At 36.6% G+C, this 57,671-nt stretch carries 50 protein-coding genes and 3 tRNA genes (1 of these 53 running past the window's edge); 35 read left to right on the top strand and 18 right to left on the bottom strand.

The annotated features are described in order from the left end of the window. The 6 genes from RBB48_RS18850 to RBB48_RS18875 all read left to right on the top strand — a co-directional run bounded on the left by RBB48_RS18850 (nt 1) and on the right by RBB48_RS18875 (nt 3,493). Nucleotides 1–75: transfer RNA gene (locus tag RBB48_RS18850), tRNA-Asn, on the top strand. 6 nt (nt 76–81) lie between these two features. Beyond that, nucleotides 82–172, top strand: a tRNA-Ser gene (locus RBB48_RS18855). A 5-nt stretch (nt 173–177) separates the two neighbouring features. Further along, a tRNA-Glu gene (locus tag RBB48_RS18860) sits at nt 178–249 on the top strand. A 211-nt stretch (nt 250–460) separates the two neighbouring features. After that, nucleotides 461–991 (top strand): sigma-70 family RNA polymerase sigma factor, encoded by a 531-nt coding sequence (locus RBB48_RS18865; RefSeq protein ID WP_306007973.1) that lies wholly within the window; start codon nt 461–463, stop codon nt 989–991. Then, the gene (locus RBB48_RS18870; RefSeq protein WP_088064690.1) at nt 984–2,012 is read left to right on the top strand and encodes a DUF4179 domain-containing protein; all 1,029 of its coding nucleotides are present in this window, start codon (nt 984–986) and stop codon (nt 2,010–2,012) included. Before RBB48_RS18865 ends, RBB48_RS18870 begins: the two co-directional genes overlap by 8 nt. 536 nt (nt 2,013–2,548) lie before the next feature. After that, on the top strand, nt 2,549–3,493 hold the full coding sequence (locus RBB48_RS18875) for an L-lactate dehydrogenase (RefSeq protein WP_060632710.1): 945 nt from the start codon (nt 2,549–2,551) through the stop codon (nt 3,491–3,493). A gap of 173 nt (nt 3,494–3,666) precedes the next feature. Here the strand turns inward: RBB48_RS18875 and RBB48_RS18880 are convergent, their stop codons facing one another. After that, nucleotides 3,667–7,890 (bottom strand): S8 family serine peptidase, encoded by a 4,224-nt coding sequence (locus RBB48_RS18880; protein ID WP_199695581.1) that lies wholly within the window; start codon nt 7,888–7,890, stop codon nt 3,667–3,669. Between the two features lie 32 nt (nt 7,891–7,922). Then, nucleotides 7,923–8,528 carry a CalY family protein gene (locus RBB48_RS18885; protein ID WP_088064688.1) on the bottom strand — a complete coding sequence of 202 codons (606 nt, stop codon included), beginning with the start codon at nt 8,526–8,528 and terminating at the stop codon, nt 7,923–7,925. Nucleotides 8,529–8,998: 470 nt separating this feature from the next. On the opposite strand from RBB48_RS18885, the gene glgB reads away from it, so the two are divergent. The 5 genes from glgB to glgP all read left to right on the top strand — a co-directional run bounded on the left by glgB (nt 8,999) and on the right by glgP (nt 17,038). Further along, nucleotides 8,999–10,936, top strand: a complete 1,938-nt coding sequence (gene glgB, locus RBB48_RS18890) for a 1,4-alpha-glucan branching protein GlgB (protein ID WP_060486611.1) — start codon at nt 8,999–9,001, stop codon at nt 10,934–10,936. Beyond that, nucleotides 10,884–12,014 carry a glucose-1-phosphate adenylyltransferase gene (glgC, locus tag RBB48_RS18895; protein WP_000057613.1) on the top strand — a complete coding sequence of 377 codons (1,131 nt, stop codon included), beginning with the start codon at nt 10,884–10,886 and terminating at the stop codon, nt 12,012–12,014. The genes glgB and glgC overlap by 53 nt, the downstream gene beginning before the upstream one ends. An 18-nt stretch (nt 12,015–12,032) precedes the next feature. Continuing rightward, on the top strand, nt 12,033–13,067 hold the full coding sequence (glgD, locus tag RBB48_RS18900; RefSeq protein ID WP_000504142.1) for a glucose-1-phosphate adenylyltransferase subunit GlgD: 1,035 nt from the start codon (nt 12,033–12,035) through the stop codon (nt 13,065–13,067). A gap of 113 nt (nt 13,068–13,180) precedes the next feature. After that, nucleotides 13,181–14,611 (top strand): glycogen synthase GlgA, encoded by a 1,431-nt coding sequence (gene glgA, locus RBB48_RS18905; RefSeq protein WP_002203738.1) that lies wholly within the window; start codon nt 13,181–13,183, stop codon nt 14,609–14,611. A gap of 18 nt (nt 14,612–14,629) precedes the next feature. Next, the gene (gene glgP / locus RBB48_RS18910) at nt 14,630–17,038 is read left to right on the top strand and encodes a glycogen phosphorylase (RefSeq protein ID WP_306007974.1); all 2,409 of its coding nucleotides are present in this window, start codon (nt 14,630–14,632) and stop codon (nt 17,036–17,038) included. A 120-nt stretch (nt 17,039–17,158) separates the two neighbouring features. Here the strand turns inward: glgP and RBB48_RS18915 are convergent, their stop codons facing one another. The 3 genes from RBB48_RS18915 to RBB48_RS18925 form a co-directional block, all read right to left on the bottom strand. Next, entirely contained in the window at nt 17,159–17,293 is a 135-nt protein-coding gene (locus tag RBB48_RS18915) for a hypothetical protein (RefSeq protein ID WP_002015803.1), read from the bottom strand. Between the two features lie 76 nt (nt 17,294–17,369). Beyond that, nucleotides 17,370–18,092, bottom strand: a complete 723-nt coding sequence (locus tag RBB48_RS18920) for a lipase family protein (protein WP_001260119.1) — start codon at nt 18,090–18,092, stop codon at nt 17,370–17,372. 173 nt (nt 18,093–18,265) lie between these two features. Continuing rightward, nucleotides 18,266–19,048 carry a TIGR00266 family protein gene (locus RBB48_RS18925; protein ID WP_001147830.1) on the bottom strand — a complete coding sequence of 261 codons (783 nt, stop codon included), beginning with the start codon at nt 19,046–19,048 and terminating at the stop codon, nt 18,266–18,268. Nucleotides 19,049–19,369: 321 nt separating this feature from the next. Between RBB48_RS18925 and cspD the strand changes: the two genes are divergently transcribed. Next, entirely contained in the window at nt 19,370–19,570 is a 201-nt protein-coding gene (cspD, locus tag RBB48_RS18930) for a cold-shock protein CspD (RefSeq protein ID WP_001193052.1), read from the top strand. Between the two features lie 43 nt (nt 19,571–19,613). Here cspD and RBB48_RS18935 read toward each other — a convergent pair whose 3' ends face one another. Both RBB48_RS18935 and RBB48_RS18940 read right to left on the bottom strand, forming a co-directional pair. Continuing rightward, a complete protein-coding gene (locus RBB48_RS18935) occupies nt 19,614–20,345 on the bottom strand; it encodes a yteA family sporulation protein (protein WP_048541151.1) in 732 nt (243 codons plus the stop codon). Between the two features lie 148 nt (nt 20,346–20,493). Further along, nucleotides 20,494–21,447, bottom strand: coding sequence for a 1,4-dihydroxy-2-naphthoate polyprenyltransferase (locus RBB48_RS18940; protein WP_060486613.1), 954 nt, complete (start codon nt 21,445–21,447; stop codon nt 20,494–20,496). Nucleotides 21,448–21,641: 194 nt separating this feature from the next. Between RBB48_RS18940 and RBB48_RS18945 the strand changes: the two genes are divergently transcribed. The 16 genes from RBB48_RS18945 (at nt 21,642) to RBB48_RS19020 (ending at nt 39,106) form a co-directional block, all read left to right on the top strand. Further along, a complete protein-coding gene (locus tag RBB48_RS18945; RefSeq protein WP_306007975.1) occupies nt 21,642–23,036 on the top strand; it encodes an isochorismate synthase in 1,395 nt (464 codons plus the stop codon). After that, nucleotides 23,033–24,787: a 2-succinyl-5-enolpyruvyl-6-hydroxy-3-cyclohexene-1-carboxylic-acid synthase gene (gene menD / locus RBB48_RS18950; RefSeq protein ID WP_306007976.1), complete on the top strand. Its 1,755-nt coding sequence runs from the start codon at nt 23,033–23,035 to the stop codon at nt 24,785–24,787. Before RBB48_RS18945 ends, menD begins: the two co-directional genes overlap by 4 nt. After that, nucleotides 24,784–25,596, top strand: a complete 813-nt coding sequence (menH, locus tag RBB48_RS18955; protein WP_306007977.1) for a 2-succinyl-6-hydroxy-2,4-cyclohexadiene-1-carboxylate synthase — start codon at nt 24,784–24,786, stop codon at nt 25,594–25,596. Before menD ends, menH begins: the two co-directional genes overlap by 4 nt. Nucleotides 25,597–25,664: 68 nt before the next feature. Continuing rightward, entirely contained in the window at nt 25,665–26,483 is an 819-nt protein-coding gene (menB, locus tag RBB48_RS18960) for a 1,4-dihydroxy-2-naphthoyl-CoA synthase (RefSeq protein WP_088064682.1), read from the top strand. 254 nt (nt 26,484–26,737) lie between these two features. Beyond that, a complete protein-coding gene (locus RBB48_RS18965) occupies nt 26,738–28,183 on the top strand; it encodes an o-succinylbenzoate--CoA ligase (protein WP_141542724.1) in 1,446 nt (481 codons plus the stop codon). Then, nucleotides 28,184–29,290 carry an o-succinylbenzoate synthase gene (menC, locus tag RBB48_RS18970; RefSeq protein WP_088064680.1) on the top strand — a complete coding sequence of 369 codons (1,107 nt, stop codon included), beginning with the start codon at nt 28,184–28,186 and terminating at the stop codon, nt 29,288–29,290. 324 nt (nt 29,291–29,614) lie between these two features. Continuing rightward, complete coding sequence (locus RBB48_RS18975) at nt 29,615–30,313, top strand: response regulator transcription factor (RefSeq protein ID WP_088609427.1); 699 nt, start codon at nt 29,615–29,617, stop codon at nt 30,311–30,313. Continuing rightward, nucleotides 30,306–31,412: a HAMP domain-containing sensor histidine kinase gene (locus tag RBB48_RS18980; protein WP_088064678.1), complete on the top strand. Its 1,107-nt coding sequence runs from the start codon at nt 30,306–30,308 to the stop codon at nt 31,410–31,412. Before RBB48_RS18975 ends, RBB48_RS18980 begins: the two co-directional genes overlap by 8 nt. Nucleotides 31,413–31,494: 82 nt before the next feature. After that, entirely contained in the window at nt 31,495–32,355 is an 861-nt protein-coding gene (locus tag RBB48_RS18985; protein WP_088064677.1) for a M15 family metallopeptidase, read from the top strand. 276 nt (nt 32,356–32,631) lie between these two features. Continuing rightward, nucleotides 32,632–33,732, top strand: coding sequence for an amidohydrolase/deacetylase family metallohydrolase (locus tag RBB48_RS18990; protein ID WP_088064676.1), 1,101 nt, complete (start codon nt 32,632–32,634; stop codon nt 33,730–33,732). After that, entirely contained in the window at nt 33,710–34,813 is a 1,104-nt protein-coding gene (locus RBB48_RS18995; RefSeq protein ID WP_088064675.1) for a DgaE family pyridoxal phosphate-dependent ammonia lyase, read from the top strand. Before RBB48_RS18990 ends, RBB48_RS18995 begins: the two co-directional genes overlap by 23 nt. 1 nt (nt 34,814) lies before the next feature. Further along, nucleotides 34,815–35,570 (top strand): 2-dehydro-3-deoxy-phosphogluconate aldolase, encoded by a 756-nt coding sequence (gene dagF, locus RBB48_RS19000; protein WP_000181910.1) that lies wholly within the window; start codon nt 34,815–34,817, stop codon nt 35,568–35,570. Continuing rightward, a complete protein-coding gene (locus tag RBB48_RS19005; protein ID WP_088064674.1) occupies nt 35,563–36,579 on the top strand; it encodes a sugar kinase in 1,017 nt (338 codons plus the stop codon). The genes dagF and RBB48_RS19005 overlap by 8 nt, the downstream gene beginning before the upstream one ends. Beyond that, nucleotides 36,579–37,304, top strand: a complete 726-nt coding sequence (locus RBB48_RS19010) for a GntR family transcriptional regulator (protein WP_000539264.1) — start codon at nt 36,579–36,581, stop codon at nt 37,302–37,304. Before RBB48_RS19005 ends, RBB48_RS19010 begins: the two co-directional genes overlap by 1 nt. Before the next feature lie 110 nt (nt 37,305–37,414). Next, nucleotides 37,415–38,740: a gluconate permease GntP gene (gene gntP, locus RBB48_RS19015; protein WP_088064673.1), complete on the top strand. Its 1,326-nt coding sequence runs from the start codon at nt 37,415–37,417 to the stop codon at nt 38,738–38,740. Nucleotides 38,741–38,908: 168 nt separating this feature from the next. Further along, a complete protein-coding gene (locus tag RBB48_RS19020) occupies nt 38,909–39,106 on the top strand; it encodes a YjcZ family sporulation protein (RefSeq protein ID WP_001290402.1) in 198 nt (65 codons plus the stop codon). A 50-nt stretch (nt 39,107–39,156) separates the two neighbouring features. Here RBB48_RS19020 and RBB48_RS19025 read toward each other — a convergent pair whose 3' ends face one another. From RBB48_RS19025 to RBB48_RS19050, 6 genes are all read right to left on the bottom strand, one after another. Next, the gene (locus RBB48_RS19025) at nt 39,157–41,136 is read right to left on the bottom strand and encodes an FtsX-like permease family protein (protein ID WP_088064672.1); all 1,980 of its coding nucleotides are present in this window, start codon (nt 41,134–41,136) and stop codon (nt 39,157–39,159) included. Further along, the gene (locus RBB48_RS19030) at nt 41,133–41,885 is read right to left on the bottom strand and encodes an ABC transporter ATP-binding protein (RefSeq protein ID WP_071757563.1); all 753 of its coding nucleotides are present in this window, start codon (nt 41,883–41,885) and stop codon (nt 41,133–41,135) included. The genes RBB48_RS19025 and RBB48_RS19030 overlap by 4 nt, the downstream gene beginning before the upstream one ends. Nucleotides 41,886–41,905: 20 nt before the next feature. After that, on the bottom strand, nt 41,906–43,861 hold the full coding sequence (locus tag RBB48_RS19035; RefSeq protein WP_088064671.1) for an ABC transporter permease: 1,956 nt from the start codon (nt 43,859–43,861) through the stop codon (nt 41,906–41,908). A 79-nt stretch (nt 43,862–43,940) separates the two neighbouring features. Continuing rightward, nucleotides 43,941–45,911 (bottom strand): FtsX-like permease family protein, encoded by a 1,971-nt coding sequence (locus RBB48_RS19040; RefSeq protein ID WP_088064670.1) that lies wholly within the window; start codon nt 45,909–45,911, stop codon nt 43,941–43,943. Nucleotides 45,912–46,005: 94 nt separating this feature from the next. Continuing rightward, nucleotides 46,006–47,028 (bottom strand): sensor histidine kinase, encoded by a 1,023-nt coding sequence (locus RBB48_RS19045; protein WP_000765339.1) that lies wholly within the window; start codon nt 47,026–47,028, stop codon nt 46,006–46,008. Nucleotides 47,029–47,030: 2 nt separating this feature from the next. Beyond that, nucleotides 47,031–47,726, bottom strand: coding sequence for a response regulator transcription factor (locus RBB48_RS19050; RefSeq protein ID WP_000276736.1), 696 nt, complete (start codon nt 47,724–47,726; stop codon nt 47,031–47,033). A gap of 207 nt (nt 47,727–47,933) precedes the next feature. On the opposite strand from RBB48_RS19050, the gene RBB48_RS19055 reads away from it, so the two are divergent. Then, nucleotides 47,934–48,206, top strand: a complete 273-nt coding sequence (locus tag RBB48_RS19055) for an autorepressor SdpR family transcription factor (RefSeq protein ID WP_088064669.1) — start codon at nt 47,934–47,936, stop codon at nt 48,204–48,206. Continuing rightward, a complete protein-coding gene (locus RBB48_RS19060) occupies nt 48,203–48,841 on the top strand; it encodes an SdpI family protein (protein ID WP_088064668.1) in 639 nt (212 codons plus the stop codon). The genes RBB48_RS19055 and RBB48_RS19060 overlap by 4 nt, the downstream gene beginning before the upstream one ends. A gap of 42 nt (nt 48,842–48,883) precedes the next feature. Here the strand turns inward: RBB48_RS19060 and RBB48_RS19065 are convergent, their stop codons facing one another. Continuing rightward, a complete protein-coding gene (locus RBB48_RS19065) occupies nt 48,884–49,756 on the bottom strand; it encodes an AraC family transcriptional regulator (protein ID WP_306007978.1) in 873 nt (290 codons plus the stop codon). A gap of 306 nt (nt 49,757–50,062) precedes the next feature. Here RBB48_RS19065 and RBB48_RS19070 point away from each other — a divergent pair, with 306 nt between their 5' ends. Together RBB48_RS19070 and RBB48_RS19075 are read left to right on the top strand one after the other, a co-directional pair. Further along, nucleotides 50,063–50,833 carry an ABC transporter ATP-binding protein gene (locus tag RBB48_RS19070; RefSeq protein WP_000859654.1) on the top strand — a complete coding sequence of 257 codons (771 nt, stop codon included), beginning with the start codon at nt 50,063–50,065 and terminating at the stop codon, nt 50,831–50,833. Next, nucleotides 50,820–52,769 carry an ABC transporter permease gene (locus RBB48_RS19075; protein ID WP_088064666.1) on the top strand — a complete coding sequence of 650 codons (1,950 nt, stop codon included), beginning with the start codon at nt 50,820–50,822 and terminating at the stop codon, nt 52,767–52,769. Before RBB48_RS19070 ends, RBB48_RS19075 begins: the two co-directional genes overlap by 14 nt. A 93-nt stretch (nt 52,770–52,862) precedes the next feature. Here RBB48_RS19075 and RBB48_RS19080 read toward each other — a convergent pair whose 3' ends face one another. Next, nucleotides 52,863–53,132 carry a YolD-like family protein gene (locus RBB48_RS19080; protein WP_088064665.1) on the bottom strand — a complete coding sequence of 90 codons (270 nt, stop codon included), beginning with the start codon at nt 53,130–53,132 and terminating at the stop codon, nt 52,863–52,865. 273 nt (nt 53,133–53,405) lie between these two features. Continuing rightward, the gene (locus RBB48_RS19085; protein WP_088064664.1) at nt 53,406–54,635 is read right to left on the bottom strand and encodes a helix-turn-helix domain-containing protein; all 1,230 of its coding nucleotides are present in this window, start codon (nt 54,633–54,635) and stop codon (nt 53,406–53,408) included. A gap of 364 nt (nt 54,636–54,999) precedes the next feature. Here RBB48_RS19085 and RBB48_RS19090 point away from each other — a divergent pair, with 364 nt between their 5' ends. Together RBB48_RS19090 and RBB48_RS19095 are read left to right on the top strand one after the other, a co-directional pair. Continuing rightward, entirely contained in the window at nt 55,000–55,578 is a 579-nt protein-coding gene (locus tag RBB48_RS19090) for a class I SAM-dependent methyltransferase (protein ID WP_088064663.1), read from the top strand. Beyond that, nucleotides 55,578–56,177 (top strand): DedA family protein, encoded by a 600-nt coding sequence (locus tag RBB48_RS19095; RefSeq protein WP_088064662.1) that lies wholly within the window; start codon nt 55,578–55,580, stop codon nt 56,175–56,177. Before RBB48_RS19090 ends, RBB48_RS19095 begins: the two co-directional genes overlap by 1 nt. A gap of 71 nt (nt 56,178–56,248) precedes the next feature. On the opposite strand, the gene RBB48_RS19100 is transcribed toward RBB48_RS19095, so the two are convergent. Continuing rightward, nucleotides 56,249–56,632: a hypothetical protein gene (locus RBB48_RS19100; protein WP_087984913.1), complete on the bottom strand. Its 384-nt coding sequence runs from the start codon at nt 56,630–56,632 to the stop codon at nt 56,249–56,251. Between the two features lie 73 nt (nt 56,633–56,705). After that, nucleotides 56,706–57,164, bottom strand: coding sequence for a helix-turn-helix transcriptional regulator (locus RBB48_RS19105; RefSeq protein WP_088064661.1), 459 nt, complete (start codon nt 57,162–57,164; stop codon nt 56,706–56,708). A gap of 216 nt (nt 57,165–57,380) precedes the next feature. Between RBB48_RS19105 and RBB48_RS19110 the strand changes: the two genes are divergently transcribed. Continuing rightward, nucleotides 57,381–57,671 carry the 5' portion of a YxeA family protein gene (locus tag RBB48_RS19110; RefSeq protein ID WP_088064660.1) on the top strand. The gene runs 57 nt beyond the window's last position, so 291 of the gene's 348 nt are visible here — the first part of the coding sequence; the start codon lies at nt 57,381–57,383; its stop codon lies beyond the right edge, outside the window.

Here is a 57,671-nt window from a genome sequence, read left to right on the forward strand (position 1 = left end):
TCCGCAGTAGCTCAGTGGTAGAGCTATCGGCTGTTAACCGATCGGTCGTAGGTTCGAGTCCTACCTGCGGAGCCATATTATAGAGAAGTACCCAAGTGGCTCAAGGGGCTCCCCTGCTAAGGGAGTAGATCGCGAACGCGGTGCGAGGGTTCGAATCCCTTCTTCTCTGCCAGAATTGGCCCGTTGGTCAAGTGGTTAAGACACCGCCCTTTCACGGCGGTAACACGGGTTCGAATCCCGTACGGGTCATACTAAAAGAGATAGCATAATCTGCTATCTCTTTTTTGTTGTGTAAAAGCGGACTTTGGATAGTCTGCTTTTTTTTATGGGTTTTTTGTGTCTTTAATGCTTGATAGTAATTATTGCAATAAGTTGTAGGAGATTTATATATATGCATTTATTTTTGCAACCTTTTTATTCTCTCATTCGACTATATTAGTAAAGGGAGGAAGAAATAAAAATGGACATAGCCTATCTAGTAAACCAAGCAACAAGAGGAAATGATCAAGCATTTGAACAACTTATTACTTTTGTTCGCCCAAAGCTATATCGAACAGCCTATTCTTATGTAAGAAATGAACAAGATGCACTGGATATATACCAAGAAACAATTTATGAAGCATATCTTTCATTGAGAAAATTAAAAAAGCCGGAGAAATTTCAAAGTTGGATTACTAAAATTCTTGTTTTTAAATCCATTGATTTTGTAAGAAAGTCCTCTAGACAATTTGTTGCGAATGATGAAATGTTATCTAATTTATGTACAGAAGAGAGCATGAATAAATTAGAGCAATCGCTGGATTTAACCGAGGCATTTAATTTCTTAGATCCTACTTACAAAACCATTATTTTATTAAGGTATTATCACGATTTATCTATTAAGGAAATTGCTGAGGTTCTTAATTCTCCAGAAGGAAAGGTAAAATCTCAATTACATCGAGCAAAGCAAGCCTTACGCCCCATTTTAAAGGAGGGATATAGTTATGAATAAAGAAGAAATTAATCACCATATCAATGATATTCCTATACCAGAAGATCGGTTAATTCAAAGAGAAAAAACAGCCATGCTTCAAGCTAAGAAAAATCAGTACCGTAGAAAAAAAACAATTAAGTATTCTAGTCTTATTGCTTGTGGAATATGTGTTTCTCTCTTAGGTTTTGGATTCATTTCTCCTACCATGGCAAAGACATTATCGGGTGTTCCAGTTATAGGCTCCATTTATGCACAATTTAATGATATTGCTTCTGATAAAATTGAAAAGGATGAGCTTGCCACATCAATTGAGAGACGAGATAGTCATAGTGGTTTAACGATGAATGTGAAAGAAGCTGTTTACGATGGTGGACGTTTAGTGGTCACGGTGGAATACAAAGGAGAGAATCCTATTTCCAAAAGTAATGAAGAGAAAGCTGGATTTAGTTATATAACCATTAATGGGAAAGAAGTCAGAGCTGCAATTGGTTCTACTTCACAGAAGTCAAAAGGACAAAACACCATTATTGAGCAGCATGAATTTACTCTGGCTAATTACGGTGAATTTGGTGATAAAATTGATGTTTCCGTCCATGGGAAAGATTTATTTGAACAAACAGGAATATGGAACGTAGCATTTCCTCTTACAAAAGTTGAAGGTGAGATTCATAAATTCACTCCTAATATAAAAACATCAACGAAAGATAATTTATATGCATTAACAGTAAATCAAGTAACCTTTTCTTCACTTTCAACGAGGATTGATTTGACCTTTGATTATCCAAAAGAAATGGAAGCTAATGATAGCTGGCCAGCACTTGATTATACCGTAACTGATGATAAAGGAAAAATCTACGAAGGAGTCAGCTTGCAAGTTGGTAGCACGGGACTATACGGACACCATATTGTTTTAGCTCTTCCACCAATGGATAATCCTCCAAAATCCTTAACAATTGAACCTACGTATCTTAGTGATCTAAATGATACATTAAAAAATGGAGGTGCTGAAGATTTAAAAACGACTGTGTTGCTACAATAATTAAAGAGCTTTGCTAGGTTCACATGTTTATTGACTGTTAATAAGTGACGGTATGTTAATTTGACGTGTATGGAAAAAACATCGCTGTCCAGCTAAGATAAATTTGTATCCATATAATCAAAAGACGCTATTCTTTTTGTAGAAATATACAGAAAGGATGGCGTTTGTTATGCTGTTATCATTGTCGGTTTTTGTCGGTAAGTCGATATATTGCAAAAATCGCTGATATATTTGGAGTTACGGTCCATATATTTAAAAAATCGCTGATATAATTTCACTTACCGACAAAAACATAAGAAAATCCCTTTCACAATCTAAAGAAAACGTCTCCATTGAGATGGATTCCACACCTATTCCATCAACTTTACACTCTATGTGAAAAAGTTCACAAATAGGCCATAATTTGTGAAGTAATTCACAATAATACGTGCTACAATATGAATGTAAAGAAGTTAAACAACATTAAATTAGTATTTTAATTAATTACTTAAACAATCATAAAAAATATATGTGAACAATAGAGAGGGGAAATTACCATGAAAAAAGGTATCAATCGTGTAGTATTAGTAGGAACAGGAGCTGTAGGTTGTAGTTACGCTTACTCAATGATCAACCAAGGTGTAGCTGAAGAATTCGTATTAGTAGATGTTAATGAAGCAAAAGCAGAAGGGGAAGCAATGGACTTAAGCCATGCGGTACCATTCTCTCCATCACCAACAAAAGTTTGGAGCGGTAGCTATGCAGATTGTAAAGATGCAGATCTAGTTGTTATCACTGCTGGATTACCACAAAAGCCAGGTGAAACTCGTTTAGACTTAGTTGAGAAAAATACAAAGATCTTTAAACAAATCGTTCGCGGCATTATGGATAGCGGGTTCGATGGAATCTTCTTAATCGCAACTAACCCAGTTGATATTTTAACTTACGTAACTTGGAAAGAATCTGGTTTACCAAAAGAGCGCGTAATCGGTTCTGGTACTACTTTAGACTCTGCTCGTTTCCGTTACATGTTAGGTGACTACTTAGATGTAGATCCACGTAACGTTCATGCTTACATCGTTGGTGAACACGGTGACACTGAACTTCCAGTATGGAGCCACGCTACTATCGGTGTACAAAAACTAGAAACAATCTTAGCTAACAACGAACAGTACAAACAAGAAGACTTAGATAAAATCTTCGAAAATGTACGCGATGCAGCTTACCATATCATCGAGCGTAAAGGTGCAACTTACTACGGAATCGGTATGTCACTACTTCGTGTAACTAAAGCAATCTTAAGCAACGAGAACAGCGTATTAACTGTATCTGCATACCTTGAAGGACAATATGGTGAGAAAGATGCTTTCGTAGGTGTTCCAGCTGTTATTAACCGCGAAGGTGTACGTGAAATCGTAGAACTTGAGCTAAATGAAGAAGAAAAAGCGAAATTCGCTCATTCTGTAAAAGTATTAAAAGAAACAATGGCACCAGTACTATAATAATTGCTAAATAATTCAGAGGCGGGAAACTGCTTCCTACCTCTGAGTTTTTATATAATTTAATATAAATTCCTTTTCCGGTTTCCCTTGTATATCCCCAATATACCCCTTTTGCTGGATAAGGGTCGTTTATAGAAAAGAGCACTCTACTTTATATAGAGTGCTCTTTATTATTATTTTTTAGGTGTTAATCCTAATTTCTTTAAAATATCTGCCAGTGTACCGCTTTTTGATTTTTCAACAGGTATTTGTGATTTAGATGCATCTGGTCCTTTTTTCAAGAAGTTCTTTTCAACGAAACGAATATCTTTTTCGTCGACAATGCCATCTTTGTTAAGGTCGCCGTCTTTCACAGATAGTCCTTTTTTACCATAGTTGCTAGCGATAATTTCAGCATCTTTCATATCAATTACTTTATCAGCATTTACATCGCCAGCAAGGTTTTCGTCAGGTCGTGCATAATAATATTGACCAAGTAGTTTACCATCTTTTTCAGTACCTAGTTTTGTAGTTAGTCGGCTTGTTAAATGTCCTGGAACCTCCACGTATAAGTTATAATCACGTTTATTAACAGGAAGTCCATTCAATTTGAAGTAACCGTATTTATCAAGTGAGCCTTCAAACTTATGACGGTAAGAATCTGTTGCATATACTTTTACACCAAGCTTTGTATAATCAAATTTCTCATCTAAATATCCACGTTCATTTAAGAATGCACCAGGTTTAATATTTCCTTCTACTTTTGAGTTTAAAGACATAACTGAGAATGTTTGATCTTGAAGCACACGCATTCTGCTTGGCTCTGATTCACCTTGTTTCCAGTAAACGAACACCGGTAAATCTAATTGAGCATTTGCTTCATAAAACTCATCATTTTCTACCTTGAAAGTTACATCAATGAACGGGAAGTCACCATCTAATCCGGCGAAGTTTTTATCATCGATAGCTCCGCCTACTGTAACAGAACCTTCTTCTAGTTTCGGCTCATTTACTTTTGCGGTTACCCCTTTTTCAGAAAGGAGTTTTTCAAAAGTAGGATTCAATTTCGCATTTGCAAATTTGAAGTTCTTCTCTAGGAATTTTACGTTAAATTCTCCAGATACAAATTGTTTCACATGTTTGGCGTTTAGTGTCACAGTGAATTCATCATCTTTATATAATTCTTTTTTATCATAACTAGCTTTTGCATATTGAGCACCTTGCGGAATAAACCAATAGTTATTTACACCGCTTGGATAGTCAGGACCTGCAGTTGCATAATCGAAAATATATACGCCTGTGTTCATTGGACCTTCAGTTTTAAAGGAATCAGGTGTAATACCAACTTTAAAGTCACCATTTTCAGTAATAGGTAAAAACTTGTGCAAGTAGGGAGAATAGTCATAGTACATAACGCCGTTCGCTTCTTGCGTAATGTTTAATCCTTTTCCTCTTAAGTAGTCAACGTTAGAATCATATACATTTCCTTTAACCCATAGTGCTTTTTTACCGTCTTCTACTGTATAGTTTTCTTCATTTAATTCATAAATACCAGGCTGTAATCCAGTTAATTTCACTTCTGGCGGTGTATTATCAATTACGACATAATCACCTTTCACACGTGCTTTCCCGGCTTTATCGTAGCCAACAAATTCAATTGTGTAATCTCCTTCTGGTAAGTCGATTTTTTCATCACCAATTGGTTTTGCAGGATCATTTGTAAAAGGATACACTCTGCCGTTAAAGAATGAATCTAAATAGTAATACACATCTGTTTTTAATCCACTCGTGTTTAATGTTCCGATGAAGCCAAGTGCTTTATTTGTTTTGGAATCTTTCACGATAAGATCTAACGTTTCAAGTTCGCTATTTAATTGGAACGCCCCGTGAACATATGATTCGCGGTATGGATTGAATGTAGATGTATCAGTTGAGATTGTTTTTCTTGATAATAGTGCATTTTCAATACCAGGCTCTGACACACGAATAGAGAACGGAATTTGATACGTTTCTTCTTTATTTTTCGTATTTGTAATATGAATATATCCTTCATATCGGCCTTGCTTTGCACCAGCAGGAATATTAATTTTTGCTTCAATTTCATCTGATTTACCAGCATCAATCGTAATTGTTTCAGAAGTAGAAATTTTTACACCGTTTGCGGTAGCGTCATTAATGGCAGAAGAAGCTGGTGTATAAGAAATTTCTGTTTTAAATTCTTTCTTCTCTTGTTTATTGCGGTTTTCAATTTTAATTTTTCGTTTTTGTTCAATGGATTCCCCGTCTTTTTGATAGTATTTACCGAATGCAATGGATCCAGTTTCGTCTGGTACTTCAATCACTTCATCATTGACAATTGTTTTTGTCGTATCTAACACTTTAAAACTTGTTTCCGTGTGAACAGAGTTATAAGCATCTACTCGTCCAGCTCCAACTTCATATACGGAATACTTTTCTTTTAAATCATCAGCTGTGTTCATAAGAGATGCCTTTACATCGAATGGAGAGTATTCTGGGTGTTCTTGCAAAATAAGAGCAGCAACGCCAGCGATATGAGGAGATGCCATGGATGTTCCTTGCATACGTTCATAGGAAACATCGTAGTTTTCACCTTCTTGCGGGTCGTTAATATATTCAGGTACTGTTGAAAGTACCGCAACACCAGGCGCTGTAATATCAGGTTTAATATCATCATTTGATGTAACAGGGCCGCGTGAGCTAAAGTCTGCAAGATGATCGCCTTCTGTTTGAATATAATTTATTTCATCGAAAGTTAAGGATGTTTTGCCTTGTTCAATTTGAGCTTTTAGTTTTTCGCCATCTTCTTTCGTTAGGCGGAATGCTGGAATGTATTTTGTACTTTCGCCAATATAGTAAGGAATTTCTCCATCCACATTGTTATAAATAATAACTGCTTTTGCACCAGCTTGTTTCGCATTTGCGATTTTTTCATCAAACGAGATTGTACCACGTGCAACGAGAGCGATTTTTCCTTTTACATCTTTTTTACTAAACTCGTCAGGAGTACCGATTCCTACAGATTCAATAGGGAGAGATTGTCCTTTGAAATCCTCTATTTTATCAGTGAAGTTTTTGCCGAATAAAATTAGGTTAGGGAATTGTAATTGCCCAGCATGACCGGATAGTTTCGGTAAGGAAATAGAGCTATCACTTGCTCCAACTGTAATAGCAAATGGAGAAGCGCCTGGTGACCCAAGTGTCGCTGGATTTGGGCCAGAGTTCCCGGCAGCAACGACTGTAACAACGCCCGAAAGCATTGCGTTATTGACAGCGATAGACGTTGGATCAAGCGGATTGTTGCTATCGTCACCTAACGATAAGTTAATGACGTTCATACCGTCAGAAATAGATTTATCGATTGCAGCAATAATACCAGAACTATCGCCGCTTCCGTAAGGACCTAGTACACGATAGTTATACAGTTCAATGTCAGGTGCAACACCTTTTACTGCGGAATCTGATTTATTTTTCTTTTGAGCAGAAACGATACCTGCTACGTGAGTACCATGCGCAGTATAGAAGGAAGAACCGCGATCATCAAATTCAGGAGCGCCAGATTGTTGCCACTCTGTATAAGTTGTTTCCATCGGATCTGCATCGTTATTAATAAAGTCCCAACCTTTTACGGAGTTTGGGTCTACCTTACTAGAATCCTCACCCGATTTTGCGCGATAGCCTTTATACACGTCTTTTAAGTCAGGGTGATTGTAATCAATACCTGTATCTAGTACACCAACTTTAATTCCTTTTCCGGTAATGCCCTCGCTATGTAACTTATCTACCCCAATTTGGGGAATGCTATCTGTTAGTTTTTGAGGTGCTTTCTGCTCTGCTTGTTTTGGTAAATTTAATTTCACTTCGTAATCTTTCCAAATACGTTTTACAACGCCAATGCGTAACAATTCTTCAACTGTATTTGCAGGTAACGTTAGCGCAACACCATTTATAGCGTGCTTATAAGAACGTTTAATTAGTACAGACTGGAAATTCCCTGATTTTACTGATGGGCTGAATTGATAAAGGCGTTTTAATCCTTTTTGGAATTCCTCATGTTCTTGATCAATACGTGCCTTTATATTTTCAGGAGCAGCTTGTAATCCTTTTTCTTTTTGTTTTAATTCATTAATCTTTACTGGAGCAGTTTGAAATTCTACAATGATATTTACTGGTTCAGAACTACTCGTATTAATATCTGGCGAAATAGTAAAACCAGGATTGGCATCTAACGTTTGTAATGCTTGGCGCTGTTCTTTAGAAAGTTTTGATAGTAAAGACTGGGCGTTTGAAGAGTCAATTTGGTTAATAGGGTTTTCAGCAAGTACATTGAACGGAAGGGCAGTTGAAAATAGAACGCCAGCCGTCACAATTCCGGTAACAAAACGATTTTTCTTTTTCATATATAGGCCTCCGATAATTTATATTTTAAAAATTATTTCTCCACGCCTGGTGTTTGTTCTGCATGAAATGTCCAGTTTAGCTGCAGGGAATCACCCTGGAATTTATTTTGATCTTGGTCGTTGTCTTCAAAGGAGAAGAGAACGTGTAAATAATCTGTTTCACCAGATTTAATACCATCTATTAAGTTATGACGTTCTAGAGAAGTAGCTACATCCTCCGGTTTCATAGTTTTTAATTCTGATAATTTTGTTTCCCACAAAATTTCATGATCATCGTTTGGATTAGATGGCTTTCCATCATTCACTAAAAATTTGACGATGATGTGATCGCCTAAATCTTCACCATCATTATTTTGCTTTGCATCTGTAACTTCATAGGATGTTTCAAGTGCTACTTTTGCAATATGCAATGTTCCTTTATTTTCAAGCTTGAAGTTTCTTTCAATCAAATCACCTGGTTTTAAATCTTTCACATTAACAATTACACTTGGGTTAATAGAAAGATCTAGTGTACCAGCTTGAAATGAGTTACTAGATGTTTCAGAATCACTGAAATAGGCGAATACACCGCCGAATGTAAGGGATAAGCCAAGTGAAGCTGTGACAACTCCCATTCCAACCTTTTGTTTTAATGACATAAGAAAGCCTCCTAATTTAATTTTTTATCAAACTTTTTCTTGGAGCATGGACAGAGTAAACATAGTGTTTCAGTATGAATTATATTTGCGAGAGTTCGTAGTTCTTTATTGAGAACAAGTATATGCTTATGAATTTTCCATTTCAATAAAATTGTGACAAAAAATGTTGAGAAACATTTTTTTATGACAGATTATTTTGTTGTGATTTTAAGTGATAAATAGCAAGTAAAATAGAATCAATCTAATGAAATAAAGGTTGAGAAATAAATAATAGGATGAAAGCCTAGTAGGAAATGAAGCGTTTGCAATGGATATTCGTCAAAATTCGATATTTTACACAGTAAATTTGAATATTTTAAGCGAAATTAAAGAAAAAACGAATATTTTTTAAAAAATAACAAGGATATTTCAGTTTTTCGCAGAAATGATAAAGAGTAAAAAAATTCTGTCATCTTAGTGAGGTGAACATATTGGATGTAATAAATTGTGAAGAAGTGAAACGAGATGAGTTTCATACAGAAAAGTACTATGACAGTTATAACATCTTTGGGGCACATATTGTGACGGAAGATGGGATGCGAGGTGTACGATTCACAGTATGGGCTCCTCATGCGAAAGCAATGAGTGTTGTTGGAGATTTTAATGAATGGGATTATGAGCAACATAAGATGCTACAAGTGACAGAAGAGGGGATTTGGTCCTTGTTTGTACCGCATATTGAAGAGAATGAGATATATAAGTATGCGATTGAAACGATGGATGGTGACGTTATTTTAAAAGCAGATCCTTACGCAGTATATGCAGAAGTAAGACCAAATACGGCATCTGTAGTTTTTGATATAGAGGGATATGAATGGAATGATAAAAACTGGATTCGTAAGAGAAAGAAAAAATCGATTTATAAAGAAGCGATGACAGTTTATGAATTACATTTCGGTTCTTGGAAAAAGAAAGAAGATGGCGCTCTGTATTCTTATAGAGAAATGGCCGAGGAGCTCATTCCGTATGTGGTGGAACATCAATTTACACATATTGAAATTATGCCGCTTGTTGAGCATCCATATGATCGTTCTTGGGGATATCAAGGGACGGGATATTATGCAGCGACAAGTAGATTCGGCACGCCACATGATTTGATGTATTTTGTCGATGAATGTCATAAATATGGAATCGGTGTCATTTTAGATTGGGTGCCGGGGCATTTTTGTAAAGATGCTCACGGTTTATATTTGTTTGATGGGACACCGACTTATGAATATAAAGATATAGATGTACAAGAAAACCTAGTATGGGGAACTGTTAATTTTGATTTAGGGAAGAGGGAAGTACGTAATTTTTTAATTTCAAATGCGTTATTTTGGATGAAGTATTTCCACATTGACGGTTTCAGGGTGGATGCAGTTGCGAATATGCTGTACTGGAATAAAGAAGGACAAGAGCAAAGTAATGAGCACGCTGTTTCATTTTTACGAGAGTTAAATGAAGCGGTGTTTGCAGAAGATGAAGATTTTCTTATGACAGCAGAAGATTCAACAGCTTGGCCACTTGTAACAGCTCCAACGTATGAAGGTGGGCTTGGGTTCAATTACAAATGGAATATGGGCTGGATGAATGATGTGCTGAAATATATGGAGTGTGCGCCTGAGTACAGGAAGTATATTCATGAGAAAATGACGTTCTCTTTAATATATGCTTACTCTGAAAATTTCATATTACCGCTTTCTCATGATGAAGTCGTTCATGGGAAAAAGTCGTTATTAAATAAAATGCCAGGAGATTACTGGGATAAGTTTGCTCAACTTCGTTTATTATATGGATATTTCTTTACTCATCCAGGTAAGAAATTGCTCTTTATGGGTGGAGAATTCGGGCAGTTTGATGAGTGGAAAGACCTTGAAGATTTAGATTGGAATTTACATGATTTTGAAATGCATCGTTATATGCATGATTACTTTAAAGAGCTCATAGCATTGTATAAGCGCTCCAAACCACTTTGGCAGCTTGATCATTCACCTGAAGGATTTCAGTGGATAGATGCTAATAATCATGAGCAAAGTATTTTCTCGTTTATCCGCCAAGGGGATAAACAAGAAGATGCGTTAGTTGTCGTATGTAATTTTACGAAAGCTACATATGAAAACTATAAAGTAGGTTTGCCAGATTTCGAGTATTATAACGAGATTTTAAACAGTGACGCTGAGCAATATGGCGGATCGGGGCAAGTGAATAAGAAACGTCTCAAGACGATTCAAGAACCGTATCATAATCAAGCGGCACATGTAGAAATTACAATTCCACCATTTGGCGTATCCATATTACGACCAGTGAAGACGAGAAAGGGGAGCAAAAAACAAGATGGCTCAAAAGCAAAAGTGCGTAGCAATGTTACTAGCAGGGGGAAAAGGTAGTCGATTAAGTGCATTAACAAAAAATTTAGCCAAGCCAGCTGTTCCATTTGGTGGTAAATATCGCATTATTGACTTTACGCTAAGTAACTGTGCGAATTCTGGTATTGAAACGGTTGGGATTTTGACGCAATATCAACCACTCGAACTTCATAATTATATCGGAATCGGCAATGCTTGGGATTTAGACCGAGTAAGCGGTGGAGTCACAGTGTTACCTCCTTATGCGGAGTCTTCAGGTGTGAAGTGGTACACAGGTACAGCAAGTGCCATTTATCAAAACTTAAACTATTTAAGTCAATATGAACCAGAGTATGTTCTGATTTTATCAGGCGATCATATTTATAAAATGGATTACAGTAAAATGCTAGATTACCATATTGAGAAAGAAGCGGACGTTTCGATTTCTGTTATTGAAGTGCCGTGGGATGAAGCGAGTCGCTTCGGTATTATGAATACGAACGAAGAGATGGAGATTGTTGAATTTGAAGAGAAACCGCAATTTCCAAGAAGTAATCTTGCATCAATGGGAATTTATATTTTTAACTGGGCAATTTTGAAAGAGTATTTAGAGATGGATGCAAGAAATCCTGAATCTAGTAATGATTTCGGAAAAGATGTACTTCCGCTTTTATTAGATGAAGGGAAAAAGCTGATGGCGTATCCGTTTGAAGGATATTGGAAAGATGTTGGAACGGTGAAAAGCTTATGGGAAGCGAATATGGATTTACTTCGCGATGAAACATCGCTGAATTTAAACGATCGTAATTGGCGTATTTATTCTGTGAATCCAAATGAGCCACCTCAATATATTGCAGAAAAGGCAAAAGTAGAAGAATCACTTATTAACGAAGGATGCGTCATTGAAGGGGACGTGAAGCATTCTGTATTATTCCAAGGGGTGACGGTGGAAGAAGGTAGTATGGTTATTGATTCCGTCGTTATGCCAGGAGCGAAGATTGGTAAAAATGTTGTGATTGAAAGAGCGATTGTTGGATCGGAAATGGTTATTGAAGATGGAACAATTATTCGTCCAGAAAAAAATGTCGACGATGTAGTACTCATTGCTGAAGGGAAATAGAAAAGGGGGATGAAATGAATGGGAGAAAAAATGTTAGGAATTATTAATGCAACGGGAAGTTTTCCTTCCTTAAAGAAAGTAACAGGGCATCGTTCATTAGCGGCGTTACCATTTGGGGGCCGTTATCGACTCATTGATTTCATGCTTTCAAATATGGTGAATTCTAATATTCATAGTGTAGCGGTTTTTACAAGTCATAAAAACCGTTCACTAATGGACCATGTTGGTTCAGGAAAACAGTGGGATTTAGATAGAAAAAGAGACGGACTGTTTTTATTCCCGCCAAATTGCCAATGTGACCAAGATGAATTTGGGTCTTTTGCACATTTTAGAAGACATATTGATTATTTTTTAAGAGCTAGAGAAGAATACGTTGTTATTACGAATAGCCATCTCGTAACAGCATTAAATTTTCAAGCGGTGTTAGAGCGACATATACATACGGCAGCTGATATTACTGAAGTTTGCCATGAAGGGGTTTCGCTTCAAACATACGTGTTAAAGAAACAATTATTGTTAGATTTATTTGAGACATATAAAGATGTGGAGCAATACAGTTTATTTGATGTAGTGAGAGAAAAGCGCGGAAAATCACTGCATATTGCTACGTATGAGCATACAGGATATGTAGCTATTATTGATTCAATTGAAAGTTACTATAAACATAGCTTAGAAATTTTGCAACCTGCTATTTGGAAGCAATTATTTAAGAAAGAAGCACCGATCTTTACGAAAGTAAAAGATGAACCACCAACTCGTTACCTGAAGGGTGCAGCCGTGAAAAATACAATGATTGCAAACGGCAGTATTATTGAAGGAGAAGTAGAAAATAGTGTTATCTCCCGTTCTGTTAAAATTGGAAAAGGCTCAATTGTTCGTAATAGCATTATTATGCAAAAGAGCAAAATTGGAGATAACTGTATAATAGACGGTGTTATTATTGATAAAGACGTGAAAATTGGTGACGGTGTTGTACTAAAAGGAAACGCCGATGAGCCATATGTTGTAGAAAAAGGAAGCATTCAAAACAGTACGATTAATAGTTATTCTTAAAAGAATCAGTGGGGGTTTTTCCTCCACTGATTAAAGCATTCATTCAAATGAAAACTCGAAGGGAGGAAGCTGCAAGGGAAGTCGTATAAGCTTTTCGTGCAGTGGGACAACAAGTGAATATTTTATTTGCAGTATCAGAATGTGTACCATTTGTTAAATCGGGAGGATTAGCTGATGTAGCAGGTGCGCTCCCAAAAGAGCTAAAAAAATTAGGCGTGGACGTTCGCATTATACTTCCAAATTATAGTCTTATTCCGCAAAAATTAAGGGATGGATGTACGTTACATAAAGTAATTAACGTCCCGCTTGGGTGGAGAAATCAATATTGCGGAATTTTAAAAGGTGAGCAAGACGGGATTACGTATTACTTAATAGATAATGAATATTATTTTAAGAGAGATTCTCTATATGGTCATTATGATGACGGAGAGCGTTTTTCTTATTTTTCGAAAGCAGTTTTAGAGTGTATTCCGCATCTTGATTTTGAAGTGGATGTTCTTCATAGCCACGATTGGCATACAGCTATGGTGAATTTCTTACTGCGTGAAAAGTATCAAGATAATCCATTATATGAGCATATTAAAACGGTGTATACGATTCATAATTTGCAGTTCCAAGGTGTATTTCCTCCTGAAGTGATGTACGACTTGTTAGAACTTGGTGATGAATATTTTCATAGTGAGCAGCTAGAGTTTTATGGAAATGTGAACTTTATGAAGGGCGGAATTATTGCTTCTGATCAAATTACAGCGGTTAGCCCGACATACAAAGAGGAAATTCAATATGAGTTTTTCGGTGAGAAGTTAGATGGGTTGTTACGAAAAAATAATGGTAAGCTTAGCGGCATCGTAAATGGAATTGATACGAGCGTATATAATCCAGAAACAGATTCGTATATTACTGCTCAGTATGATGCAGAGTCATTAGAGGAAAAGAATGAAAATAAACGCGCCTTGCAGCGTTATTTTGGTTTGCCAGAAAAAGAAGATACACCAATTATTTCGATGGTAACGAGATTAACGAAGCAAAAAGGTCTTGATTTAGTACGTACTGTATTCCGCGAAATAATGGAGGAAGATGTGCAATGTATTATTTTAGGATCAGGTGATTCTGAATATGAACAATTCTTTGAGTGGATGGCATACGAGTATCCTGAGAAGGTAAAAGTGTATATCGGATTTAATGAAGAACTAGCCCACCAAGTGTATGCGGGAAGTGATTTATTCTTAATGCCATCACTATTTGAACCGTGTGGACTTGGACAACTTATCGCATTAGCGTACGGTACAATTCCGATTGTAAGAGAGACAGGCGGATTAAATGATACTGTACAATCTTATGACGAAGAAACTGGAGAAGGAAATGGTTTCAGTTTCACGAACTTTAATGCGCATGACATGTTGCACACGGTTCTTCGTGCGATTGAATTTTATCATGATAAACCGGTATGGGAGCAGCTTGTAAAACAAGCGATGACTGAAGATTATAGCTGGGAGAAATCAGCTCTTGCCTATAAGAAATTGTATAAAAGTCTCATGGAATAACATGTAGGTGGTGAAGAAATGTTTACTCATGTTGAAAGTTTCAAATCAGCTTTTCTAGAAAAGTTAGAGACGATGTATGGTAAAAGTTTTAAAGACTCTACAACTCGTGATCAATACAATACGCTTGGGTACATGGTACGTGAGTATATGAATAGTCAATGGATTGCAACGAACGAAAGTTATCGGTCTGGAGAGCAAAAGCAAATGTATTACTTATCCATTGAGTTTTTACTTGGGCGTTTGCTTGGAAGTAACATATTAAATTTAGGCATCAGGGATGTATGTGAGCAAGGACTTTCTGAGCTTGGGATTTCTTTGCAACAGTTAGAAGAGGTGGAAGCAGATGCAGGTCTTGGAAATGGTGGACTTGGACGATTAGCAGCCTGTTTCCTTGATTCACTTGCATCTTTAAACTTACCAGGTCATGGCTGTGGAATTCGTTACAAGCACGGCTTATTTGATCAAAAAATTGTTGATGGTTATCAAGTTGAATTTCCAGAACAGTGGCTTCTGCATGAAAACGTATGGGAAGTAAGAAGGCATGATCAAGCTGTAGAAGTAAGTTATTTCGGCAATGTTGAACCGCTATACATTGACGGGCGTTTAGAGTTCAGGCATACGAATGCAGAAGTGATTATGGCAGTACCATATGACGTTCCAGTAGTAGGTTATGAGACGAGTACTGTAAATACACTCAGACTTTGGAATGCTGAACCAGTTCCTTTCCCGCAAAATTGCAAAGATATTTTGAAATATAAGCGTGAAACAGAGGCGGTATCGGAGTTTTTATATCCAGATGATACGCATGATGAGGGGAAAATACTTCGTTTGAAGCAACAGTATTTCCTCGTATCAGCAAGTTTGCAAAATATCGTTCGTATGCATAGAGAAAGATATGGTGACCTTCGTCAATTACATGAGAAAATTGCGATTCATATTAATGATACACATCCAGTTTTGGCGATTCCAGAACTAATGCGTATTTTATTAGATGAAGAAAAACTAGCATGGGAAGAAGCTTGGCACATAACGACACAAACGATTTCTTATACGAATCATACGACGTTATCAGAAGCGCTTGAGAAGTGGCCAATTCACATTTTTAAACCGTTATTACCGAGAATTTATATGATTATTGAAGAGATTAATGAACGTTTCTGTCGTGAACTTTGGGAACGTTATCCATATGAATGGCATCGTATTGAAGAGATGGCGATTATTGCGCATGATCTTGTGAAAATGGCTCATTTAGCAATTGTCGGTAGCCATAGCGTAAATGGTGTAGCAAAAATTCATACGGAAATTTTAAAGCAACGTGAAATGCGATTGTTTTATGAGTTTTATCCAGATAAGTTTAATAATAAAACGAATGGAATCGCTCATAGACGTTGGTTAATGAAGGCGAATCCGCAGCTGACAAACCTTATTTCGGAGGCGATTGGAACAGAGTGGAAGAAAGAACCGATTAAGCTTCAAGAGCTACAATTAGTTCAATATGATGCGAGTTTTCAAGAGAAATTTGCAGAGGTAAAACAAGAGCGTAAAGAGATTTTAGCGGAGCGTATTCATAATAAAATGGGGATTACAATTGATCCTAATTCTATTTTTGATGTGCAAGTAAAAAGACTACATGCTTACAAACGACAACTATTAAACGTTCTTCATATTTTATATTTGTATAACCGTTTGAAAGAGGATGCTAGTTTTACATTTTATCCGCGTACTTTTATCTTTGGAGCGAAAGCATCACCTGGCTATTACTATGCGAAAAAAATTATTAAATTAATCAATGAACTCGCAAGGAAAGTGAATAATGATCCGTACGTAAGCCAATATATGAAAGTTATCTTTCTAGAAAACTATCGAGTGTCTTTAGCGGAAGATATATTCCCAGCTGCGGATGTGAGTGAGCAAATTTCAACTGCGAGTAAAGAAGCATCAGGAACAGGGAATATGAAATTTATGATGAATGGTGCGATTACACTCGGAACGTTAGACGGAGCTAATGTTGAAATAAAAGACCGGGTCGGTGATGATAACTGTTTCATTTTTGGCTTAACAGCGGAAGAGGTTCTTCATTACTATCAAAATGGTGGATATCGTGCAAGTGATTATTATCACCACAATATGCATATTAAAAAAGTAGTAGATCAGTTAACGAATGGTTTCTTTGCACATTCGGGAGCTGAATTTGAAGCGATTTATGATTCTCTCGTAATTCAAAATGATGAATACTTCGTTCTGCGAGATTTTGGTCCATATGCGGAAAGACAAGAAGCTGTCGGTAGAGCGTATGAAAACCGAACGAAGTGGCTAGAAATGTCGATTTTAAATATTGCACAGTCTGGTCATTTTGCGAGTGATCGAACGATTTTACAGTATAGTAATGAGATTTGGAGTATTGGTAATGCCGTTACACAGTATTAAGTGAAAGTCCCTTTTGAAGGGACTTTTATTCATGGAGACAAAGTGTATTCACTTTTAAAAGAGGAATATAATTGCTAAAAAACGAGCTTAATCTCATTAAGCTCGTTTTTCCTTTTTTGCTTAAGAAAGAAATGGGATGGCAGTATACATGATACCTGTTCCACCATATTCTCCAGTCGCAAAGTATGAAAATGTAAAGAAACCCGTAAACGTAAAAATTACAATGAGAAAAAGTGCAAAGATAAATTTTAGCATGTAAGGTCCCCTCATCCAAAAATAACTTCATATATTATTATAGTATAAGGATATAGGGTTTCCAATCATTACCTGGTTAAAAATGAGAAGTCAGACATGTTTTGTATGTTGTCATGGCATGATTATTTGTAATAGATTTTGTGTTTTTTGTAAAAGTCATGTTGTGATGAACGTGTGCATATTCCCAGTCTTGGTCATTAAAATGGACATTGCGCGGAGGGAGAAGAGGAACGACATCAAATAGATTAACGAAGCGAAAGCTACTAGCTACTTGTAGTTTATAATAATTACGAAATGCAATATCGCCCACTTTGGGAGAGGCAAATGTATAAAGACCGTACTGTGCGAAGGCGGTGTTGATACGCGCATCGAGTATATGTAGTGTGGCGAGCGCGCCGCCTAAGCTATGACCTGTTGCAAGGAGTTTTTTATGGGCTGGTAGTGATACGAGCATATCCATAATAGAATCTCGGCAAGATTCATAAATGGAAAGAAAGCCGTTATGGACATTTCCGCTGTTTAAAGCATATGGGTATGGTTTTTGGTTAACGAGTGAATCGATAATCCAGTCTGTATCTGTTTGTGTTCCGCGAAAAGCTACAATAATCGTATCCTCAGATTCTAGTATGAATCCGAACCATTCTGTCGTTTGAATGGTTTTTCCTTGAAAGCCTTGTACATATTGAAAACCATCCGGTATTTCGAAAATCCCATTTTGTTTATATTGTTCATACGTTAACTCACAACAAGAAGCTAACAATATGGCGGTATCTTTATCGAAGGATAAAGGAGTACGCATTAAGGAAGCCCTCCTTAAGAAAAGGTATAGTTCAATATATGCAGTGAGGGACTTGATTCATTCTTTTGGAGGGGGCAAATAGTTTGTATCGCGTATATAAATTAGTGGATGAAATTATAGCGACTTATGGACGAATCATGCCAAAATAAAACAGCACCCTATAAGGGCACTGTTTACTCTTTTCCATCTAATAAACGTCCAAGTCCGCCTAAGACGCTGCCTTCACCGCTGTTTTGAGCTGCTGGGCTTGTAAGACGTGCTGCTAAACGGCTAAGTGTTAAGGACTGAATCCAAACCGTTCCAGGACCTTCTAACGTTGCGAAGAATAAGCCTTCGCCGCCAAATAGAGCTGTTTTTACTTTTCCAACGAACTCGATATCGTAGTTAACGTCTTTTGTCATGGCAACGAGACAACCTGTATCGATGCGAAGTCTTTCGCCAGGTTTTAATTCACGCTTATATACAGTTCCTCCTGCATGCATGAAAGCGAGTCCATCACCTTCAAGTTTCTGCATGATGAAACCTTCACCACCGAAGAAACCAGTTCCAATTTTTTTCGTAAACTCAATTCCGATAGAAACGCCCTTTGCTGCACAAAGAAACGCGTCTTTTTGACAAACGACTTTCCCTTGATATTGTGTTAAATCAACAGGGATGATTTTTCCTGGATAAGGAGCGGCGAATGATACGTGGCGCTTGCCATGACCTGTATTTGTAAAGACAGTCATAAACATACTTTCACCTGTAACAAGACGCTTACCAGCGCCCATTAATTTACCGAATAGACCACTAGATGGGCCAGAACCATCACCGAAAATGGTTTCCATTTCGATATGATCTTCCATCATCATCATTGCGCCAGCCTCTGCGATAACGCTTTCTTCTGGATCTAATTCAATTTCAACAAACTGCATATCATCGCCATATAATTTATACTCGATTTCATGTGCTTGCATTTTTTCACCTCATCATATGTAGTAATTATATTGTACAGAAATCAAAGGAATTAGAATACTGTAGATTTGTTAATTTTTGAATAAAAATAGAATGAAAATTTAAGGTTATACTAGGATTATAAAAAACGATGGGTTGAAAGTGTTCTCATTTGACGTTTTTGACATAGCATGATATAGTGAAAATACTATTGAGCTACATAATGTGGTACGGAAATAAAGCACGTTGTATTAAAGGCTGTAAGCTTGTTATACATTCATGTCCTTTATATCCACCTTTTCATGTGGATTCATAGTTTCATTTTTATTTAGGAGGTACATGACATGCAAACAGGTAAAGTTAAATGGTTTAACGGCGAAAAAGGTTTTGGCTTCATCGAAGTTGAAGGCGGAGAAGACGTATTCGTACATTTCTCAGCTATCCAAGGCGACGGCTTCAAAACTTTAGAAGAAGGTCAAGAAGTTTCTTTCGAAATCGTTGAAGGAAACCGCGGACCACAAGCAGCTAACGTTACAAAAAACTAATTAGCTAGCGAAAAAAAGCATTCCGAATTTCGGAATGCTTTTTTTATTCTTTGGAGCTAGATTCATTTGAAGATAACTCGCCTTTGAAAGTACGCTCTTCAAAGTCATCAAGCATTTGTTCATACTCTTCATGTTCTTCTGTGGCGAAAACTTGAGGATTTTTGCCATACATGTCTGTTCCTATAAAATTTTCGAAATCCTCTACATACCCAACATTTTCTTCACTATTTACGTACATGCCATTATAGTTTTTGGAATCCTGTCTTTCTAAATCGGACGGTGTTTCCGATGTCCCATAATTTGCGACATCTTGCCATGCATCTTCAGCATCGTATTCTACAGAATGATCTTCGTCGTGCTTGTGAAAAGAAGGAGCCAACACCTCTTCTTCAACTGGTCGCGTGTTCATATTTAATTTATTTGTAGTGTGCTGAATACATGTTGTAGCGGTTGGCATTGCCTCTAATCTTTCAAACGGAATTTCTTCGCCAGATACTTCGCAAATTCCATACGTACCTTCTTCAATTTTTTGCAGGGCATGTTTTGTATCTTCTAGCTGCTTATGCCAAAATTCGATGAGCCCGAAATCTTTCTCACGTTCGTACAATTCTGTAGCCATATCACCTGGATGATTGTCATAGCTAGATAATTCTCCAACAGAATCGCGTTCAGAAGCACGATCTGTATTCTCATGAGTTTGTATTGTTTGTTCAACTTCTTGCTGTTGTTTTTCTAAAATAGATTTAAATTGATTTATTTGTTGTGGAGTTAACATAGTCGTCCACCTTCCTACAATTCAGTTTCTTTACATAGTATGAGCGTTGAGAGTAGGAATTATGAGCTGAAATTGGTATATGAAAAAGGAGCCACGTCAGCAGCTCCTTTTTATCCCGCATTAACGGGCAGTTGATTAAAGTTTCACTTTATAGGAAATATCCAAGCAATAATCCGATTCCCATGAGGAGACCGAAGATTGTATTTGTTTTTGCTGTTGCAATCATCGCAGGTACCATTTCCATTGGAATACTTTTGCCGATAAAGCCTTTCGTCGCTTTCAATGCTTTCGGTGCACTTAAAAATACGATAAGCATCCATGGTGATACGATGTTAACGATAATTAGAGCGATTGTCCAAATATAAGAAACGATGAACATAGAAGCGAGTACACCAACGGCTCTTTCGCGTCCAACGAGAATTGCTAACGTTTTACGACCGTTTTCTTTATCGCCATCTAAGTCACGAATGTTATTAGCTAGTAAAATGGCACCAATTAAAATGGAGCTTGGAATAGATAGTAAAACGACTTCTGATGTTACAGTTCCAGTTTGAATAAAGAATGAAATTCCAATAATAATGACACCCATAAATAATCCGGCTGTTAACTCTCCAAATGGTGTATATGCAATTGGAAGTGGGCCACCTGTATAAAGGTAAGCAACGGCCATACAAACAAGACCGATTGCAGCAAGCCACCAGCTAGAATTCATACAAATATAAACACCTAATAGTATTGCGATCCCGAAAAATCCAAATGCTAAGTTAAGCACCGTTTTTGGCTGAATGCCATCGCGAACGATAGCGCCGCCGATACCAACTGACCCTTCGTGATCGAGTCCTCTTTTATAATCAAAGTATTCATTAAACATGTTTGTTGCTGCTTGAATGAGAAGACAAGCGAGAAGCATCATAAGGAAAAGAGGGAGATGTATTTGATTTATACCTCCGACCTGCATCGCATAGGCTGTTCCGATGAAAACAGGAACGAAAGCTGCTGTTAATGTATGGGGACGTAGTAAACTCCACCAAATGCGCCAGCCGGTTTGCTTACTTGGCTTTGGCGCCGTAGGAGAGGAATTCGTTTCGACGTTCATTTCCATGTTGAATCCTCCTTTGGTCACATATTGTACACAACTAAGTGTAGAAAAAGCATCATTTAGTGTCAACGTTTATTTTCTAGGAAGAGAAGGTGAATTTCTCAGAAATGCTAAACGTTGACAGGCCTTTCGTTTGAGGTGTATCTTAAAATCAAGCGTAATTATGACTATTTTTCGCCCATAGGGGGGAGACAATTGTGATTCAAACGAAACAAATAGGCTTGCAAGAAGTTCTTAGTGCAGCCATTAAGCGTGCAACTGATGAAAAAATATTGGTGAGCTTCGTAAAACAAATAGACTGGATAGATCCGCTTCTGTTTTATGCAGCAGGAAAAAGGATCTCATTCGAAAATAGATGTTATTTTGCAGACCCAGCTCAGCATGTAATATTTGCTGGAATTGGCTCTGTTTTCACTATAGCAACTTCTTCTCACAAACGCTTTCAAACGGCTCGTGACGAGTGGGATAAAGTAAAAGAGAAAGCATTTGTACAAAGAGAAAGATACGAATTTGGAACAGGTCCTCTTTTATTTGGTGGATTTTCATTTGACCAAGAAAAAGAGAAAACCGACTTATGGAAAGAATTTGATGATACGACATTTTCACTACCAGCATTTTTATTAACTGTAAAAAATGAAAAAGCATGGTTAACAATGAATACATTCGTTTCAGCAACTGATTGTGCAGAAACTCTTTATAACGAAATTGTTTCTTTAGAAGAGAAAATTTTTTGGGAGAGTAAATGTGCACTCGAAGGATCGAAATTAACAGTTACTTCTAAAGTAGAAGTAGATCCGCAAGGCTGGATGAAGGCCATTGAGAAAGTGCAGGATGAGATGAAGCAGGGGAACGTGCAGAAGGTTGTATTAGCGAGGGAGCTAAAAGTAGAAATGGATCATCATATTGATTCTGCTCTTGTTTTAGAAGCACTTCGCATTGGGCAACCAGATTGTTACGTATTTTCTTTTGATTATAAAGGAGCATGCTTCTTAGGAGCGACGCCAGAGAGATTAATTCGCAAAGAAGATGAGAAGTTTACTTCGATGTGTCTTGCTGGTTCAACTGGTCATGGTCAATCTATAGAAGAAAGTAAACGAAATAGTAATGCGCTTCTTCATGATGAAAAGAATTTAGCTGAACACGGTTATGTTGTGAACATGATTCGAGGAGTACTAAATGAGCACTGCGAATCCGTTAATATTCCGGAAAGTCCGGGCTTATTAACAACGAAAAACTTAATTCATTTATATACGCCTGTAGAGGCAAAAGGCGATGCGAGTCTTTTGACAATGGTAGAAGAATTACATCCAACACCAGCTCTTGGCGGGACACCTCGTTTGGAAGCGATGAAACTGATTCGTGATGTTGAATTGTTAGACAGAGGGTTATATGGTGCACCGATTGGCTGGATAGATGATGAAGGAAATGGTGAATTTGCGGTTGCACTTCGCTGCGGATTATTAAATGGCGCGAAAGCATCCTTATTTGCTGGGTGCGGGATTGTAATTGATTCAGTACCGCAACTTGAATATGAAGAAACAAGCTTGAAGTTTAGACCGATGCTTGGTGCTTTGGAGGAATTAATGAAATGAACAATCATATAGAAGCATTATCATATTATTTAGGCGCGTTCGTGGATGAACTGACGCGTCTAAATGTATGTGATGTTGTCATTAGTCCAGGCTCACGGTCAACACCGATTGCTCTACTAATGGAACAACATGAAGGAATGAACACATATTTACATGTAGATGAAAGATCAGCGGGATTTTTTGCGCTCGGTATCGCAAAAGCAAAAAAACGCCCTGTTGCATTATTATGTACGTCAGGAACGGCAGCGGCGAACTACTATCCAGCTGTATGTGAAGCTTTTCATTCACGAGTACCGCTTATCGTCTTAACGGCAGATAGACCGCATGAATTAAGAGATGTTGGTGCACCACAAGCGATGAATCAATTCAATTTATACGGTACATTTGTGAAGCAATTTACAGAGATGGCACTTCCAGAAGCGAGTGAGGCGATGTATCATTATGCTCGCATGACGACGCAGCGCACGATAGCAAGCGCACTTCTAGCGCCGCAAGGACCTGTTCATCTTAATTTTCCAGTTCGCGAGCCGCTTATCCCAGATTTCTCATCAGAAAGTTTATGGGATAAAGGACGCGGGGAATATACAGGAGTAGTTCAGCAAGGGAACGTGATGATGCCGAGTGAATATGTAGATTCTCTTGTAGGGCGCCTTTCACATATGGAAAAGGGGCTTATTATTTGTGGAGATGATAGTCATTCAGAAATCGCAGCGTTTACGGCAGAACTAGCTGAGAAAACGGGATATCCAATATTAGCGGATCCACTTTCTAACATTCGTAGCGGACATCACGATAAAACGATGGTAATCGACTGTTACGATACATTTTTACGAAATGAGCTGTTAAAAGAAACGTGGAAGCCAGAAGTTATGATTCGTTTTGGTGGGATGCCTGTTTCGAAAGCATTAACGCAGTTCATCAAAAAACAGACGAAAGCTGTTCATATCGTTGTTGACGAATCTGGACAATGGAGAGATCCAGCTCTCGTTGCGACAGAAGTTGTCCAAGCAAGTGATATTGCATTTTGCAGTGCATTAATAGAAAAACTGCCAGTTATGAAAAAGAATGATTGGTTCGGAATGTGGCAACATATAAACGAAAAAACGAAGGAAACGCTTCGTGAAATGGAAACATATGAAACTGCATTTGAAGGGAAAGTTATTACGGATATCGTCCGCGTACTACCAGAAGGGGCAACATTATTTGCGAGTAATAGTATGCCAATTCGTGATACAGATTCATTCTTCTTCACATCGGATAAAAATATTCAAGTGATGGCAAACCGTGGTGTAAATGGGATTGATGGCATCATTTCGACAGCTTTAGGAGCGAGCATTATTTGCGATCCGCTCGTATTAGTTATTGGTGATTTATCATTCTATCACGATTTAAACGGATTATTAGCCGCAAAATTACATGAATTAAATATAACGATTGTCGTTGTAAACAATGATGGTGGCGGTATTTTCTCATTCTTACCACAATATGAGAAAAAGGAACATTTTGAATCATTATTTGGAACGCCAATTGGACTTGATTATGAGCATGTTGTCAAAATGTACGGCGGTTCATTTAGTCGTGTAAATGGTTGGGAGCAATTCCGAGAAGAGGTACAAAAGGGAACGACGACGGAAGGTTTACACGTTGTAGAAATTTGTACGAACCGTGATGAAAACTTAACATTGCACCGTAAATTGTGGGCAAAAACGCAGGACGTAATTACTACATCGTTGCAAGGTGAATCAAAATGAACGTAACGCTGCAAGGTGTATCGTATGAATATGAAGTAGTCGGAAGCGGGGAACCACTTCTACTTCTTCATGGTTTTACGGGAAGCATGGAAACGTGGCGTTCCTTCGTTCCTTCTTGGAGTGAGCAGTTTCAAGTCATTTTAGTAGACATTGTGGGGCACGGAAAAACGGAAAGTCCTGAAGATGTAACTCACTATGATATTCGAAATGTAGCATTGCAAATGAAAGAACTATTAGATTACCTTCATATTGAAAGAGTGCACATACTTGGCTATTCAATGGGCGGTAGACTGGCGATTACGATGGCATGTCTATATCCAGAGTATGTACATTCCCTTTTGTTAGAAAATTGTACAGCTGGGCTCAAAAGTGAAGATGAGAGAGAAGAACGTCGTGAAAAAGATGAGCGACTTGCCGATAAAATTGAGCGAGAAGGCATCAATAGTTTTCTAACGATGTGGGAAAATATTCCGCTGTTTGAAACGCAAAAACGTTTAGCACAAAACGCACAAGAAGCAGTGCGACAAGAAAGACTTGCTAACAATCCAAAAGGAATTGCAAATAGCTTGCGCGGCATGGGAACAGGGGCTCAGCCTTCATGGTGGAACGAGCTGCAAAACTTAAAAATACCTGTTCTTTTAATGAACGGGGAGCATGATGAAAAGTTCTTTCGCATATTAAAAAACATCGAAAAATGCATCTCTGACGCGAAATTTGTGAAAATTGATGGTGCTGGCCATGCAATTCATGTGGAACAACCGGAAAAGTTTGATACAATAGTAAAGGGATTTCTAAAAACTATGCAGTGATGCTTTTTCATCTAAGAAGGAAGCTACACTTATAGAGGAGATCAGAAATATACAAGGAGGTAGTTGTAATGGCTATTGAATGGGTAAAAGAAGGCAATTACGAAGATATTATTTATTCAACATACAATGGTATCGCAAAAATTTCGATTAACCGTCCTGAAGTACATAACGCATTCCGTCCTAAAACGGTAATGGAGTTAATCAACGCTTTTGCACAAGCTCGTGATGATGCAAATGTTGGCGTTATCATTTTAACAGGTGAAGGTGGACGTGCATTCTGTTCTGGCGGCGACCAAAAAGTTCGCGGTCATGGTGGATATGTAGGTGACGACCAAATCCCTCGTTTAAATGTATTAGACTTACAACGTCTAATTCGCGCAATTCCTAAACCAGTTATCGCAATGGTAGCAGGTTATGCAATCGGTGGTGGACACGTACTTCATATCGTATGTGACTTAACAATCGCTGCAGACAACGCTGTATTCGGACAAACTGGTCCTAAAGTAGGAAGCTTTGACGGTGGATACGGAGCTGGTTACTTAGCTCGTATGGTAGGCCACAAGAAAGCTCGCGAAATTTGGTACCTATGCCGTCAATACAGCGCACAAGAAGCGCTTGATATGGGCTTAGTAAACACAGTAGTACCATTAGAAGAGCTTGAAGCAGAAACAGTACAATGGGCACAAGAAATCTTAGCAAACAGCCCAATGGCACTTCGTTTCCTAAAAGCTGCATTCAACGCAGACACAGACGGTCTAGCTGGTATTCAACAACTAGCTGGAGATGCAACGTTATTGTACTACACAACTGACGAAGCAAAAGAAGGTCGTGACGCGTTCAAAGAAAAACGCAGTCCGGACTTCGGTCAATTCCCTCGTTTCCCTTGATCAAACCAAAAGCGGAGCCGACTGTTTAGCCTCGTAGGCTAAGGTTCTTTCGCACAGAAAGTGTTTTTTACTTTCTCGCTTAGAATGTGAGGGGGATGGAGCTTCTGACGAAGAGGCGCTTTTTGCCTCGTAGGAAGGCGTGAAACGACCGACTGTTCTAGCCGCTGTAGCTAGATGAGATCAACCGGAAACAAAATAACTAAGAGACTTGATGTCATATCAAGTCTCTTTCTTTCATGAAAGGAGAATGAGTGATGGAGACGATGCCAAATTGGTTAATGCAACGTGCATTTTTAACACCAGATCGCACTGCAATTGAAATAGAGGATGAAAAGGTTACTTTTATGGAGCTGCATGAAAAAGTAGTATCTGTTTGTGAACACCTCACGCATGTAGGAGTGAAGCGTGGGCAAAAGGTGGCTGTTCTGATGAAAAATGGTATGGAGATGATTACAGTTATTCACGCCCTATCTTACGTAGGTGCAGTAGCTGTGCTTTTAAATACGCGTCTTTCAAGAGAAGAGCTACTTTGGCAAATGGATGATGCTGAAGTTATATGCTTAGTGACGGATCAAGATTTCGAGGCTAAAGATGTTCCTGTATATTCGTTCGCCGAAGTGATGAATGGATCGAAGGCGGAAGCCTCTATACAAGAAGAATTCTCTTTAGAAGAAGCGATGACAATCATTTATACGTCAGGGACGACAGGAAAACCGAAAGGCGTTATTTTAACGTACGGCAATCACTGGGCAAGCGCAGTCGGTTCTTCGCTTAATTTAGGGCTTCGTGATGATGATTGCTGGTTAGCTTGTATGCCAATGTTCCACGTTGGCGGGCTATCTCTTTTAATGAAAAATGTTATGTACGGAATGCGTATTTTACTCGTTCCGAAATATGATGCTGATTTTATTCATAAAGCACTTCAAACGAGAGGTGTTACGATCATTTCTGTCGTTTCTAAAATGTTAACTGATTTATTAGAGAGACTTGGAGAAGAGACATATCCATCTTCTTTACGATGTATGTTACTTGGCGGAGGACCAGCGCCGAAACCGTTATTAGAAACTTGTGTAGATAAAGGAATTCCTGTGTATCAAACGTACGGTATGACAGAAACGTCGTCGCAAATTTGTACGTTATCCGCAGATTATATGTTAACGAAAGTAGGATCAGCTGGGAAACCACTATTTCAGTGCCAACTTCGTATTGAAAAAGATGGCGTAGTAGTACCGCCGTTTGTGGAAGGCGAGATCGTAGTAAAAGGACCGAATGTAACAGGTGGTTATTTTAACCGTGAAGATGCGACAAGCGAAACAATTCAAAACGGATGGCTTCATACTGGTGACCTCGGTTATTTAGATGGAGAAGGATTTTTATACGTACTAGATCGCCGCAGTGATTTAATTATTTCTGGCGGAGAAAATATATATCCGGCTCAAATTGAAGAAGTGTTGCTTTCTCATCCGATGGTAGCGGAAGCCGGTGTTGTCGGTATGACTGACGATAAATGGGGACAAGTACCCGCTGCTTTTGTTGTAAAAAGTGGAGAGGTAACAGAAGAAGAAATTCTGCATTTTTGCGAGGAGAAATTAGCGAAATATAAAGTGCCGAAGAAAGCGTGTTTCTTAGAGGAATTACCACGAAATGCTTCGAAAAAATTGTTAAGACGAGAGTTAAGACAATTAGTGGAGGAGATGTAAGTGGAAATAAAAAAAGCGACACTTCATATAACGGAAATGCCACTCGTAATCCCGTTTGCTGCAAGCTACGGAACGTATGAAAAGCGTGAAAGTATCGTCATTGAATTAGAAAATACGGACGGATACATTGGATTTGGCGAAGTTGTTGCGTTCTCTGAACCGTGGTATACGGAAGAAACGGTGAAGACAGCGCTACATGTACTTCAAGATTTTTTAATACCGGATTTATTGAAAGCTGAAATTTCTCATCCGAATGAAATACCAGGGTTGTTCAAGCATATAAAGAGAAACAGAATGGCAAAGGCCGGAATTGAAGGGGCTGTTTGGGATTTATATACAAAGCGTCAAAAGAAGTCATTAGCGACATTGCTTGGCGGAACTAGGACTGAAATTGAAGTAGGCGTTGTGATTGGTATCAATACAATTTCGGTTATGTTAAAACAAATCGAGAAGTATGCAGAAGAAGGATATGAGCGTTTTAAAGTGAAAATAAAGCCAGAGCACGACTACGAGTTATTGAAAGAAATTCGTAAAGAGTTTCCAAGCATCCCGTTAATGGCTGATGCAAATTCAGCGTATACATTAGCTGATACGGAGAAACTGAAACGATTAGATGAATTTCAATTGATGATGATTGAACAACCGCTAGCGGATTACGATTTTCTTGATCATGCACAACTGCAAAAGAAAATGGAAACGCCGATTTGTTTAGACGAAAGCATCCATAGTTTAGAAGACGCGCGCGTTGCGATTACGCTTGGCAGTTGCCGAATCGTTAATATTAAACCAGGGCGAGTGGGTGGATTAACAGAATCCATTCAAATTCATGATTACTGCATGGAGCATAACATATCAGTTTGGTGCGGTGGTATGGTAGAGATGGGGATTTCACGAGCACAAAATGTTGCGCTTGCTTCACTGCCAAACTTTACGATTCCAGGTGATATATCTGCCTCTAGCCGACATTGGGAGAAGGATATTATTTCGCCGGAAGTGATGCTTGAGGGCGGAAAGGTGATTGTACCGCAAAGTGTTGACACTGAGTATGAAGTAAATCGAGGAAGGCTGGCGGAAATCACGAAGCAGCGGATAGTTTTGGAGCGGTGAATTTAATCAGGATGCCCGCAAATAGCGGTAGGATTTTGTTGTTAATTGTCGGTAAGTCGATATATTTCAATAATCGTCGATATAATTTCATTTACAAAGGTTACTCCTGTGAGTAACCTTTTCGTATTGTACAAATTGGATAGACTAGTTTACAATCGAGCGTATAAAGTGAAACTTTAATCAGTGGGGGCATCCCCACTGATTATTAGTTGAACCAATCGGGCTTTTATGGGCAGTTGATCTTCCACCTAACTTCTTTGATTCACCCGAATTTTGAGGTGGGAGTCTTACTGCCCGCAAATAGCGGGGTAAAGGGGGAGTAAAATGAAGAACATTTCAATTTTAATAGCGGATGATGAGGCAGAAATTGCTGATTTAATTGAGATACATTTAGAAAAAGAAGGTTACCACGTCGTGAAAGCAGCTGATGGAGAAGAGGCAATTCATATTATTGAAACGCAGCCAATCGATTTAGTGGTTTTAGATATTATGATGCCGAAAATGGATGGTTATGAAGTGACGCGCCAAATTCGCGCGAAGCACCATATGCCAATCATTTTCTTAAGTGCGAAAACGTCTGATTTTGATAAGGTGACAGGTTTAGTATTAGGTGCAGATGATTATATGACGAAACCTTTTACACCGATTGAATTAGTCGCACGTGTAAATGCACAATTACGCCGATTTCTTACGTTAAATCAGCCGAAGGTAGCGGAGAATAAATCTGCTTTAGAGGTAGGCGGAGTCGTTATTGATCCTGAGCGAAGAACAGTGAATGTGTACGGAGAACAAGTTGAATTAACACCGAAAGAGTTTGATATTTTATATTTATTAGCGAGCCATCCGAAGAAAGTGTACAATGTGGAAAATATTTTTCAGCAAGTATGGGCAGATGATTATTATGAAGGCGGAAATACGGTTATGGTACATATTCGTACGTTGCGGAAAAAACTTGGGGAAGATAAAAGAAAGAATAAGTTAATAAAAACAGTTTGGGGAGTAGGGTATACTTTCAATGGCTAAAAAGATGAGAAGCTTTCGCTCGAAGATGGTTATGCTATTTGCGTTAAGTATGATATTTGCTGGTGGCGTAACGTATATCATTTATGAAGGATTACGGATTTATTATAAATTAGTCGTTCGTTTTGAGGATCCGTTAGCTCAATTTCGTTCCATGGTAAGACAAATTGGGGATGTTAATTTCTTTTTGATTATTTTCATTCCTCTATCCATTATGTTTTTCTTCTTCCTTACTAGGCCGTATTTAAAATATTTTGATGAGATTTCAAACGGAATTCATCATTTGGCAAACGGTGATTTTACAAATGAAGTGCGCGTTTCATCTAATGATGAGTTTGGATATATCGCACGTGAAATAAATGTAGCGAGTGAAAAATTAAAGGAAGCGGTTGAACGAGGAGACTTTGCGGAAAGTAGTAAAGACCAGCTCATTGTTAATTTAGCTCACGATTTAAGAACGCCGTTAACATCTGTTTTAGGTTATTTAGATTTAATTCTTAAAGATGAGAATTTGACGAAAGAACAAATTAAACATTTTTCCACAATCGCTTTTACGAAATCCGAAAGGCTGGAAAGTTTAATTGATGAATTATTTGAAATTACGAGAATGAATTATGGGATGTTGCAGCTGGACAAAAGACCAATTGATATAAGTGAATTGCTTATACAGTTAGAGGAAGAATTGTATCCGTTATTAGAGAAAAAGGGTTTAGAAGCGAGATTGAACATGGATTCTTATTTACCTATTAGCGGTGATGGAAAATTATTAGCGAGGGTATTTGAAAATCTTTTAACGAACGCGATTCGTTACGGGTATGATGGAAAGTTTGTCGATGTGAACGGATATATTGAGAGTGAAGAGGTAGTCGTACAAATTATTAATTACGGAGATAGCATTCCGGAAGAAGATTTACCGTATCTTTTTGATATGTTTTATACAGGTGATAAAGCAAGGTCAGAGCAACAAGGTAGTACAGGCCTTGGACTGTTTATCGCGAAAAATATTGTTGAACAGCATGATGGGAAGATTTCTGCTGAAAGTAATGTGATTAGGACGATATTTGAAGTGAGATTGCCAAAAGAAGAGAGCGGAGCAATTTAATAAAAATTTAAACTTTACCCCACTTTTTATTTTAATAGTTTTTTCTATTCTATACGTAAGTTACGTTAAGGAGGAACTAGAAATGAAAAAGTGGGTATTTATTTCTCTATTTATAGCATGTACAATCTGTGTAGGTTTTTATATATCACCGTTATTTCAAAAAGAGATCGATGTTAAAATTGCTGACAAAGATAATACGGTAAGAGCTGCGAATACGGAAAAGATAGAGATTACAAAAGAAGAAATTTATAAAGGGGATCTATTATTAGTTAATAAAGATTACCCAGTTAAAAAAGATAGTATTAGGTCTGACATTATAAATGTAAATCACAATAGTGAATTAGTAAGAGGTTACGTCATATTTGATAGAAATCTTCGCTTATCAAAGGGTGTTGTGAAAAATTTTTTGAACGTTGTCGATGCAGCTGGAAAAGATGGAGTACAGCATTTCTTAATGAGTAGCGGGTATCGAGATTTTAAAGAGCAAAGTAAATTGTATAAAGAAATGGGATCTGACTATGCACTTCCAGCAGGATATAGTGAACATAATTTAGGATTATCACTCGACATTGGATCTACGCAAAAGAAAATGGAGAGAGCCCCTGAAGGAAAGTGGATTGAAGAGAACGTATGGAAGCATGGCTTTGTTTTACGTTATCCGAAAAATAAAAGTCATATTACAGGCATTCAATATGAGCCGTGGCATATACGCTATGTCGGATTACCTCATAGTGCGATTATGCAAAAGGAGAAAATTACATTAGAGGAATATTTGGACTTCTTAAAAGAGAAAAAAGAAGTTTCAACTGATGTTGAAGGTAAGAAATATACGGTTTCTTATTATAAAGTTTCAGATCGTATGAACGTGAATGTTCCAGCGAATAAGCAGTATGAAATTTCGGGGAATAATATGGATGGGGTTATCGTGACGGTTCAGGAATAGATAAAGAGGTTGTTCCCTTTTGGAGCAGCCTTTTCGTATATAAGAAGGGGATTGGCGTTTTTTGTCGGTAAATCGATATTCCTTGTTGAAGCGTTGATATAAATTCCTGTACTATCATTATTTTGAGGAGTATCTTTTATTTCACCTTTAAACATTATAACGTTATATTTACTTCTCCCTTTTTTTGTGTTACGCTAAACGTGTGAAAGACATATAAAATGAAATTTTAATGTAAGCGTATTCTTGTGGCTTCTTATAGAAAAGGGTGGAAGTACAATGACAGAACGATTCGTACTACGTAATGTGAAACGTGTGAACGGGGAAGAGATTGACATTGTAATTGAAAATAATAAAATCGCACAGGTGACGAAAGCTGGTGCTGGCGAGGGTGGAAAGGTTCTTGATTACTCAGGTACTTACGTATCGAGTGGCTGGATTGATTTACACGTTCATGCTTTTCCAGAGTTTGATCCGTATGGCGATGAGGTGGATGAAATTGGCGTTAAGCAAGGGGTAACGACAATTGTTGATGCGGGTAGCTGCGGAGCTGATCGTATTGCAGATTTAGTACAAAGTAGAGAACAGGCGAAAACGAATTTATTTGCCTTTTTAAATATTTCTCGCATCGGTTTGAAACGAATTGATGAATTATCCAATATGGAATGGATAGATAAAGAGAAAGTAATAGAAGCAGTAGAAAAGTATAAAGATGTCATCGTTGGGTTAAAGGCGAGAATGAGTAAAAGTGTTGTTTGTGACAGCGGAATTGAACCGCTTCATGTTGCACGCTCGTTATCTCGTGAAACATCATTGCCGATTATGGTACATATCGGTTCAGCGCCTCCTCGCATTGAGGAAGTTGTACCTCTTTTAGAAAAAGATGATGTCATTACACATTACTTAAACGGGAAAGAAAATAATTTATTTGATGAAGAAGGCAAACCGCTACCTGTATTACTAGATGCAGTGAAGCGCGGTGTTCATTTAGATGTTGGTCACGGTAATGCTAGTTTTTCTTTTAAAGTAGCAGAAGCGGCGAAGCGTCACGGTATTGCCTTTAATACAATTAGTACAGATATTTACCGGAAGAATCGTATACACGGCCCAGTGTATAGTATGGCTCACGTTCTTTCGAAATTCCTTTACTTAGGTTATCTGCTAGAAGAAGTAATTGATGCGGTTACGAAAAATGCGGCAGAGTGGCTGAAAAAACCAGAGCTTGGCCGTATTCAAGAAGGCGATATTGCAAATTTAACTTTATTTACGGTGAAAGATGAACCGATTACGTTAATTGATTCAGAAGGGGATCAGCGCATTGCTGAAAGAAGAATTGATACGAAAGGGGTTGTAATCAATGGGTCATTCATTGAATGCTAAGTACGGATTAAAAAGAGTAATTAATGCGAGCGGTAGAATGAGTATTTTAGGTGTATCCGCTCCTACAAATACAGTTATGGATGCGATGAAACATGGTGGACAAAATTATGTGGAAATTGCAGATTTAGTAGATAAAGCAGGAGACCATATTGCGAGAATTCTAGATTCGGAGGCAGCAGTCGTTGTGAATTCAGCATCGAGCGGAATTGCGCTTTCTATCGCTGGTATCGTTACAGAAGGAAATCACCGTAAAAGTGAAAGACTTCATCAAGAGGTCATCGCGAAAAACGAAGTGATTATGTTAAAAGGTCATAACGTTCAATACGGTGCTCCTGTTGAAACGATGATTTATTTAGGTGGCGGTAAGCTTGTTGAAGTGGGTTACGCAAATGAAGGGAAAGCAGAGCATATTGAAGATGCGATTGGTGAAAATACAGCAGCAATTCTATATGTGAAATCCCATCATGCCGTGCAAAAAAATATGATTTCTGTTGAAGAAGCATGGGAAGTTGCGCAGCGAAATAACGTACCACTTATCGTCGATGCGGCAGCTGAAGAAGATATTCAAAAATATGTGAAGTATTCAGACCTTGCCATTTATAGCGGTTCAAAGGCAATTGAAGGACCAACTTCTGGTATTGTCGGCGGTAAACGAAAATATATCGAGTGGCTGAAAGTACAATTACATTGCATCGGAAGAAGTATGAAAGTTGGGAAAGAAACAACTTTCGGTCTACTTCAAGCACTTGATGAGTACGGAGTAAAACAAGATAAGAGTGAGCAAGAAAAAGAGTTATTACAAGTACTTATGCCGCTAAAAGAATTAAACGGTGTAAATGTAACGATCGTTCAAGATGAAGCAGGAAGAGCAATCTTTAGAGCACGCATTCACATTAACGAGAATGAGTTAAATAAATCAGCAAAAGATGTTGTAACAGCATTACGCGAAGGGGAAATTGCCATTTACACACGTGATTACGGAGTAAGACAAGGATTCTTTGATATCGATCCACGTCCACTTCAAGGTGATGACATACATGTAATTGAAGAAAAAATGAGAGAAATTGTAGGGGGAAACTAAAATGACAAACATTCAAAAACGTTTTTATAAAGGCCGCGTAGCATTAAATGTATTAGCGAACAATATTGAAAATGCGAAAGACATTTTTGAGGCCGCAGAAGGTTATGTAGTTGTTGGAGTGTTATCAAAAGATTATCCAACAGTAGAAGAAGCAGTTACAGCGATGAAAGCATACGGAAAAGAAATTGATGACGCTGTATCAATCGGATTAGGCGCAGGAGATAATCGCCAAGCAGCAGTTGTAGCTGAAATTGCGAAGCATTATCCTGGTAGTCATATTAATCAAGTGTTCCCTTCAGTTGGAGCGACACGTGCAAATCTTGGCGGAAAAGATAGCTGGATTAATAGTTTAGTATCACCAACAGGAAAAGTAGGGTACGTAAACATTTCTACTGGTCCAATTAGTGCAGCTGGAGAAGAAAAAGCAATCGTTCCAATTAAAACAGCGATCGCACTTGTACGTGACATGGGCGGAAATTCATTGAAGTACTTCCCAATGAAAGGTTTAGCTCATGAAGAAGAATATCGCGCAGTTGCGAAAGCATGTGCGGAAGAAGGCTTTGCATTAGAGCCAACAGGCGGAATTGATAAAGAAAACTTTGAAACAATTTTACGTATCGCATTAGAGGCAAATGTAGAGCAAGTTATCCCGCACGTGTACTCTTCTATTATTGATAAAGAAACTGGTAATACGAAAACAGAAGATGTGCGTGAGTTATTAGCGGTAGTGAAGAAGCTAGTTGATCAATATGCGTAAGAAAATTGCAGCATTCGGCGAAGTAATGATGCGCCTGCAAGTACCAGGATATGAGTTATTGTCGCAAGCTAACGCATTAAATTACTCCTTTTCTGGTACAGGTGTGAACGTTGCAGCGGCACTTTCTCATCTCGGGCATGAAGGCTTTCTTATTTCAACTTTACCGGAAAATTCTGTAGGGGATGCTGCGGTATCACATATTCAAAAGTTAGGCATTCGGACGCCGTTTATTTCAAGAGGCGGTAAATATGTCGGCATGTACTTTTTAGAAAATGGATTTGGCGCACGTGCAAGCCGCGTTACTTATTCAAATCGATTAGAAAGTAGTTTCAATACGGCATGTGAAGACATGTATCAATTTGAAGAAATCGCAAAGGAAATTGATATCGTTCATTTTTGCGGGATTACACTTGCGATGAATGATACGGTGCGCCATCATATGAAATCTTTAGCGAAAGCAGTGAAAGAAAACGGAGGAACTGTCGTCTTTGATTGCAACTATCGTCCATCTCTTTGGGGAGAAGACGGGTATAAGCAGGCGAAACCACATTATGAAGAAATGCTGGCTCTTGCTGATATCGTTATGATGAACGAAAAAGATGCAATGTTCGTTCTGGGAATGAAAACCGAGGAGACGGAGCGAGAGGCGCAACTTGTTGATCTTATTCCAAAGGTTGCTGAAACATATCATATCGCTACAATTGCTGGTACACATCGCTCTATTAATAGCGATAATACACACTCGCTTCGCGGGTTTATATGTAAAGATGGTGCGTTCACTTTTGCAAAAACACTTACGTTTTCTGTATATGATAGAATAGGTGCTGGAGATGCTTATACGAGCGGGATTATTCATGGCGAGATAGAAGAGTTTGCACCAGAGAAAGCTGTTTCATTTGCGTCAGCAGCTGGAATGCTTGCACATACAATCGTCGGTGATACGCCAATGTCATCAGAGAAGGATATACTTCGGGCAATGACGGCATCAGTAGGTGATGTAGAAAGGTAGTGGGTGTAACGGTGAACGTAACGAGGAAAAAAGGACCATTATATTTACAAATAAAAAATATTATTCGTGATCGAATATTGCATGGTGTATATGCGATTCATACGAATATTCCTTCCGAACCGCAGTTAGAAGAAGAGTTCAAAGTGAGCAAAATTACAGTGCGTAATGCGATTAAAGAACTTGCTCAAGAAGGATATTTAGAAAAGAAAAGCGGTAAAGGAACGAAAGTTATCCGTAATACTTCTGCGACAAAGTTGTCAAAGGGTAAGAAATTTACAGAAGTGTTAGTGGAAGAAGGATATAAAGTACAGAAGAAATTGCTCAAAGCAGAAATCGTTCATAATGAAGAAGGAACGGTGCCATTTCGATTATTCGGTAAGGAAAGTTTTCGCATTGAACGTTTATATACGTTAAATGATGCACCGTACATTCATTATACGCACTATTTCTCAGCACACATGGCAAGTACAGATTTATCGGACTTTGACTTGCAATCGCTTTACGATTTAGTGGAAGACCGAGGTATACATTTAGAAAACTTCAGAGATGAATTCGCTGTTGGGCTTGCGCCTAGTTTCGTTGCCGAAGCGTTAGGTGAAAAAGAGGGGACAGCGCTATTAAAACGTATGCGCTATTCTTACGATGAAGTTGGAGAAGTAATTGAATATAGCGAAGGCTACTACAACACAGAAATGCAGCATTATGTAGTGAATTATGACGTATAAAAAAGAGGGGATTCGCCCTCTTTTTTTATAAAGTGTTTCATTAGATTCATCCCGCACCAATTAGGTGCTTATTGCCTGCAAATACGGGATAAAAGTAAGGGGAATGAGAGATGGATATATACTTATTAATCGTCACGTTACTTGCAATCGCGATTGTTATTTTAGGGGTATCATGGTGGAAATGGCATGCATTTATTAGTTTAACAGTTGCAAGTTTATTTTTAGCTATCATGTCTGGATTGAATTTGACGAAAATAGTGACTGCCTATGAAACTGGTGTCGGTAGTGTACTAGGGCATCTAGTTGGTATTTTAGCTCTCGGAACAATTTTAGGAAAAATGATGTCCGATTCAGGGGCCGGCATGCAAGTGGCAGACTTCTTTATTCGATTTTTCGGTGTAAAGAAACTACCTTGGGCTATGTTATTTGCAGGATTTGTTATAGGGATTCCGGTATTTTTTGAAGTGGGGATCGTCATTTTATTACCACTTGTTATTTCTATTCGAAAAACGACGAAGCAAAATATATTATTAATTGCGTTACCTGTTATTGCTGGATTATCTATTGTGCACGGGCTTGTACCACCACATCCAGGGGCGATGACAGCAATCGGTATTTATAACGCGAACTTAGGAAAGGTACTTTTATATTCATTACTTATCGCGTTACCAGCAGCCATTATCGCAGGACCGATATTTGCAAAGTGGGTACATAAAAGGGTTATACCTGAAAATGAACCAGAGCTTGTTCGAGTTACGACTGTATCAACAGATTTACCAAGTCGTAAAGTTTCATTTTTTATTATTTTATTACCAGTTGTATTGATGATTTTATCAGTAGTTGCACCATATATTTCATTACCGAAAAAGATAACTGAATTTTTTGTATTTATAGGAAGTCCAGTAATTGCTTTACTTATTTCATGTTTTGCAGCATTTTATTTACTTGGAATAAGGCAAGGAATTAATAAAAAGGTGATTAAAAAATTAATGGATGAAAGTTTATTACCGGTCGGTTCCATTATTTTAATTATTGGTGCAGGCGGTGGATTTAAACAAATATTAATTGAAAGCGGCGTTGGAACAGCGATTGCCCAAATGGCAGAACATATATCGTTATCACCAATTGTGTTAGCTTTCATGGTAGCTGGATTAATTCGAATTGCAACAGGTTCAGCGACAGTAGCATTAACGACAGCAGCAGGGATTGTTTCACCAGTTATTCAGCACATGTCAGGTGTAAATTTAGAATTGCTCGTTATAGCAACAGGTGCAGGATCATTAATGTTTTCTCACGTAAATGATGCAGGGTTTTGGCTTGTAAAAGAGTATTTAGGATTAACGGTGAAGGAAACGTTTAAAACGTGGACGGTACTTGAGACATTGTTATCATTTATTGCATTTGGTTTTGCGCTTTTATTAAATACTTTTATTTAGAAGATACCTTAATTGGTATCTTTTTTTGATGAAGCCCATTTCCAAAAACAAGCCCGTTTTTAGGTAAGCCAAGCTTCCTATTCGCCCTGAAAACATACTATAAATGGAATCCCCTCATTTAGAGCAAGGTGAACTTGTTATGAATGATACTAAAGGAGGAATAGAGTAATGAGCGAAAAGTGTGAACACAGACATGATGATTGTAACCGCAGACACCATGGTTGCGGAGGCGGTTTTGCGCTTCTAATCGTATTGTTTATTTTATTAATTATCATCGGTGCTAGCTGCTTCGGCGGAGGCGGAGGCGGTTGTGGTTATGGTGGTTACGGCGGTTATGGCGGCGGCTATGGTGGATATTGCTGCTAATTAAAAACTATTGAAAATAGCCTTGTGCATACTGCACAAGGCTATTTTATTCATATTTTTATATGCTGTGATAATTTATTAATGTACAGAGAACGGATTAAGAAGAAGAAAATGATCTCGATAATCCCGAAAAAGGTGAGTATAATTAATAACTCTTTTAGTAATGAGAAAGAAAACATGCTTTGTAAAAACTTAACCGCAAATAATGTGTGAACACCAGCAACGATATAAGGAACGAAAAATAAAATTCCTAACTGAATCGTTGCAGAGCGAAACATTTCTGATTCAGTTAAGCCTAGTTTTGTAATCGTAATGTATTTTTGTTTTTCATTCGTTAAGTCGTTATACATACGGAAGTATAAAACGCTAGCCGCACCGATAAAGAAGATAAAGCCAAGAAATGCCCAAATAAAGAATTGAGCAACTGCATTTTCTTTATTATGGAGTAACTCATCAGTAGCTGTATAAATATTAAAAGGAACGGGAGATGCATGCTTATCGTCTTTATGTGCCTCATAATATTTTTCGGTGTCATTACTAATACTTTTTAATATATTTTTTGTTGGAATAATTGCATTTTCCCAATTATCCACGAAGTAGTTATAAACTGTAATGGTTTCAATATGAGGAATCATAGTATCGATTGCATAATCTTGCATAATAACTAAATTTGCTAATGCAAATGGTGGTGCTATTCCTTTGTTAATAAATCCCTTTATATAAAACTCCTTTTTATTGGATTCAAGCGTAATTGTATTTTGTTTTACAAATGGATTTGATACAAGGTTTAATAGCTCTGGTGAATAGCCAGAAATAATGTAAACTTCTTTTGAATCAAGGGTGATTGTAGGTCTCTTTAACTGTTTAGCAATTTCGTTATAATCACTCATTTTCATAATTGCAATCTCTTCTTTTGAAGCAGTATCTTTTAAAAGCGTAAATTTATATTTTTTATATTGAAAATGAGCATTGGAAAGTTCGGATTCAATAGTATTAACGTGCTTTCGTTCAAGGGAATGATCCCCTTCTAATTTGTATGTGAAGGGAATAGGATATCGCTCTAGTATCGACGCTTTTGTATTATTATTCGCAGCAAATAGTCCGATAATAATCGTAAATGCAAGCGCAGATAGCATAGAAACGATAAAGAGTACATTAATATTACTACGGGTACGAGCAACTAAATCTGAAATCCATAACATGTTTATTTGTTTCAAATAAAACTTTCTACGCTTCTTTAAAATATAGATAAAAAGAAGAAATGTTTGTGAAAAGAAAAAATATGTTCCGATTACTACGAGTGGCAAAATAGATAATATAATAAAGAAGACAGATCCGTTTTGCACATTTTTTTCGGTTACGTAGCCTTGTGGATAACCAGCAATATAATAACATAACCCTAAACAAGTTAAAGCAAATATCGAAATGAGTATAGACGGCCTTTTTTCGGCTGTCACTTTCTTGTTCCCTTTAATAAGATGGACTGTTTTACGCGTACGAATAAACATCGGTGTAAACGTAGAAACGATTAAAAATAAAATGATAAACGTTACGGTTGTCACGATTATCGCTTCTGTTGGCCAATATAAATAGAGACCTTTCGCATTTGTTAATTTCGAAGTGACTAATAAGAAAAAGTTAGAAAATACAAGGCCACCTTGAATGCCGATAAAGATAGACAATATCCCGATGATCATGTTTTCAGTAAATAAAAGTCTTTTTAATTGTTTCTGTGAGATACCGAGAATCGTGAGTATCCCGAATTGCTGCTTCCGTACATTTAAAAATGTTCCAATTGAATATAAGAGAAAGAAGAACGAGAACATAACGATAACAAGCTGTGCTGTACTAGCTAAGTTCATTAGAGGATCACGTTCTTGAAAGCTTTGTACATTTTGGAAGCGCGGGTGATACGCGTATACAGTAAATGAAAAGAAAACCATGATAGAAAAAGCACTACTTACAAAATAAGCGAAATATGCTTTAGAATTACGCGAGACATTTTTAAATGCAAATTGCCAAAATGTCATCCACGTCTTCCTCCTAATAATGCTAAAACATCTAATATTTCTTGATAAAACTTTTCGCGATATAGCCCGCGATGTAGTTCGTTGTAAAGCTCGCCATCTTTAATAAAAATGACGCGGTTACAGTAACTTGCTGCGAATGGATCGTGCGTAACCATTAAAATTGTTGCATCTTCTTCTTTATTCAATTTCGTAAATAGTTCCATCACGTCAATTGCCGCTTTTGAATCTAAATTTCCCGTTGGCTCATCGGCAAGTAGAAGTGACGGATGATGAATAACAGCACGTGCTACTGCGGTACGTTGTGCTTGTCCCCCAGAAACTTCAAAAATACGTTTGTCTAAAATATGATCAATGCCAAGCTTTTTGGAAATGTTATTAAGCTTTTCGTCCATTTCTTTTAATGGAACATTATCTAATGTTAAAGGTAGTACGATATTTTCACCGATTGTTAGTGTATCTAGTAGGTTAAAGTTTTGGAAAACAAATCCTAACTCTTGGCGGCGGAAAATAGCTAACTTCTCTCTACGAAATGTGTGCGGTTTTTTTCCGTTAATCACGACATCACCAGAAGTAGGGGAATCAATTGTAGAGATAACGTTTAAAAATGTAGATTTACCACTACCAGATGGTCCCATGATAGCGACAAATTCACCTTTATCTACATGTAAATTTATATTTTTTAAAGCAGTATGAGGGACTTTTCCTTCATACACTTTTGAGACGTTTTTTATGTGTAAAACTTCTTCCATAGTAATCACCTTTCTATCCGTTAAAACTTAATGTGTTGTGATAATTTTTGCATATAGAAGGAACGAATTAAAAGGAAAAATAAAATTTCAACCGTTCCAAAAATCATAAGTACGACTGTAATCTCAGCGAAGAACGAGAGATGTAATACTTCTTGTAGCATCTTTGTCGCAAACATCGTATGAATCGATGCCATAATGTATGGAACAAAGAAAAGAATTGCAAGTTGAATTGTAGCAGATCGTTTCATCTCAGCTTCTGTTAAACCGATTTTTGTAATCGTTACATACTTTTCTTGCTCATTTGTTAAATCTGTATACATTCTGAAGTAAAGAACACTGCCAGCACCAATAAAGAAAATAACACCTAAGAAAGTCCCAATTAAGAAGAACGAAGCGACATTTTGTTTTGTTGTGTATAGAGAATCGCTCGCTTCACTTGCATGGAAAGGCGGGTGCTCTGCTTGAATGTTGTTCCCGTCTGTATTCACTTTTTCTATGAATAAAGAGCCGATGTTATTAGCTTTTTCCCAGTCCTTAACTTTAAAGCTATATACACTCATCTGTTTTGAAACGGATGATAACGCCTCTACATTTTCATCAGATAGTATGAGCAATTGGTATATTAAGCGATTTGGGAATGGGTTATAACTTTTATATTCTTTCACTTGTAGTTGTAAATTGTTTTGAGTAAGTGTAAGAGTATTTTTCTTGTCTTTATTATGAAGCGTTCCAATAACCTGATCATCTAAGTCTTTCATAAGAATATAAGATTCATTCTTATTTACCGTGAGCGTTTCCCAATTTAAAGCCTTAGCAAGTACATTATAGTCACTTTGTTTAATTGCATAATAGAGCTGAGAATTTCCTTCCGCTGAAGATACTTCATATATATCCGTTTTAAATTGTTTATAAGTAAATTGCTCTTCGTTAAACTTTTGTTTTAACCAATTTAAATGTTCATCCGCTAACGTATTTTCAGTATGTGATAAATATGTAAAAGGAAAAGGATTTTCTCTTACTGTATCGAACTTCATAAATTTACCAAAACCATATAAGAATGTAATCATAGTAAAAGCAAGTGTTGATAGCATCGCTACAATAAAGAGCATGTTAATGTTTGTCCGAATGCGCGCTGCTAAATCAGAAATCCAAAGCATATTAATTCGCTTCATATAAAATGTTCTTCGCGTTTTTAATATACGAATGAGTAAAAAACTAATTTGTGAAAAGAAAAAGTATGTTCCAGCTGCAACAAGTGACGGAATGAGAAATATACTGGTGGCGGCGTACAAAAGCCCAACTACTTCGCCGAGCGACATGAAATATAGCGGATTTGCTGCTAGTACGTATCCAGATATTAAACATGTCGCACCAAATAGAGAGATGAGCACGGATGCTTTTCTTTCTTTTTGTTTTGTTCCTTCTTTTAAAAGACGTACAGCCTTTCTCGTCCGAATGAGCATCGGCGTAAACGATGAGACGAGAATGAAGAGTCCTAGAAAAATGATCATAGTTAAAATAATGGCAGCTGTTGGCCAATATAAATATAAACCAGGAACATGTGTAATTTTGGCGGTAACTAATAAAAAGAACTGCGAGAAGACAAGTCCAAGTTGAATGCCGAAAAAGATGGAAAGAACACCAATTAGCATGTTTTCTAGAAATACGAGTCTCTTTAATTGTTTTTGAGATATGCCAAGTACTGTTAAAATCCCAAATTGCTTTTTTCGTACTTTTAAGAAAGTACCGATTGAATATAGTAAAAAGAAAAATGAAAAGAATACAATGACAATTTCTGAAATTGTCATTAATATGTTCAGAGCAGCATTCACGCCTGTCATATGCAATTTAGGATGAAATAAATAAACCGCAAACGAGAAAAAAATTGCAATGGAAAATGCACTACTTACAAAATAGGCGAAATAAGCTCTGGCGTTCCGGTTTACGTTTTTGAATGCAAACTGCCAAAATGTCATTCACCTGAACCTCCTAATAGAGTGAAGAAGAAAAGGATATAAGAGATACCCTTTTCCTGTACTAATATATTTATAAAACTTAACCATTCGTATACTCTGATAACTTTTGCATGTAAAAGGAACGAATAAATAAGAAAAAGATGACTTCAACGACTCCAAAAATAATAAGAACAGCTGAAATTTCTTTGAATAGTGATAAATCAATTACGTCTTGGAGCATTTTTGTTGCGAACATTGTATGAATGGACGCCATAACGTACGGAACGAAAAATAAAATGCTAAGTTGAATGGTTGCAGATATTTTCATCTCTACATCTGTTACACCAATTTTTGAAATTGCTACATATTTTTCTTGTTCATTCGTTAAATCAGTATACAGTCTAAAGTAAAGAACGCTACCTGCTCCAATAAAGAAAATGACACCTAAGAATGTCCCGATTAGGAAGTATGCGGCACTTCCTGATGTAATTCTATATAATGAGCCTGCTGATTCATAGGAGCGTATAAGGGGTCCTTCGTATTGGAATTCCTGTCGATCTCTTTGTATTTTTTTCATAAAATCATTAGCAATTTCATACGTCTTTTCCCAGTTTTGTACGTTATAATTGTACGCTGCTACATGCTTTGTTGTATTTGGTAAGTTGTTTACAACAGCGTCAGGTAAAATTAAAGTTTGATATGAAAAGTCAGAGGGAATGGCCCCTACTTGTTCATATCCTTTTACTTGTAATGTCGTATTTGTGCTAGAAAGTGTAATGGATTTTCTATTGTAGCTTGGCTCAAATTGGCTGAATAAGGTGAAATAAGCGCTACCTGTTAAGACATATGCTTCGTTATCGCTCATGAATAGTTGTTTCATTCGCAGGGAAGCTGCAAGTTTGTTATAGTCACTTTGTTTCATTGCATAGATGTCATTGTAAGTCGTTATACCTTCATCTTCTTTCAGTGGTGTTTCATATAAATCAGCCTTTAGTTTTTTATAAGAGAAATCTTCCTTTTGTAACTGCTTTTCAAGCCAAGTTAAATGCTCGTTAACAAAAGGATTTGCGTCATATGAAAAATAAGAAAATGGAAAAGGTGAAGTTCTCGCAACATCTAGCTTTGTAAACTTTCCGAATCCATATAGGAACGTAATCATTGTGAAAGCAATTGTAGAAAGCATCGCTACAATAAAAAGCATATTGATATTCGTTCGAATACGACTTGCTAAATCCGAAATCCAAAGCATGTTAATTCGTTTCATATAAAAATTTCTTCTTTTCTTTAAAATATAAATAAGTAAGAAACTAATTTGAGAAAAGAAAAAATATGTCCCAATTGTAACAAGTGCTGGAATCACAAAAACACTTGAAACCATATAGATAACGCCTACTTGCGTGTTTATTGAGAAGAAATATTTAGGGTTTGCAGCTAAAATATAACCACCTAATAAACAGATAGCACCAAATAGAGAAATGAATATGGATGGTTTTCTTTCCTTTTGTTTCCCACCATTAGTTTTTAAAAGGTTTACCGTCTTTTTCGTACGAATTAGCATGGGTGTAAATGAAGATACAGCGATAAAGAGACCAAGAAATACAATCGTTGTTAAAATGAAAGCATTCGTAGGTGGATATAAATATATCCCTGGTAGATGTGTAATTTTCGCTGTCACTAATAAGAAAAATTGTGAAAATACAAATCCAAACTGCATACCGAAAAAGATAGATAAAATACCAATTAACATATTTTCAGTGAAAACGAGTCGATGTAATTGTTTTTTTGATATACCTAAAATAGTTAAAATACCAAATTGCTTTTTACGAACTTTTAAAAACGATCCAATTGAATAGAGTAGAAAAAAGAACGAGAACAAGACAATAACAACTTCTGAAAAAATCATTAATCCTGAAATTTCAGAGATCATAGTGGGATTTTGTAATTTCGGATGAAACAAATAAACAGCAAACGAAAAGAAAACAGCAATGGAAAAGGAACTACTTACAAAGTAAGCAAAATAAGCTCTCGAGTTGCGCGTTACATTTTTAAATGCAAATTGCCAAAATGTCATAATATGTACCTCTCGCTAGAAGGCAAATATGTAGTTTTATTGCAAAAAATGTATGAGAGTAAGTTCTCATACATTTTGCTAGCATATGTTCCGATCATGCTTCGGTCACCTTCTCCGTAGTTTCTGCTTGATTATTTGCAGCGTTGTGGAAGATGATTTTAATCGTCGTTCCTTTACCAACTTCAGAATCTAGTTTGACAGAGTGACCTAAATAATCACAAATTTTACTTACAATATAAAGTCCCATACCAGTAGATTCTCCGAATGCGCGACCATTTTTCCCAGTGTAAAACGGTTCAAATACTCTTCGAATATCTTCTTGCGGAATACCAACACCTTCATCGCGAACTTCTAAAATAATATCTTTTCCGTTTCGGTAAGCAGATAGGAATACTTTCTTTCCGCGCTCACCAGAGTAACGAACTGCATTTGTCATTAACTGATAAATGATGAACTTTAGCCATTTCGCATCAGAAGCAACTTTTAAATCGGAATGAACTTCTAAAACAGGGAAGACCCCGTTTCGAATGAATAGTTCTTTTAATCCGTTAATATTTTTTGTTACCGCATCTTTTAACGAAATCGTCTCAACGTGGAAATCTTCATGGAAGTTATTTAACCTTGCCATATATAAAGCCATATCGAGTCCTTGATTTAATCGTTCTAATTCTTTTTTGAATTTCGGAATCAAATGTTCATCTTCCATTTCGAGCACCATAAGTTGCATAACAGACACAGGTGTCTTCATTTGATGCACCCAGTGGTTAATGAATAATTGATGTTCTTGCTGCTTTACTTCATACGATTGTAGTTCTTTTTGGAATAGACGATACTGCGTGCGCACGAGTTCATTTACACCGTGAGGCATCGGAGCAGTTGCTCTTTCAATAAACGCATCTTCCATTTTCTCTGGTTGCTCACTTAATCTATGGTACATTCTACGATTGCGGACGTAACGATAAGCGAGGAAACAAATGAATAAATATAAACTTAAAACGACGAAGTAAAATTTATTATTTTGAAATCCATCTACTGCATCATACAGAACGAAAATGATGCCGAAGTTTAATACATATAGTAGAAAAAATGCAAAATGATCACGTAAAAATAGCTTCATGCTTATTCACTCCAAGTTGCGTTAAAACGATACCCAAGTCCACGTACTGTTTCAATAGCATTTTCAATACCAAGCTCATTGAACTTTTTACGAAGACGCGTAATGTTTACGTTTAATGTATTTTCCTCAACGAAGCTTTCGTCATCCCATAGGGCAGCTAATAAATCTTCACGGCTCGCTGTACGAGGGAATTTAGATAATAACATTTCTGCTAAAATTGCCTCTTTCTTCGTTAAAAGAACTTGCTCAGCACCGAAATGGATTTCTGGGCGTTCTGGGAATAGTTTTAAACCTTCTACTTCAACGATACGTTCAGAAATATTTGGCGCATAATCACCGTAAATACGGCGTAATTGACCTTTAATTTTCGCCATTACAACGTCATAGTGGAACGGTTTTGTAATATAATCATCCGCACCGCTTTCAATCGCCATAATTTGTTCCATCTCGCCAGCACGCGCTGAAATGAAAATAATTGGACAAGTAGATTCATGACGAATTTGACGGCACCAGTAGAATCCATCGAATTTCGGTAAGTTTACATCAAGTAAAACAAGATGTGGTTTCACTGCATTAAACGATTCCATAATATCATCGAAATTCTCTGCAACAACAGCTTCATAGCCATATTTTTGAATGTGAGATTGTAGTAATGATGAAATATTTGGATCGTCTTCAACGATTAAAATTTTATACATATGTATACTCCTCCTAAAAAAACAATTGTAGCTATAGTGTATCATGTGTTTCAAGTCTTTTCATTATGTTGAAATGTAGGCTAATAAACAGTATAGGTCAAAAGTGTGAAAAGTAAAAAGGGCTTATGTATAATTGACAATTAATTGGAAGTGATTTAATATTTAGATAAATATCTAAATGTCTAATTAGTGAAAGGAAGAAAGACATTGAATCAAGCATTCAAAGCATTAGCAGATCCAACAAGGCGAAAAATTTTGGACTTATTGAAAGAAGATGATTTAACTGCTGGTGAGATTGCTGAACATTTCAATATGACGAAGCCAAGTATTTCACACCACTTAAACGCACTTAAAAATGCTGAACTTATTCAAGATGAAAAAAAAGGGCAATTCGTTATGTACTCTTTAAATACAACTGTATTTCAAGATTTATTGACTTGGGTGTTTACATTTACGAATAAGGGGGAAGAGGGGAAATGAGGAAGCATATATTTCCGTTATTATTAATTGCTTTAACGATTATTGCATGGTGTGCCGCGTGGCCGCATTTACCGGAGGAGGTTCCGAGTCATTGGAATCTTGCTGGTGAGGTAGATGGACATATGTCAAAAATGGGCATGATGATTTTGGATGTTGCAGTTATGGTTTTTATATATGTGTTATTGACTTTATTGCCTAAGATAGATCCGAAGCATGGGAATTATAAGAAATTTTCTAAAGGATATAATGTAATGAATTATAGCGTATTAGTCCTATTATTTTTAGTAAGTATCATTGGAATTGGTGCTGGATTAGGTTATGACATTCCCATGAATAGTACACCGCATATTCTTGTTGGTCTTTTATTTATAGTCATCGGCAACTATTTACCACAATGTAAACCAAACTACTTTGTAGGTATAAAAACACCGTGGACATTAAGTAACGAGGAAGTGTGGAGGAAGACACACCGTTTTAGTGGAAAGGTGTTTGTTGTATTAGGAATTATTATGATGTTAAGTATTTTTGCCCCAGTAGTATGGAAAGCTTTCTTAATAATTGGGATTATTATCGGTGCAGTAGGACTAACGATGGGATATTCTTATGTTGCTTATAAAAAAGAACTAAAAATGTAAATAAAAGCTGCTTTTCCTTCTAAGGAAGAGCAGCTTTATTTCTTATTTCTTCAAAATCGGTATCAAAATTTCACTTTTAAAGTTTGGAGAAGATACATCTTTCTGTTCATTCCACAATATTTCCGGTCCTACCGCTAATTCATAGTTGGAAGAAGGAAACCATTCGGAATAAATGCGTCCCCATACATTTTGTAATGTTTCAGGAAATGGACCGACAGCTTCAAAGATAGCCCACGTTGAAGCTGTGACTTCAAGTTGCGCGAATTGCGCTGGACAATTTTTCGTTGTGGCTACTCCAATGTAGTGATCAAGTTCTCCCTTTTCCTCCATCCTTCCTTCAGAAAAGTTAGTAGAAGCACTAATAATTCCATTCGGTTCCATGTTTGAAAGGGACTTTAACGTTTGAATGGACTCTGGATTTAAACTCTTCCACATAGAAGCAATTTCTTCATTTACACCATTAAACACAATCGGTACTCGTTTCGTAATACCAATAATTCGAAATGGTTCTTTTTCTTTAATTCGATAATTCATTTCATTTCCTCCTTGAATCGATAACTGGAAGGTCATTGGTGAATAAGCTTTCAAAGAACGAATTGTACTTCGAGCTTCTGAAGGCGTTATACCGTGCAAGTTTTGAAAGGCACGTGTAAAGGAATCGGGTGAGTTGTATCCATATTTGATAGCGACATCAATGACTTTTGCATTGCTATCTTTTAGTTCAAAAGCAGCAAGAGTAAGACGCCTACAACGAATATATTCTGATAGTGATACGCCAGCTAGGAAAGAAAACATTCTTTTGAAATGGTATTCAGAGCAGTAAGCTATTTTTGCGACTTCTTTAAAATCAATTTCATCTGTTAAGTTATTTTCAATATATTGCATTGCCGCATTCATGTTTTTAAGTGAATCCATACGATGACCTCCTTGTTAAATAGAATAGCAGGAACAAACGAAGTCCATCCGACATTTCATGCACAACTTTGTAGGGTACATTTTTAACCTTACAAAATTGTAATGTTCCTGTAAGGAGAATGAATGGATGGTATGATATCCCAATGCTATAGTAACAAAGTACTTTTGTTCAGTAGGTTAAATTTTTATATCTTTACTTATGCGTCTTACATAACTGTCATGTTTGTGTAAGAAACATCGATAGTGGCAAGAGTAGAGAGTGTATATAGTTGAAAATAGAGAATAGAAGAAATGAGGGATGTCGAGATGAAAACAGTGTTAGAAGCAAAAAATATTGAAAAAGTGTATGACACGGGTGGTAATAAATTTGCAGCGTTAAAAGGTATCAACTTACAAGTAAAAGAAGGTGAGTTCGTTGGAATTATGGGACCTTCTGGTTCGGGTAAGACGACTTTACTAAACGTTCTTTCTACAATTGATAATGCGACGAACGGTGAAATTTTAATTGATGGAAAAGATATCGTGAAGATGAACGATGATAAGTTAGCGTTATTCCGCCGCGATCATTTAGGGTTCATTTTCCAAGATTATAATTTATTAGATACGTTAACGGTAAAAGAGAACATTGCGTTACCTCTTGCGTTATCAAAGGTGAAAGCGAGTGAGATTGATCGCCGCGTTCTTGAAATTTCAAAGAAATTCGGTATTGATCACATTTTAAGTCAGTTCCCATATCAAGTGTCAGGCGGACAGAAGCAGCGCTGCGCAGCATCGCGTGCGATCGTTACGAATCCTAGTATGATTTTCGGGGACGAGCCGACAGGAGCGCTTGATTCTAAATCAGCGACAGATTTACTTGAAAGTATGAAGTCGTTAAATGAATATGATAACTCTACAATTTTAATGGTAACACATGATGCGTTTGCGGCGAGTTACTGTAAACGAGTTATTTTCATTAAAGATGGTGAGTTATATAAAGAATTGCACCGCGGGGAATTAACGCGTAAACAGTTCTTCCAACAAGTCGTTGACGTAATGTCTTCCATTTCCGGAGGTATGGCTGATGACCTTATCTAGCATTGCCCTCCGCAACATACAGCGGAATTTTAAAGACTACTTTGTATATTTTGCATCTATGATCTTTAGCATCGTCATTTATTTTACATTTAAGGCGTTGCAGTATAATTCACAAATGGAAAAAGCTGCGGAAGCTTCTAAAAAAATTAGCGGAGCGTTCCAAGTTTCAAGTGTTATGCTAATTATTTTCGTAGCGGTGTTCATTATATATTCGAACGGTTTCTTTACAAGGAAGCGTAAAAAAGAAGTTGGGCTATATTCCTTATTAGGCATTCGTAAAAGACAAATTGGTAAAATGCTGTTTTATGAAAATATGTTAATGGGATTAATGTCTTTAATTATCGGAATTGCGATCGGTAGCGTTCTTTCAAAACTATTCCTTGAACTACTAATAAGTATGATGGGAATAAACTTAAACGTTCATTTTGAAATACCGATGGCCGCAGTTATTGATACAGCACTTATTTTCTTTGTGATTATTTTGTATACATCACTTCAAGGATATCGTTTAATTTATCGCTTTAAGCTAATTGAACTTTTCCGAGCGGAACGCGAAGGAGAAGCAATGCCAAAAGGATCCGTAGTGATGGCGTTAATTTCAGTTTTCTTAATCGGTTCAGGTTATTTCTTAGCGTTAATGTACATGAAAGCAGTTATGTATGCAGACTTTATGGTCGTTGCATTATACATTTTACTAGCGACAGTAGCAGGAACTTATTTATTGTTTATGTTCTTCACAGTATTTGTATTGAAGCGAGCAAGAAATAATAAGTCAGCATTTTATAACGGTATGAATATGGTAACGACATCGCAACTACTATATCGCATTAAAGGAAACTCGAAATCACTAGCAACAATTGCTATTTTAAGTGCAGTGACATTAACAGCGGTTGGTACGTCAGTTACGATGTATTACAACACATTTACGCAATCAAAAGTTGCTGCTCCGTATAGTTATTCTTACGAGAAAAAAGATGAAGCACTAGATAAAAAAGTAAAAGAAATACTTGCTGGAGAGAAGAGCAATCATCCAGTGACATATGAATCAGAAGTTGAAATGATTCCTGTGAAGGGAACATTTAAAGGTGAAAGAGCAGATCAAGTGCTGAACACACATTATAATGTTACGAAGCAGTACCAGCTTATTTCTCAATCAAGCTTTAATACAATTGCGAAACGATTAGATGTAGAGCCTGTAAATTTAAGTGCGAATGAAGCCTTTGTATACGATAGCCTCTATATTGAAAAACTTGATTTTGGTCCTCTTTATACAGGAAATAAAGCTGTATTTCCTGTTGGGAATGAATCGAAAGAGCTAAACATTAAAGGTGTAAATAGTAGAAGTCTTACAAACTTAAATGAACTATTTGTAATCGTTCCAGATCAAACATATGAGCAGGCGAAACAAGTATATGAAACACGCGCTGTAAAAAATATTGATGTAAAAGGTGAGCGAAATAGTAAAGAGTTAACAGCGAAATTAGCAAACGTTATGCCAGCAGGCGAATCGGAAGTTTTAAAACCATTTAACGATTTCTATACAGGATTCCAAATGGGAATTGAAACGACAGGTTTAATGATGTTCATTGGGCTATTCTTAGGATTAGTTTTCCTATTAGCGACAGGCTCAATCATTTACTTTAAACAGCTTACAGAAGCAAGTGCTGACCGTGATCGTTACGTTGTTCTTCATAAAATTGGTGTAACGAAGCAAGAGATGAAGAGAGCTATAGCAAAACAAGTGAGCTTTATCTTTGCTATTCCGTTAATTATCGGTATTTTACACAGTTTATTTGCACTAAAAGGTTTGTCAAATATATTACCATTTGAAATTATGATCCCGCTCCTAATTAGTATTGGAGTATATGGTGTCATTTATATCGGATATTACTTCCTAACAGTTCGTTCTTATTATAAGATTGTGAGTGCGAAATAATAAGTGAAGCTGCGAGAAAATAAGAAAGCCATTTACCTAATTTTTTATGAGGTGAATGGCTTTTTTTACGTTCTAATTATAATGAAGAGATAATTAACGCGCATCGATTATGTCGATGAAACTAAAAGTATGCTTTCGGTTAAAGGCATCTATGCAAAGTAAAGAACGCTTCAAAGGATTTAATTCCATTACAGTCATATAACTTGTAGGGAAATAACCATCTTTATAATAAGTGATCAATATTTCTTTTTCTGAAATGTAAGAGCGTAATAAAGTATCTTCAATTTTGTCTCTATCATCATAGGGTGATACTATTTGCGATTCTTTCATATCAGTCGATTTTGATATATTTGTACTACTCATGCTTTCTATTCTCCTAACAATATATTTTCTATATGGGAAGGCTAATTACTATGGAAGTACCTTGTGTGATAGAACGAAGTAAGTATGGATGATTGGGAGCAGGATTGGCTTCGTACTAAAAAATTATCAAATTCATTCACTTATTTATAGTAATTATTTGTCATTCTTGTACTTTTTTGAATGGGATTCAAACTTTATTAAGGGGAATAAATCGATGTGATGAAGGTGAGCTAGTATAACAACTATCTCACCTTCTATATTAAGTAAGCATTTTTATATAACGGTATGATTTTCACGATATTGTCTAGGCGTCATACCCGCAATTTTTTTGAAGACTCTTGTGAAATAACTTTGATCATTAAAATTAAGCCAGGCACAAATATCTGATAATGGATAAGTCGTTAATGTTAATAATTTTTTAGCTTCTTCTACTCGTTCTCTCTGGATGTATTCAATTAAAGGAATTCCCACTTCTTTTTTAAATAGTTTTGATAAATAAGTAGGGGAAATATGTAAAAGGTTAGCAAGATCATTCAAAGATATTTCATCGTAAATATGCTTGTTAATATAATTGAGGCACGTAGTAATGGAATTAGAATATGCTTGATTATGATATTCTTTTACACGTTCTGCAAAAGTACATAATGCATCTTCAATTAACCTATTTACGGAATACATGTTATCTAGTTTCTCAATCGTTTGTATATATAAAGTACCGAGTGAAAAAGCAATATGCGATGGAAGATTACCGTCTATCGCATATCGAATAGCTAGCGTAATGGCGATAATGCCATTATTTTTTTGGTTTCTAAGCTGATCTCCTTTAGACCAAATTGTCGCATCTTCTTGGGGGAATGAATACGCATATTGTATGACCTTTTCTGTATTGCCTTCTTTAATGGCTGAAAAAAATTTGCGTTCCAATGATATGTCATAATTTTGCGAATCATGCCGGCGACGTTTTGAAATGTATAAATCAGGATTTACGATTTTATAAGAAACATCTTCGAGTAATTTATTCTCTTTCCAGACAATATCTCTATCTAATTTTTCATTAAAAATGACGTAATGTAACCAAATACTTATATCAATTAACGTGCTTTTTTTAATCTCGGGTAGAAATTGATAGTAATCTACTCCTTGTTGCATTTTATTATTACAGTTGAAATACTTCATCAGTTTAATCGCCATTTCATCTGATACTTTTGGATAGGTAGTCGGGCCGATTATAATTGTACCTTTTATATGTTCATGATTTGTTATATGGATGCTAATGAAATTTTCAAGATACTTATTTCCTTTGAAAATTGGAAAATTGCAAGGTACGTTTTCTTGATAAATTTCATTAAGATGTTCTTCTTTAGAAGAATAAAATGGACTACCAATTGTATGAGAAGTAGATTCATATACAATTTTTTTATCAGTAGATAGAAATTGAACAGGAACATGGAATGTTCTATGTACAAGGTCACATAAGTGCTGTAGGTCGATGGAATTATTCATTATCTTCTCCTTTTAAATAGTTTTGGAATACCACATATTCAGACTCAAATCTATATTTCTTATTATTTGCCTTTGTTTGCTTACATGAAAATAATTACATATATTGGATAATGATGAAAGTTGATTTACAAATTAATTTCCGCAGATAGTGCATGAAAATAAACGTAGTGATGGTACCTTCCATAAAAGTTCTTTTTATATCTACTATACCAAATTAATGAATATAAAAGAGGTATTTATATATGGAATAAGAAATGTTTCATTCTTCATAAAATCTTAAGAAATCTCCTCAATTTTTGTTAAGAAACGATAGTTATACTTAGAAACAAGTTAAAAACTATCGAACGAATGGGGAGAGGGTTACATGCAACTCATAACATTCTTACATGAATTTATAAAACATCCGAAACATACTGGTGCAATTGCGCCAAGTTCAAAAATATTAGCAAAGAAAATGGTAGATGTCATTGATTTTAATAGAGCGAAATGTATCGTAGAGCTAGGGCCTGGTACAGGGGTTTTCACGAGAGAAATTATGAAGAGAAAGAAGAAGGAAACGATATTTCTTCTTATTGAAATTAATGAAGTGTTTTGCAAAGAGTTAAAGAGAAAGTTTAAAAATGAGCAGAACGTCATTGTGGTACATGGTTCAGCTGAAAATATAAAGAAGTATATGGAAGAATTACAGATAGAATGCATTGATTACGTCTTATCGGGATTGCCTTTTACATCTTTACCAGAAGAAGTTTCAAAGCGTATTTTAAACAATGTAATGGAGGCGATACATGAGACAGGTGAATTTATTACATTTCAATATTCACTTGTGAAAAAAGGATTTATACAACATTTCTTCCCTGAAATTACGCTCGAAAAAGTGTGGCTCAATTTCCCGCCAGCGTACATCTTTAGCTGTAAAAAAGAGTTAAGAAGAGCTTATGCCTAATGGAATTACATGAATTATTATCTTATATTGAACAGTATGGCTATTGGGCACTATTTTTCTGTTTATGGTTAGGTATTATCGGTATGCCAATTCCAGACGAAATGATCGTAATGAGTGGTGGGTTTGTCTCTTCATTAGGGATATTAAGTGTCATTCCAGCATTTTTATTAACCTATTTAGGCGTTGTATCTGGGCTGTCGTTAGGTTATATAGTAGGAAAAATATTTGGTATAAAAGTACTTGATAAGCTAATGAAAAAGAAAAAGGCGAAATATCTTTTGAAATCTCAAAAAATGGTAGAGAAGTATGGCCATTATGCGTTAGTCACAAGCTACTTCATACCAGTCGTCAGACATATCGTACCGTATTTAGTTGGAATGAATAACATGTCATTTAAGACGTATGCTTTGTATTCCTATACGACAGGACTTGTTTGGACACTTGCTTACTTTGTACTCGGTTCTTTATTTGGACAACATATTGAAAGGATTGTAGCGCTTGCGATAGAGTATGGCGTGTATTTTGGCGGAATTGTTTTTGTTGTTGCGAGTGGTGCTTATTTGTATAAGCAAAGAAGAAGTACGGTGATGAGTAAATAAATAGAATGAGGGCTTACGCTTATTGAGAGTAGTATAAAAGGGAGAGTTATTTTGTAGAATAACTCTCCCTTTTAATGTAATAGCTTTTCATTACTTACATTAGGTGTTGTTTGAAATACAGTTATATAAATTGTTAATATGATTGTATTGATTAGATTAGCTAGTATAGTCATAAAATCACTTGATGGAGTGATAAGAACAAAGATTGAAAGTATGGCAGAAGCAAGTGGAATAAACTTTTGTAGTGTAGTTAACTTTCCGTCTTTATGAAGCTTCGAAGATTGAAAGAAGCAAAGTAAGAAAATAAAGGACGTAAATAATAATCCTAGATAGCCCCATCCATCTTCAATATACCAAGGTAAAAAGCTCATTCTTGATGTGAAAATAAATAAATTGAATACTAACGTGCTAATGATTAGCGTATTTAAAATCGTGATATTTGTCTGTTTTTCCATTTGAATTATACTCCGAAATTTATTTTATCCCGTATTAAAGGGCAGTAAAATCCCCACTGATTAAAGTTTTACTTTATTGAGATGTTTTTGCCATTTCCATAAATCGCTGTTCAATTTCATCGAAATCGAATGAATGGCATATTCTGCGGTCTTCTTTATCTAAAATTCGATAATGTTGAGATAAAATATTTTGTTGTATTTGATAACCGTTTAATTCTTTTATTTGTCGCCACCACACTTTTCCGCCTAACGTCTTCGGGAAGTTTGTACTGTAATGTGTAAAAGCGATTGTTTTTATAATTTCATTCACATCATCCCCAAATGTCATCTGGACTGTATCGCTCTGTTCGAAGAGTGTTACGACACAAACTGCGCCTGCCCATGTTAGCGTGCGTCTTCCTTTTTCGATTTCTACTAATGTTTTCTTCGATAAACCAATAATTTCTGACATTTTATCTTGTGATAGATTATTTTCAACACGGATGAGTTTTAATTTTGAATTAACGAGTTCAATAAATTTTTGTTTATCCATAATGCAGCTCCTTTTTCTTATAGTGTAAAATTACACTAAAGGTGTAATTTTGTCAATTGGAGTGTAAAAAGTTATTTTTTGTCTATTTCAATCTTTTTAATTAATATTTCACTTTTAGTTTAAGAAAATGTTAAGAAATCGAACGAGTTTTTATTAAGAAATAAGCTCTATACTTAGAAAAACCTTAAAGAAAACATAATGAAAGGTGGAATATAGATGAAAAGATTTATTTTTGGATCACTACTTGTTATCGTCGCAGGAGCGGCATATTTATTAAAGGGGAGCGCGGGGTTTGATAGAATGAATCCATTTCTTGATATAGAGGACCATTATGCAATAATTGATAACGATGGAAAAGAGTTAGGTGGAAATAAAGGTCGTGAATATAAAGTGAAAGCTTATGATGAAAATGGTAAGAAAAAAGAAGTTACAATTGACGAAGTAGATGAATTACCAAAAGGCTCATACTGGCATGTGCTTACGAGAGGTAAGTTCTTACATAATAAA

Source organism: Bacillus sp. MMSF_3353, from assembly GCF_030733445.1.
In the GTDB taxonomy this organism is placed as follows: domain Bacteria; phylum Bacillota; class Bacilli; order Bacillales; family Bacillaceae_G; genus Bacillus_A; species Bacillus_A wiedmannii.

Coding starts and splice junctions, on each gene's coding strand:
- RBB48_RS18865 (WP_306007973.1), top strand. CDS start 461: ATGGACATAGCCTATCTAGTAAACCAAGCAACAAGAGGAAATGATCAA.
- RBB48_RS18870 (WP_088064690.1), top strand. CDS start 984: ATGAATAAAGAAGAAATTAATCACCATATCAATGATATTCCTATACCA.
- RBB48_RS18875 (WP_060632710.1), top strand. CDS start 2,549: ATGAAAAAAGGTATCAATCGTGTAGTATTAGTAGGAACAGGAGCTGTA.
- RBB48_RS18880 (WP_199695581.1), bottom strand. CDS start 7,890: ATGAAAAAGAAAAATCGTTTTGTTACCGGAATTGTGACGGCTGGCGTT.
- RBB48_RS18885 (WP_088064688.1), bottom strand. CDS start 8,528: ATGTCATTAAAACAAAAGGTTGGAATGGGAGTTGTCACAGCTTCACTT.
- glgC (WP_000057613.1), top strand. CDS start 10,884: ATGGCTCAAAAGCAAAAGTGCGTAGCAATGTTACTAGCAGGGGGAAAA.
- glgD (WP_000504142.1), top strand. CDS start 12,033: ATGGGAGAAAAAATGTTAGGAATTATTAATGCAACGGGAAGTTTTCCT.
- glgP (WP_306007974.1), top strand. CDS start 14,630: ATGTTTACTCATGTTGAAAGTTTCAAATCAGCTTTTCTAGAAAAGTTA.
- RBB48_RS18915 (WP_002015803.1), bottom strand. CDS start 17,293: ATGCTAAAATTTATCTTTGCACTTTTTCTCATTGTAATTTTTACGTTT.
- RBB48_RS18920 (WP_001260119.1), bottom strand. CDS start 18,092: ATGCGTACTCCTTTATCCTTCGATAAAGATACCGCCATATTGTTAGCT.
- RBB48_RS18925 (WP_001147830.1), bottom strand. CDS start 19,048: ATGCAAGCACATGAAATCGAGTATAAATTATATGGCGATGATATGCAG.
- cspD (WP_001193052.1), top strand. CDS start 19,370: ATGCAAACAGGTAAAGTTAAATGGTTTAACGGCGAAAAAGGTTTTGGC.
- RBB48_RS18935 (WP_048541151.1), bottom strand. CDS start 20,345: ATGTTAACTCCACAACAAATAAATCAATTTAAATCTATTTTAGAAAAA.
- RBB48_RS18940 (WP_060486613.1), bottom strand. CDS start 21,447: ATGGAAATGAACGTCGAAACGAATTCCTCTCCTACGGCGCCAAAGCCA.
- menD (WP_306007976.1), top strand. CDS start 23,033: ATGAACAATCATATAGAAGCATTATCATATTATTTAGGCGCGTTCGTG.
- menH (WP_306007977.1), top strand. CDS start 24,784: ATGAACGTAACGCTGCAAGGTGTATCGTATGAATATGAAGTAGTCGGA.
- menB (WP_088064682.1), top strand. CDS start 25,665: ATGGCTATTGAATGGGTAAAAGAAGGCAATTACGAAGATATTATTTAT.
- RBB48_RS18965 (WP_141542724.1), top strand. CDS start 26,738: ATGGAGACGATGCCAAATTGGTTAATGCAACGTGCATTTTTAACACCA.
- RBB48_RS18975 (WP_088609427.1), top strand. CDS start 29,615: ATGAAGAACATTTCAATTTTAATAGCGGATGATGAGGCAGAAATTGCT.
- RBB48_RS18980 (WP_088064678.1), top strand. CDS start 30,306: ATGGCTAAAAAGATGAGAAGCTTTCGCTCGAAGATGGTTATGCTATTT.
- RBB48_RS18985 (WP_088064677.1), top strand. CDS start 31,495: ATGAAAAAGTGGGTATTTATTTCTCTATTTATAGCATGTACAATCTGT.
- RBB48_RS18990 (WP_088064676.1), top strand. CDS start 32,632: ATGACAGAACGATTCGTACTACGTAATGTGAAACGTGTGAACGGGGAA.
- RBB48_RS18995 (WP_088064675.1), top strand. CDS start 33,710: ATGGGTCATTCATTGAATGCTAAGTACGGATTAAAAAGAGTAATTAAT.
- dagF (WP_000181910.1), top strand. CDS start 34,815: ATGACAAACATTCAAAAACGTTTTTATAAAGGCCGCGTAGCATTAAAT.
- RBB48_RS19005 (WP_088064674.1), top strand. CDS start 35,563: ATGCGTAAGAAAATTGCAGCATTCGGCGAAGTAATGATGCGCCTGCAA.
- gntP (WP_088064673.1), top strand. CDS start 37,415: ATGGATATATACTTATTAATCGTCACGTTACTTGCAATCGCGATTGTT.
- RBB48_RS19020 (WP_001290402.1), top strand. CDS start 38,909: ATGAGCGAAAAGTGTGAACACAGACATGATGATTGTAACCGCAGACAC.
- RBB48_RS19025 (WP_088064672.1), bottom strand. CDS start 41,136: ATGACATTTTGGCAATTTGCATTTAAAAATGTCTCGCGTAATTCTAAA.
- RBB48_RS19030 (WP_071757563.1), bottom strand. CDS start 41,885: ATGGAAGAAGTTTTACACATAAAAAACGTCTCAAAAGTGTATGAAGGA.
- RBB48_RS19035 (WP_088064671.1), bottom strand. CDS start 43,861: ATGACATTTTGGCAGTTTGCATTCAAAAACGTAAACCGGAACGCCAGA.
- RBB48_RS19040 (WP_088064670.1), bottom strand. CDS start 45,911: ATGACATTTTGGCAATTTGCATTTAAAAATGTAACGCGCAACTCGAGA.
- RBB48_RS19045 (WP_000765339.1), bottom strand. CDS start 47,028: ATGAAGCTATTTTTACGTGATCATTTTGCATTTTTTCTACTATATGTA.
- RBB48_RS19050 (WP_000276736.1), bottom strand. CDS start 47,726: ATGTATAAAATTTTAATCGTTGAAGACGATCCAAATATTTCATCATTA.
- RBB48_RS19060 (WP_088064668.1), top strand. CDS start 48,203: ATGAGGAAGCATATATTTCCGTTATTATTAATTGCTTTAACGATTATT.
- RBB48_RS19065 (WP_306007978.1), bottom strand. CDS start 49,756: ATGGATTCACTTAAAAACATGAATGCGGCAATGCAATATATTGAAAAT.
- RBB48_RS19070 (WP_000859654.1), top strand. CDS start 50,063: ATGAAAACAGTGTTAGAAGCAAAAAATATTGAAAAAGTGTATGACACG.
- RBB48_RS19075 (WP_088064666.1), top strand. CDS start 50,820: ATGACCTTATCTAGCATTGCCCTCCGCAACATACAGCGGAATTTTAAA.
- RBB48_RS19080 (WP_088064665.1), bottom strand. CDS start 53,132: ATGAGTAGTACAAATATATCAAAATCGACTGATATGAAAGAATCGCAA.
- RBB48_RS19085 (WP_088064664.1), bottom strand. CDS start 54,635: ATGAATAATTCCATCGACCTACAGCACTTATGTGACCTTGTACATAGA.
- RBB48_RS19090 (WP_088064663.1), top strand. CDS start 55,000: ATGCAACTCATAACATTCTTACATGAATTTATAAAACATCCGAAACAT.
- RBB48_RS19095 (WP_088064662.1), top strand. CDS start 55,578: ATGGAATTACATGAATTATTATCTTATATTGAACAGTATGGCTATTGG.
- RBB48_RS19100 (WP_087984913.1), bottom strand. CDS start 56,632: ATGGAAAAACAGACAAATATCACGATTTTAAATACGCTAATCATTAGC.
- RBB48_RS19105 (WP_088064661.1), bottom strand. CDS start 57,164: ATGGATAAACAAAAATTTATTGAACTCGTTAATTCAAAATTAAAACTC.